This window comes from Halomonas sp. McH1-25, assembly GCF_022348165.1.
Taxonomy (GTDB): Bacteria; Pseudomonadota; Gammaproteobacteria; order Pseudomonadales; family Halomonadaceae; genus Modicisalibacter.
Map to the genome: position 1 here is coordinate 230686 of NZ_JAKRFI010000005.1, position 57671 is coordinate 288356.

49 protein-coding genes and 2 tRNA genes (2 of these 51 only partly in view) are annotated in these 57671 nt (G+C 57.4%); 17 read left to right on the forward strand and 34 right to left on the reverse strand.

The features are described from left to right. The 3 genes in view from MHM84_RS14635 to MHM84_RS14645 are tightly spaced (at most 47 nt apart) and all read right to left on the reverse strand, a layout consistent with a single transcriptional unit that may run on beyond the window. A protein-coding gene (locus tag MHM84_RS14635; RefSeq protein ID WP_239267094.1) for an NAD(P)-dependent oxidoreductase crosses the window boundary here: on the reverse strand, nt 1-1231 show its 5' portion. It extends 77 nt beyond the left edge of the window; only the first 1231 of its 1308 coding nucleotides appear in the window; the start codon lies at nt 1229-1231; the stop codon falls past the left edge of the window. A 47-nt stretch (nt 1232-1278) separates the two neighbouring features. After that, nucleotides 1279-2055 (reverse strand): glucose-1-phosphate cytidylyltransferase, encoded by a 777-nt coding sequence (gene rfbF, locus MHM84_RS14640; RefSeq protein ID WP_239267095.1) that lies wholly within the window; start codon nt 2053-2055, stop codon nt 1279-1281. A 42-nt stretch (nt 2056-2097) separates the two neighbouring features. After that, complete coding sequence (locus tag MHM84_RS14645; RefSeq protein WP_239267096.1) at nt 2098-3144, reverse strand: SDR family oxidoreductase; 1047 nt, start codon at nt 3142-3144, stop codon at nt 2098-2100. A gap of 388 nt (nt 3145-3532) precedes the next feature. Here MHM84_RS14645 and MHM84_RS14650 point away from each other — a divergent pair, with 388 nt between their 5' ends. Then, a complete protein-coding gene (locus MHM84_RS14650) occupies nt 3533-4393 on the forward strand; it encodes a glycosyltransferase (RefSeq protein WP_239267097.1) in 861 nt (286 codons plus the stop codon). 79 nt (nt 4394-4472) lie between these two features. Here MHM84_RS14650 and MHM84_RS14655 read toward each other — a convergent pair whose 3' ends face one another. The 21 genes from MHM84_RS14655 to sdhC all read right to left on the reverse strand — a co-directional run bounded on the left by MHM84_RS14655 (nt 4473) and on the right by sdhC (nt 29207). Beyond that, entirely contained in the window at nt 4473-5000 is a 528-nt protein-coding gene (locus tag MHM84_RS14655) for a YgjV family protein (RefSeq protein WP_239267098.1), read from the reverse strand. A 315-nt stretch (nt 5001-5315) separates the two neighbouring features. Next, on the reverse strand, nt 5316-5690 hold the full coding sequence (locus tag MHM84_RS14660) for a hypothetical protein (protein ID WP_239267099.1): 375 nt from the start codon (nt 5688-5690) through the stop codon (nt 5316-5318). A gap of 476 nt (nt 5691-6166) precedes the next feature. Beyond that, nucleotides 6167-7012 (reverse strand): 3'(2'),5'-bisphosphate nucleotidase CysQ, encoded by an 846-nt coding sequence (cysQ, locus tag MHM84_RS14665; RefSeq protein ID WP_239267100.1) that lies wholly within the window; start codon nt 7010-7012, stop codon nt 6167-6169. Further along, the gene (galE, locus tag MHM84_RS14670) at nt 7009-8043 is read right to left on the reverse strand and encodes a UDP-glucose 4-epimerase GalE (RefSeq protein WP_239267101.1); all 1035 of its coding nucleotides are present in this window, start codon (nt 8041-8043) and stop codon (nt 7009-7011) included. Before galE ends, cysQ begins: the two co-directional genes overlap by 4 nt. 12 nt (nt 8044-8055) lie before the next feature. Continuing rightward, a complete protein-coding gene (locus MHM84_RS14675; RefSeq protein WP_239267102.1) occupies nt 8056-8457 on the reverse strand; it encodes a VanZ family protein in 402 nt (133 codons plus the stop codon). Continuing rightward, nucleotides 8447-9865 (reverse strand): undecaprenyl-phosphate glucose phosphotransferase, encoded by a 1419-nt coding sequence (locus tag MHM84_RS14680; RefSeq protein ID WP_239267103.1) that lies wholly within the window; start codon nt 9863-9865, stop codon nt 8447-8449. Before MHM84_RS14680 ends, MHM84_RS14675 begins: the two co-directional genes overlap by 11 nt. A gap of 179 nt (nt 9866-10044) precedes the next feature. Further along, on the reverse strand, nt 10045-11217 hold the full coding sequence (locus tag MHM84_RS14685; RefSeq protein WP_239267104.1) for a glycosyltransferase family 4 protein: 1173 nt from the start codon (nt 11215-11217) through the stop codon (nt 10045-10047). An 11-nt stretch (nt 11218-11228) separates the two neighbouring features. Beyond that, the gene (locus MHM84_RS14690) at nt 11229-12251 is read right to left on the reverse strand and encodes a glycosyltransferase family 1 protein (RefSeq protein ID WP_239267105.1); all 1023 of its coding nucleotides are present in this window, start codon (nt 12249-12251) and stop codon (nt 11229-11231) included. A 40-nt stretch (nt 12252-12291) separates the two neighbouring features. Beyond that, nucleotides 12292-13542, reverse strand: coding sequence for a hypothetical protein (locus MHM84_RS14695; RefSeq protein ID WP_239267106.1), 1251 nt, complete (start codon nt 13540-13542; stop codon nt 12292-12294). 25 nt (nt 13543-13567) lie between these two features. Then, the gene (locus MHM84_RS14700) at nt 13568-14716 is read right to left on the reverse strand and encodes a glycosyltransferase (protein WP_239267107.1); all 1149 of its coding nucleotides are present in this window, start codon (nt 14714-14716) and stop codon (nt 13568-13570) included. Between the two features lie 144 nt (nt 14717-14860). Beyond that, nucleotides 14861-15724 (reverse strand): glycosyltransferase, encoded by an 864-nt coding sequence (locus MHM84_RS14705; protein ID WP_239267108.1) that lies wholly within the window; start codon nt 15722-15724, stop codon nt 14861-14863. A 254-nt stretch (nt 15725-15978) separates the two neighbouring features. Further along, entirely contained in the window at nt 15979-16422 is a 444-nt protein-coding gene (locus MHM84_RS14710; RefSeq protein ID WP_239267109.1) for a low molecular weight protein-tyrosine-phosphatase, read from the reverse strand. A gap of 1180 nt (nt 16423-17602) precedes the next feature. After that, nucleotides 17603-18475, reverse strand: coding sequence for a succinate--CoA ligase subunit alpha (gene sucD, locus MHM84_RS14715; RefSeq protein ID WP_239267110.1), 873 nt, complete (start codon nt 18473-18475; stop codon nt 17603-17605). Continuing rightward, nucleotides 18475-19641, reverse strand: coding sequence for an ADP-forming succinate--CoA ligase subunit beta (gene sucC, locus MHM84_RS14720; protein ID WP_239267111.1), 1167 nt, complete (start codon nt 19639-19641; stop codon nt 18475-18477). The genes sucD and sucC overlap by 1 nt, the downstream gene beginning before the upstream one ends. A 136-nt stretch (nt 19642-19777) precedes the next feature. After that, complete coding sequence (lpdA, locus tag MHM84_RS14725; protein ID WP_239267112.1) at nt 19778-21217, reverse strand: dihydrolipoyl dehydrogenase; 1440 nt, start codon at nt 21215-21217, stop codon at nt 19778-19780. Between the two features lie 52 nt (nt 21218-21269). After that, nucleotides 21270-22883, reverse strand: coding sequence for a 2-oxoglutarate dehydrogenase complex dihydrolipoyllysine-residue succinyltransferase (odhB, locus tag MHM84_RS14730; RefSeq protein ID WP_239267113.1), 1614 nt, complete (start codon nt 22881-22883; stop codon nt 21270-21272). A 42-nt stretch (nt 22884-22925) separates the two neighbouring features. Beyond that, nucleotides 22926-25763: a 2-oxoglutarate dehydrogenase E1 component gene (locus MHM84_RS14735; protein ID WP_239267114.1), complete on the reverse strand. Its 2838-nt coding sequence runs from the start codon at nt 25761-25763 to the stop codon at nt 22926-22928. Between the two features lie 228 nt (nt 25764-25991). Next, complete coding sequence (locus MHM84_RS14740) at nt 25992-26696, reverse strand: succinate dehydrogenase iron-sulfur subunit (protein ID WP_301282559.1); 705 nt, start codon at nt 26694-26696, stop codon at nt 25992-25994. A gap of 16 nt (nt 26697-26712) precedes the next feature. Next, a complete protein-coding gene (sdhA, locus tag MHM84_RS14745; RefSeq protein WP_239267116.1) occupies nt 26713-28485 on the reverse strand; it encodes a succinate dehydrogenase flavoprotein subunit in 1773 nt (590 codons plus the stop codon). A gap of 3 nt (nt 28486-28488) precedes the next feature. Then, the gene (sdhD, locus tag MHM84_RS14750; protein ID WP_239267117.1) at nt 28489-28836 is read right to left on the reverse strand and encodes a succinate dehydrogenase, hydrophobic membrane anchor protein; all 348 of its coding nucleotides are present in this window, start codon (nt 28834-28836) and stop codon (nt 28489-28491) included. Beyond that, nucleotides 28830-29207 (reverse strand): succinate dehydrogenase, cytochrome b556 subunit, encoded by a 378-nt coding sequence (gene sdhC, locus MHM84_RS14755; protein WP_239267118.1) that lies wholly within the window; start codon nt 29205-29207, stop codon nt 28830-28832. Before sdhC ends, sdhD begins: the two co-directional genes overlap by 7 nt. A gap of 428 nt (nt 29208-29635) precedes the next feature. On the opposite strand from sdhC, the gene gltA reads away from it, so the two are divergent. Continuing rightward, entirely contained in the window at nt 29636-30925 is a 1290-nt protein-coding gene (gene gltA, locus MHM84_RS14760; protein ID WP_239267119.1) for a citrate synthase, read from the forward strand. Nucleotides 30926-31580: 655 nt separating this feature from the next. Here gltA and MHM84_RS14765 read toward each other — a convergent pair. From MHM84_RS14765 to MHM84_RS14780, 4 genes are all read right to left on the reverse strand, one after another. Further along, nucleotides 31581-31656: transfer RNA gene (locus MHM84_RS14765), tRNA-Glu, on the reverse strand. A 25-nt stretch (nt 31657-31681) separates the two neighbouring features. After that, nucleotides 31682-31757 (reverse strand) — tRNA-Ala (locus MHM84_RS14770). A gap of 115 nt (nt 31758-31872) precedes the next feature. Further along, complete coding sequence (gene gltX, locus MHM84_RS14775; RefSeq protein ID WP_239267120.1) at nt 31873-33351, reverse strand: glutamate--tRNA ligase; 1479 nt, start codon at nt 33349-33351, stop codon at nt 31873-31875. Between the two features lie 96 nt (nt 33352-33447). Then, nucleotides 33448-34359 (reverse strand): LysR family transcriptional regulator, encoded by a 912-nt coding sequence (locus MHM84_RS14780; RefSeq protein ID WP_343218291.1) that lies wholly within the window; start codon nt 34357-34359, stop codon nt 33448-33450. Nucleotides 34360-34824: 465 nt separating this feature from the next. Here MHM84_RS14780 and MHM84_RS14785 point away from each other — a divergent pair, with 465 nt between their 5' ends. The 5 genes from MHM84_RS14785 to dusA all read left to right on the forward strand — a co-directional run bounded on the left by MHM84_RS14785 (nt 34825) and on the right by dusA (nt 40447). Beyond that, nucleotides 34825-36423, forward strand: coding sequence for an SLC13 family permease (locus MHM84_RS14785; RefSeq protein ID WP_239267122.1), 1599 nt, complete (start codon nt 34825-34827; stop codon nt 36421-36423). A 433-nt stretch (nt 36424-36856) separates the two neighbouring features. Next, the gene (locus tag MHM84_RS14790; RefSeq protein WP_239267123.1) at nt 36857-37498 is read left to right on the forward strand and encodes a helix-turn-helix transcriptional regulator; all 642 of its coding nucleotides are present in this window, start codon (nt 36857-36859) and stop codon (nt 37496-37498) included. An 82-nt stretch (nt 37499-37580) separates the two neighbouring features. Further along, a complete protein-coding gene (locus tag MHM84_RS14795) occupies nt 37581-37787 on the forward strand; it encodes a hypothetical protein (protein WP_239267124.1) in 207 nt (68 codons plus the stop codon). 275 nt (nt 37788-38062) lie between these two features. Continuing rightward, nucleotides 38063-38611: a hypothetical protein gene (locus MHM84_RS14800; RefSeq protein ID WP_239267125.1), complete on the forward strand. Its 549-nt coding sequence runs from the start codon at nt 38063-38065 to the stop codon at nt 38609-38611. A 789-nt stretch (nt 38612-39400) separates the two neighbouring features. Further along, the gene (dusA, locus tag MHM84_RS14805; RefSeq protein WP_239267126.1) at nt 39401-40447 is read left to right on the forward strand and encodes a tRNA dihydrouridine(20/20a) synthase DusA; all 1047 of its coding nucleotides are present in this window, start codon (nt 39401-39403) and stop codon (nt 40445-40447) included. Nucleotides 40448-40478: 31 nt separating this feature from the next. Here dusA and MHM84_RS14810 read toward each other — a convergent pair whose 3' ends face one another. Next, nucleotides 40479-41504: a succinylglutamate desuccinylase/aspartoacylase family protein gene (locus MHM84_RS14810; RefSeq protein WP_239267127.1), complete on the reverse strand. Its 1026-nt coding sequence runs from the start codon at nt 41502-41504 to the stop codon at nt 40479-40481. A 129-nt stretch (nt 41505-41633) separates the two neighbouring features. Here MHM84_RS14810 and MHM84_RS14815 point away from each other — a divergent pair, with 129 nt between their 5' ends. The 7 genes from MHM84_RS14815 (at nt 41634) to MHM84_RS14845 (ending at nt 49349) form a co-directional block, all read left to right on the forward strand. After that, nucleotides 41634-42380, forward strand: coding sequence for a sulfite exporter TauE/SafE family protein (locus MHM84_RS14815; protein ID WP_239267128.1), 747 nt, complete (start codon nt 41634-41636; stop codon nt 42378-42380). Nucleotides 42381-42412: 32 nt separating this feature from the next. Further along, entirely contained in the window at nt 42413-43486 is a 1074-nt protein-coding gene (locus MHM84_RS14820; protein ID WP_239267129.1) for a glycosyltransferase family 4 protein, read from the forward strand. A 56-nt stretch (nt 43487-43542) separates the two neighbouring features. Further along, nucleotides 43543-45090 carry a cation:proton antiporter family protein gene (locus tag MHM84_RS14825; RefSeq protein ID WP_239267130.1) on the forward strand — a complete coding sequence of 516 codons (1548 nt, stop codon included), beginning with the start codon at nt 43543-43545 and terminating at the stop codon, nt 45088-45090. A 72-nt stretch (nt 45091-45162) separates the two neighbouring features. Further along, nucleotides 45163-46170, forward strand: coding sequence for an amidoligase family protein (locus MHM84_RS14830; protein WP_239267131.1), 1008 nt, complete (start codon nt 45163-45165; stop codon nt 46168-46170). Then, nucleotides 46167-46856, forward strand: coding sequence for a gamma-glutamyl-gamma-aminobutyrate hydrolase family protein (locus tag MHM84_RS14835; RefSeq protein ID WP_239267132.1), 690 nt, complete (start codon nt 46167-46169; stop codon nt 46854-46856). The genes MHM84_RS14830 and MHM84_RS14835 overlap by 4 nt, the downstream gene beginning before the upstream one ends. A gap of 91 nt (nt 46857-46947) precedes the next feature. Further along, nucleotides 46948-48633 (forward strand): GMC family oxidoreductase N-terminal domain-containing protein, encoded by a 1686-nt coding sequence (locus tag MHM84_RS14840; protein WP_239267133.1) that lies wholly within the window; start codon nt 46948-46950, stop codon nt 48631-48633. A gap of 92 nt (nt 48634-48725) precedes the next feature. Continuing rightward, nucleotides 48726-49349, forward strand: coding sequence for a glutathione S-transferase family protein (locus MHM84_RS14845; protein ID WP_239267134.1), 624 nt, complete (start codon nt 48726-48728; stop codon nt 49347-49349). Nucleotides 49350-49428: 79 nt separating this feature from the next. Here MHM84_RS14845 and MHM84_RS14850 read toward each other — a convergent pair whose 3' ends face one another. Both MHM84_RS14850 and MHM84_RS14855 read right to left on the reverse strand, forming a co-directional pair. Further along, nucleotides 49429-49860, reverse strand: a complete 432-nt coding sequence (locus MHM84_RS14850) for an OsmC family protein (protein ID WP_239267135.1) — start codon at nt 49858-49860, stop codon at nt 49429-49431. Between the two features lie 133 nt (nt 49861-49993). Further along, complete coding sequence (locus MHM84_RS14855; protein ID WP_239267136.1) at nt 49994-50542, reverse strand: DUF1415 domain-containing protein; 549 nt, start codon at nt 50540-50542, stop codon at nt 49994-49996. Nucleotides 50543-50650: 108 nt separating this feature from the next. Here MHM84_RS14855 and MHM84_RS14860 point away from each other — a divergent pair, with 108 nt between their 5' ends. Continuing rightward, the gene (locus MHM84_RS14860) at nt 50651-51541 is read left to right on the forward strand and encodes an aldo/keto reductase (protein ID WP_239267137.1); all 891 of its coding nucleotides are present in this window, start codon (nt 50651-50653) and stop codon (nt 51539-51541) included. A 4-nt stretch (nt 51542-51545) separates the two neighbouring features. Here the strand turns inward: MHM84_RS14860 and nfi are convergent, their stop codons facing one another. Continuing rightward, on the reverse strand, nt 51546-52307 hold the full coding sequence (gene nfi, locus MHM84_RS14865; RefSeq protein WP_239267138.1) for a deoxyribonuclease V: 762 nt from the start codon (nt 52305-52307) through the stop codon (nt 51546-51548). A gap of 64 nt (nt 52308-52371) precedes the next feature. Then, nucleotides 52372-52791 carry a DUF1499 domain-containing protein gene (locus MHM84_RS14870; RefSeq protein ID WP_239267139.1) on the reverse strand — a complete coding sequence of 140 codons (420 nt, stop codon included), beginning with the start codon at nt 52789-52791 and terminating at the stop codon, nt 52372-52374. Between the two features lie 213 nt (nt 52792-53004). Between MHM84_RS14870 and MHM84_RS14875 the strand changes: the two genes are divergently transcribed. Beyond that, entirely contained in the window at nt 53005-54240 is a 1236-nt protein-coding gene (locus MHM84_RS14875; RefSeq protein ID WP_239267140.1) for an exonuclease SbcCD subunit D C-terminal domain-containing protein, read from the forward strand. Then, nucleotides 54237-57521 (forward strand): AAA family ATPase, encoded by a 3285-nt coding sequence (locus MHM84_RS14880; protein ID WP_239267141.1) that lies wholly within the window; start codon nt 54237-54239, stop codon nt 57519-57521. The genes MHM84_RS14875 and MHM84_RS14880 overlap by 4 nt, the downstream gene beginning before the upstream one ends. A 27-nt stretch (nt 57522-57548) precedes the next feature. Here the strand turns inward: MHM84_RS14880 and wrbA are convergent, their stop codons facing one another. Continuing rightward, on the reverse strand, nt 57549-57671 hold the end of the coding sequence (wrbA, locus tag MHM84_RS14885; protein ID WP_239267142.1) for an NAD(P)H:quinone oxidoreductase. Its footprint extends 483 nt past the window's final position; the window shows 123 of its 606 coding nt (coding positions 484-606); the start codon falls outside the window, past its right edge; the stop codon is at nt 57549-57551.

Sequence of the window (57671 nt, forward strand, 5' to 3'; positions counted from 1 at the left end):
TCAGCGGCATATCCTTTGCCACTGGCTTAGCCAAGCGACAACCCAGCGCTAGCCCAACCGGCAAAAGTCTATCCTGACGAATGGCATGTATGTTCTCGGCAACGCCATAGACTTCGAAGCCACCAAAGTCATTGATGGTTTCGCCGACAGACAGGTTTTTCTTGGCGACGGCGATCACCCCTACCTTCGGTCCATCCTTGGGCGCCAGTACAGCATCGTTGAACAACACCGCCCGGGCGACAGAAGTAGGCACTTCAAAATGACATAAGTGATAGGGAGTATAGAAACAGTAGTAGGGTCCCTTGCCCATCTTGTAAAGCTCCAGGAAATGCTTCTGCCTGGGGTTTTCAAGAGTACCGAGGACAAACACTCCAGGCCCCGGGCGTGCCCCAACGACATAATCGACCAAACCTGGTCCCGTGGGGCTGAGATGAGGCTCAAAGGCAGATAGCGTATCTTCGATCGGAGTTAATGGTGCGCCAGGATCGCCGTGCGAAAAATCGGGGCCCAGCATGCCGCGACGTGCCACCTGCATATCCGTACCGTTGGCTACGACAGCCTGTTCAAAAGAAATTTTGGTCCCGTCGGCAAACGAAGCGACCATGGCCGGCTTCTGCCCCCAGCGCTTGGCAAAACTTTCCTGTGTTGCCGGGTTGCGATAGGGATCGTGCAGTCCCTTGATATTACCGCAAAGCACTGGAGTAAGCCCTAAACCAGCCACGAACCGGTAAAGGTTCATTTGTACGCCAGGTTGATCACCATCGGAAAACGTGTAAATGACGCCCGCTGCATCCGCTTTCTTCTTGAGAATAGGACCCACGGTGCCATCCAGCTCGGCATTCATCTGGGTGACATGCTTGCCACTTTCCAGCGCTGCCACTACTGCATTTGCGGCGAACTCTACCGAGCCGGTTACCTCGATAATGGCATCGAGCCCACCGGCACGGGCCAAGGCTACGGCATCCTCGGTAACGGCAGGTCTGCCAGCAGAAATCGCCGTTTCCAATTCCTGCTGGGTATCGCACTGCACTGGCTCGATACCGGCTTGGGCGAAGACGCTAATCGCAGCCGGGACATTCCGGTTGGCGATGGCGCACAATTGCATGCCCGGCGTCGCTGTCATGATTTGCAGACCGATGCCGCCAGCCTGAAATCCTGCCCCCACCATGCCGACACGGATAGGGTTGCCTTCTGCCTGCCGCTTGGCGAGACCGGTATCGATGATGATCATGGGTCGTTCGAATCCCTTCAAATGTAAACGTGCGTTGCCCTTGAAGCTCAATCACTCCACACTTTCCATGGAGGATTGCTTTCCCAAGCAGTTTCCAGCACTCTTTTATCGCGCAACGAGTCCATACACTGCCAGTAACCGCTGTGATGGAAATATCCCAGCTTTCCAAGCTTGACCATACGTTCCAGCGGCTCGTTCTCCCACGTAGTCTGGCTGTCCTCTATGAGTTCGAACACTTCCGGCTCGCAGACGAAGTAACCTCCGTTGATCAATCCCCCATCCCTCTCGCCTTTTTCCCGGAACCCTTTGACACGGCTCGACCCCTCATCGAATCGCAGTGCGCCAAACCGGCCAGGCTGGGTGACAGCAGTTAACGTACACCAGTTTCCCGATGCTCGATGGGCATCTATCAACCCCGGTATATTGACATCGCTTACACCATCTCCATACGTCAGGCAGAAAGGTCCGTCCATCAACAGGGGCATCGCTTTCTTGAGCCGCCCCCCGGTCATGGCGCCCTCGCCCGTATCGAGTACTGTGACTTTCCAGTCTTCGTTAACGCCCTGAAGCCAGTCGATTTTGCCGGTTTTCAAGTCAATGGTGTAATCGGTTAGATTGCCCCGATAGTTGAGAAAATAGTTTCTAATATAATCGACTTTATAGCCGCCCAATATGACAAAATCCTTAAACCCGTAATGTGCATAGGTTTTCATGATATGCCAGATTATAGGGCGCCCCCCAATTTCAACCATGGGTTTGGGGCAGATTGCAGTTTCCTCACTCAAGCGAGTGCCGTATCCCCCAGCAAATATGACCACTTTCACGGTTCGATCCTCCTTGACGGAATATTAATGCCACTTGTTTTTTCAGGCTGCATGCCAACCTAGACGCTCAGTAAGGCGCCCCTCTTCTATATGCCTTTGCAAAACATGAAGACGCATCAAGGGCGATGCCCGAAATTCCGAGTCGGAAAAGTTCATGCGTTTGAGGCCATCGACCAAACCGTAAATGGAATCCGAGAGCGTTGACTGCGGCAAATAATCTGGTGCCAGGCTGGCAAATAGGTCGAAATTCACCTGATAGGAACGGCTATCCACCGGCGCTTCGGTATTGATACTTACCGAGGTGCCAGGAACGGCGTCTGCCACGGCATAGGCAAGGTCTCTTACTTGATGGTTGCGCGTATTCGACCCCGTGTTGACGGACAGGACTCGGCCGCCATTGGTTGCCTTTCTTTGCGTTGCCCAATCGATGGCTTTAGCCATATCGCTCACATCGATCAAAGGGCGCCATGGCGATCCGTCACTCAGCACCGTGATGCGTTTTTGACTCAAGGCGCAGGCCACGAAATCATTAAGTACCAGGTCGAGGCGTAAACGATCCGACATGCCACAAGCCGTGGCAAAGCGCAGACTGGTAATGACCATGTCGCCATCGATGGTTGCCAGTGCTTCTTCGGCGCCAACCTTGGATTTTGCATAATCCGTGATGGGGGCAACCTCATCGCTTTCGCAGCGAGGGGCGCCAAGAGCGATGCCGTAAATACTGCAACTCGAAGCGAAGACGAAATTGCTTACGCCCGCCCGTGCAGCGGCCTGGGCGGTGGCAATGGTAGCGTGTTGATTGATTTCTGCCGTGGCTGCGGCAAACCGCGAGCCCATGGGATCGTTCGAGACGGCAGCAAGCTGGACCACGGCGTCATAACCCTCGAGCCGTTCCGCCGGAATGAAACGCACGTCGCCGAAAAACTGCCTCTCCAAGTATCGTTCAGGAAGATACGCGGCTCCCGTCAGGCAGTGGGCAAAATATGCATTATCGTAACCGTGTAGCGTTACTGAGGGGTGGGCTTCTGCCAAGCCTCGGACTACGGCAGAACCGACATACCCCATATTACCGATAATCAATATTTTCACAGTTTCCCCTTTATTACTTATACTTAGCGCTTGGCTAGACATTCAATAAATCACACTCTCATCGGTGAGCGTGGCCAAGGTACCGCCACACTCTATGGTATCTCGGTCTGCGATGATCCCTACCCTTTTAATTACGCTCTGGATACGTAAGCGTCAAGTAAGTAACTTTAAATTATTTTATTTTCAAAAAAAGTAACGGCCATTTATCCTACCCTGCACATTAAGCGGCTCAGCCACGCGTGCAGCGGTTTAATTGCCAGGTGCAGCCTGCACTTCATTATCTACCTAGCGAATAGCATTATGAGATCTAATCTTTCTCTTAGTTGACTGATGCGCTATATTGTTTAATAAAGAAAAACGTAAACTGCTGAGCAAGGTTACAGCACCTATGATTGACAATCCTCGATTGTTCGTGAGCGTAATCGTGCCGGTGTACAAGGACTGGCACAAAGCTGAGCAGTGTATAGAGGCGTTGTCCCGGCAGAGTTACCCTCGGGATCGTTACGAAATCATCGTTGTGGACAACGACGAGGATAGCCAGGGCCATCAACCGTTACATGGCTGTATCCTCATCAATGAACCCAAGCCTGGCTCCTATGCCGCGCGGAATGCAGCTCTACAGGTTGCCAAAGGCGACATCTTCGCCTTTACAGATGCTGATTGCGTGCCAGACAAGCATTGGCTGGAAAATGCCGTGCGCTGCTTAGCTTCAAGGCGGGTCGATCGAATTGCGGGCCACGTCGAGATCTTTTTCCAGCAGTCCAGGTACAGTCTGGCAAATATCTATGAAAAAGCGTTTGCCTTCGACCAGAAGGGTTACGCTGCTGATGGCTATTCTGTGACCGCGAACCTGATTGCCTATCGGCATGTCTTCGATGAGGTAGGGCATTTCAACCAGGCAATGATGTCAGGCGGAGATTTCGAGTGGAATGGACGAGCGACGGCCCAGGGATTTTCGCTCAGCTACTGTGAAAGCTGCGTAGTGCATCATCCTGCTCGCGCGAGCATGGATGAGATCAAGCGAAAAGCACTGCGGGTCGCAGGAGGTGAAATCTACCGCCTGCCTCGTCTTTGGTTCCTCCGCGGCTTCATGCCGCCTATCGGGCCCGCCCGATACTTGGCAGGCAAGAAAAACCTGACAACCCTCGAGAAAGTAGTCGCCTTTTTGCTCGCTTACTATATAAAGTTCTACAAATTCAAAGCCATCGTGTTATTGAAGTCCGGTTTGAGCAAACCCGCCCGTCTCTAGTCCCGGCTTTTCCAACACGAGCCGGTATATCGCGAAAGCATGCCAGTTTTGGGAAACGCCGCCTACGCGCCGGGAACGGTCAATCTAACGCTTTTGGATAGCGCCGTTTGGCTCGATAAAGACGATAAATGGTGATTGAATTGGTGAGGAATACCAGCGCCTCGGCCAGTGTCCCTCCGACAGAACCTACCAAGGCGTGACTGAGCATCCATGCTAGCGCCGCCAGGCCCAGAAAGATGCGCATGGAAATGCCCCGGAGCATGAACATGCCCACTGTCCCAAATACCATGGCCACGGTCGCTGCAAGATCCACCCAGCTTTGCCAGGTCAACACGACGGCTACACCGCTGACTGCCAGTACACCCGACATGATCGCCTTGTTTCCCGGATACCGTCGGGCTAGTGCAATGCGTGCAATCACCAGCACTGTGAGTGCCGCAGCGGTCCAACTCCCAAAGAAAATGAATTGCAGCGCAAATGCCACATTGGCGGAGATGAGCAGCCCCATCAACCGGTCATCCTGCTTGCTGGCAAAGGCCAGCACACAGAGTACCAGCGACACCAGACCAAAAAACTGACCGGCCATTACGTTATAGCTTTCAAGCATTGAGCAGCCTACTACTTAGTTCTGGAAGCGACGAGGCTTGCGAATCGCGTTACTGCCATCTCATGAATGGGAGCTGAATAACCTTGCACGTAACAATTTGTGTACTAAGTTAAAGCTAGTGTAATTACTTTAGCGACATGGAGCGTCAAAATGGACAAGGAAGAGCAGACGGCAGATACGGCCCGGTTGCGTTTGGGTATCAGGCTTAGGCCCCGCGAGGAAGGCGGCTCGGTGAGTGTCGCACAAGCCGCAAGCTCACAGCGATCAAAAGAAGCGACTTTTAGGCGTTGCAGTACCAGGTTGGCACTTCTTCAGCTATGGAAGATTTTTCGCTAATTGCGGCTCGTCTACATTTTCTGTAGCCCCGCTCACAAGCGTTAACAATGTCTTGCAGGCACTCGCCACTACCGCAGCATCGTCGTGGCTCTTGTCGATTGCTTTGTCGACTTTATTATGCGCTTTGAGCAGATCTTTCTGGATATCCGAGAGCGCACGGTGCTGGCTCATGTCCTCGTCGTTGACCATGGCAGTAGTCGTGGCATGTGCTTCACGCTGCAAGGTCTTGACTGAGTCCCGGGCGACCTGTTCCTGTTCAAGAGTGCGGTTATGGCGATCGTTCCCCGCCTTGATCTGTTTGGCGGCCTCAAGGATGGCGTCGATGTTCTCTGTAAGAAACTGCGTATCGGTCATAGGATGGCCTCTTGATTAAGACTAAGCCTGTGCCGGGCATAGCTCAGTGTTCATTCAGCGGCGTGGTGATATCGAAACAGGGCTTGGCACAGTCCGTAATATGTACATTTATACAGTAAAACACAGCTACTGAACATAGCCGCAGTCGGAAGCCCAACGAAAACGGGCCCCGCCGATCATTCGACGGGGCCCGTTTCCTGGCCCTGAGGCGTGTAGCTCATAACCGAATTTACAATAATTCGCGCACGGCCCTGGCGAGAGATGATTTACGGTCTTAGAAAGTACGTGAAGCTCCAACTGCAGATGCTAGACAGAGCGCCATCGACCAACGAGTTAGGTGCTGTCTGAAAAGTCGACGAGCGACGGTAAGACAAGGCAAAAATCGGCGAAAAGAGCGGAGCTTACGCGGTGTAAATGAGCATCTTGAGCCGATTTTTAACGCAGTATTGCCGAGCGCAGTACTTTTCGGACAGTGCCTAGAACTCCGTGTTCAGGGCATTGGCGAGAGCCTGCTTCCAGCGTTCGTCGCGCTGACCACAGACGATGAAAAATGGGTTGAGCATACTGTCCTGCTGATTGCAGCGCAGCGGCTCCAGCGTGTGGGCGTTGAGCACTTCGCCACCAGCGGCGGCGACCACGGCCTGAGCGGCTGCCGTGTCCCACTCGCAGGTCGGCGCCAGGCGGGGGTATAAATCGGCCTCGCCTTCGGCAACCAGGCAAAGCTTGAGCGAGCTACCCATAGAGACGCGCTGATTATTCGGCAAGTCGGCACAGAATGTCTCGAACTCGGCGGCTCCATGCGAACGGCTACCGACGACCTTCCAGGGTTCCTGTTCGGGATCGGGCAAGGCGCGGACATGAATGGCCCGGGGCTGCTCGCCCTTAACCTGCTTCCAGGCGCCCTCGCCCACTTGCCCCCACCAGGTCGTGACGCCTTTATCCAGCGCCGGGGCATGCACGATGCCAATCACGGGCACCCCGTTCTCGATCAGCGCTACGTTCAGGGTGAATTCGCCGCTCTTCTTGATGAATTCCTTTGTGCCATCGAGCGGATCGATCAGCCAGTAACGCGCCCAACCGCCACGCATCTCATAGGGAATCTCGCCTGACTCCTCCGAGAGCACGGGAATTTCCGGCGTCTGTATCTTCAACAGATCGACCAGTGCATGATGCGAAGCCATGTCGGCCTCGGTCAGCGGACTATCGTCAGCTTTCGTCTCTATCTCGAAATCGCGACGATAAATGTTCACTATCTCGCGTCCTGCCGACTCGATGCCGGCGCGGATAGCATCGAGTCGCTGTCGCTCAGGGCGTCGTGTCACGCCACCTCCTCTTCGTTGGTGCGATATCCTAACGGGAATTTGGACTGCCAACGCCAGGTATCGATCATCATGGCCTCCAGGCCACGCTCGGCTTTCCAGCCCAACTCTTCGGCCGCCTTGGAAGGGTCGGCCCAGAACTCGGCGATATCTCCTGCGCGGCGTGGCGCTATCTTGTAGGGAATCGGCCTGCCACAGGCTTTCTCGTAGGCGGAGATCATTTCCAATACCGAATAGCCGGTGCCCGTCCCCAGATTCCAGACATTCATGCCAGGGCGCCTGGGCAACGCCTCCATCGCCTTGAGGTGGCCTTCGGCCAGATCCATGACATGAATGTAATCGCGAATACCGGTACCGTCGCGGGTCGGATAGTCATTGCCGAATACCGACAGCGTTGCCAGCCGGCCGACTGCCACCTGGCTGATGTACGGCACCAGATTGTTGGGAATGCCCTGCGGGTCTTCGCCGATTTGCCCGCTTTCATGAGCGCCGGCCGGATTGAAATAGCGCAACAGCGCCACGGACCACTGATCGTCGGCACGGGACAGCGCCTGGAGCATTTGCTCTACCATCAGCTTCGTCTGACCATAGGTATTGGTGGGCGTACCGGTCGGCATGTCTTCGCGAAAGACCGGCGTACCCGGCTCACCGTACACCGTAGCCGAAGAACTGAATACGATACGATGCACGCCGGCTGCCGCCATGGCTTGAAATAGGCACAGGCTACCCGTGACGTTGTTGTCGAAATACTCAAGCGGCTTCTGCATGCTCTCACCCACCGCTTTAAGGCCGGCAAAGTGAATGACCGCATCGATGTCATGCTGGGCGAACAAATGGTCCAGACACGCCCGGTCACGGATGTCGCCCTTGACGAAATGGGCTGTGCGGCCCGTCAATGCCTCGATGCGCCATAGCGATTCGGACGAACTGTTGCAAAGGTTGTCCAGCACCACGACATCGTGCCCCGCCTCGAGCAGCGTCAGCACCGTGTGCGAGCCGATATACCCCGCGCCTCCGGTAACGAGAACCGTCATCCTTGCCTCCAATCAATTTTCCTTGTTAAACGAGACTGCCGCCTTTTCACAACTTCTTTTCACTAGCAGACAGGCCAGGCAACCCAACCCAGCGCCAAGCGTGTCCAGCAAGAAATCTTCCCACGATGGGGTTCTGCCGGGTATCCATTCCTGCAATAGCTCAACCACTGCACCCAGCACAAGCATAATCGCCAATGTTCCGATCACGCCTAGGCGTGGCGACGCCCAGGACAAACAGAAAGCCATGGCCACGAACAGCGCAAAGTGGGCCACTGGCGGTACCGAAAACGGCAACCCCAGACACGACTCGATGGCGGCACGCAATGGGCCGGGGATCAGACCACCGACAGCGAAAAGCAAAAAGAAGAGAACGAAGGCGCCGGTTACCCGAGCCAAGCGAGAGTTAGTAGGCATTATCGTCCATGAAGCCCTTGAACATCGTCAGGAAGATTATCTTCAGATCGAAGCCCAAGCTCCAGTGTCGAATGTAAGCATGGTCGAACTCAATGCGCTTTTCCATCTTTTCCAGCGTATCGGTTTCGCCACGCCAACCGTTGATCTGGGCCCAGCCGGTAATGCCCGGCTTCATCTTGTGTCGCAGCATATAACCACGGATCTGGCCGCGATATTCCTCATTGTGGGCCACCGCGTGCGGGCGTGGTCCAACGATCGACATCCGCCCCTGCAGCACATTGATGAATTGCGGCAATTCGTCCAGGGATGTACGGCGCAAGAATGATCCAAACGGGGTAATACGGGTATCGTTACGCGTTGCCTGAACGATTTTGTCATCGTTTTCCATAACGCACATAGAGCGGAACTTGTAGACCTCGATAGGCCGACCATCGAGTCCATAGCGGTTCTGCTTGAAGAGAATCGGCCCCGGTGAGGTCATTTTGATGCCTATCGCGATGATTAGCATCGGCAAAGCAATCATCGCGATAATCAGCGAGCCCAATACGATATCCTCGATACGTTTCAATGATCCGGAAGGCCCATGTGCCGGCGTATCATAGACACTGACAGTTAGGGTATCGTTTATTGGCTCGATGCGGGAGTAAATCATGTCAGCAACGAGCAGGTCGGGCACGATGTAAAGTGAGACGGTGGTATCCGCAAGTGCCTCTATCAACTGCCGAATCTCTGCCTGACGATGAAGTCCCCAAGTGATATAGATACGATCCAGTTGGTGATTGCGCGCAATATCGATGACCTTTTCGACATCGCTCATCTGCTCGAGACCTTTGGGAGGGTTATCGCTAGGCTGAGCGACACGTAGCGCAAACTGGCCGACCACGTTGAAGCCCATCCATGGTGCGTCGTTGAAGGAAGCCACCAGCTTATCCGCCACCTCGCCACATCCCACGATCGCTACATTGCGGGTGTTGAAGCCCAACTCACGAAGCCGATGAAGCAGGACACGCAACAGGCTTCGATACAACAGTATGCTCCCCCCGACAGCGATACCCCATGGTACGAGAAGGTAGTAGGCATGGGCCGTATCCTTGAAAACCAGCAGGGCCAAAGCAAGCACAGCGCCAAAGACGACCACCCACAGCAGACCGACCGCTGTCAATTCATGCCCAAGAGAGTGAATGCGCCACGAGCCATAGAAATTTCCGGCACTTGCCCCGACCTGATAGAAGAACCACGCAGCAAGTCCATAGACCAGAAGCCACTCAAGCCCAATTGCATCGGGGAGATGCAGACCAAATACAAAGATACCTCCGAAGATTATAGTCGCGTCCAAGATACGCTGAGCAATGCCTAGATGGGATGAGTGACGTTGCAATAAGCCATGGGTAAACTTTTTTTCGCTCATCCCCCCCACTGTAACCGTTTCCATATATCACCATGAATTCAATTTTGAATTTACTGATGGCAATAACCCGAGCTAAAAATTCTTTCCAAAAACCATTAGCATGAGTTACACGACACACTTCATAAACGGCAACGCTTTTAATACAAAGCAATACAAACACAGTCATCCTAAATTAACTGCTAAAAAATCATACCTTTCCTTCGCTTGACATCATTCAACCCAGCGCTAGACATAGAGCTCAAAAATAGGCTTATAGCATCTTCAACCGCCTTCTTGAACTCAATTTTAAAGACATCACTAGAAAACTCTTCGGCACGCTTTCGACATGCTTCAGGGGTAAACCCTCCTGAGTTTTCTTCGAACACGTTCACAGCTTGCTTAATGGATGACTCCGATTGTTCCTCAAAGAACAATCCGGTCTCTCCACTAACTACCGACTCCAGTACACCGCCTTTGCCGAAAGCAATCACTGGCGTGCCACAAGCCATGGCTTCAACGGGTGTTATTCCGAAATCTTCTTCAGCTGCGAACACGAAGGCCTTGGCATCCTGCATGTAACGCTTCATCTCAAAAAAAGGCAGATAACCCTTTACTTCGACATTGGCAGCTCCCCGCGCAGCCGCCTGAACTTTGCTAAATTCCGGACCATCGCCTATCACAACCAATTTCTTGTCAGGCATTCCGCAAAATGCACGAACTACCAAGTCCATACGTTTATAGGGAACCATGCGAGAAGCCACAACATAATAATCGTGCTTTTCTTTGGTGCACTGGAATTCATCTACATTAACCGGGGGATAGACGATGACAGCATCCCGACGATAGCATTTATTCACGCGCTTGGCGATGAAACAAGAATTGGCAATAAAGGTGTCAACGCCCAGGGCCGTTCGGGCATCGAAGTCGCGTAGGCGGTGCAAAACCAACCGAACAAGCCAGCTTTTTGGCCCTTTAGTAAGCCCAGACTCTTGTAAATATTGATGCTGCAAATCCCAAGCATAGCGTATTGGCGAATGTATATAGCATACATGCACTTGGTTCGGCCCGGTAATGATTCCCTTAGCTACCGCATGGGAACTGGAAATTACCAGGTCGTAGCCACTAACATCAAGTTGCTCTATAGCTAGTGGCATGAGTGGAAGATAATTGCGGTAATGCTCCTTCGCGAAAGGCAACTTTTGAATGAATGAAGTTGTTATTGGTCGCCCTTTCAGAAAATGGCGCTGATCTGCCTGTAAAAAATCTATTAGAGAGAAAATATCTGCATCCGGGTAAGTTTCAATGATATTTTCAACGACTCTCTCCGCACCCGAATAGACAGTTAACCAGTCAACGACTAACGCAACTTTCATAACCCCACCATTCAGTTGATTTTACGAAACAACTCATCATATCGATTAGCAGAAAAATCCCAAGAATATTTTTTTGCCTTTTCAACCCCGAACGAAGAAAGCTGGCTGCATAAAGATTCATTACAGATGAGTTCATCGATTGCTTCTGCAATATCATCAGGGCTTTTGGGATTAACTAATAAAGAACCACCTCTTGAAATTTCCTCCATCGGACTGTCTAGTGATGTGATCACAGGCACCCCCGAAGCCATGGCTTCAAGAACGGGCAAACCAAAGCCCTCATAGATTGACGGATAAACGAACATCAAGCAGTTTCTATACAGACAAACCAAATCATTTTCATCTACATAACCAGTAAATATCGCATCGGCCAAGCCAGGCCCCATAAGCGAATCATTGAAAGCCCTACCTCTCCCCCCCGTAAAAACAAGCTTAATACCTGTATGCTTCTTGTGAATTTTTTCCCATGCCTCAACAAGCCTTTCCTGATTCTTTCTACCATCGAAGCTTCCAACGCAAAGGATATAGTATTCAGGCAGTGAAAACTTTTCTTTTACTTCAGAAAAGCTACTTTGAGGCTGATTAAAAAAAACGTCAGATACACCATTAGGTATGACCTCTACTTTCCCATCATCTACGCCCAGAACTTGGCATATGCGTCTTTTTGAAAAATCCGAAACAGTAGTTATAAAGCTGGCTTTTTTAGACAGACGGGTCAAAACATAATCGTAATACAGATAAAAGCTCCTACTGAACCATTCTGGATGGTCTAAAACAGCAACATCATGTATACATACGACTTGTTTGGCATGGGTTATTGGTCCTACATTGCAAGGTGAAAACAGCATGTCAGAAACTTGTAATTTAGTAGGAAGAACTAGCTGCTCCCACATGATACTATACATGCCTCCAATATTTTTTTTGGATGGAACAATGGTAGATTTTTGGCAGGCAAGTCTACTCACTATCTCATTTGCAACTCGCTGTACACCTGTAACTTCCTGCTTTAAATATTTTCCATTGACCTGAATCATATCCCTTCCTCATTTCCAAAACGACAAGCCTGCCTCTCGGTTACGACCGACTTTCGCTAACCATCTTTTCGTATCGACTTCCATGTAGAGCATTTTTAGAAAATGCGGCACCCAGTAGAAACCATAGTGATAGATAAGAAAACTCAGGAACTGAAATCGTTGATGTTATCAAAGATATGAATATCGCATCTCCGACACTATACATTTTTTTATTATAGCTTTCCCGGATCGAAAAAATCAGAAAAAGATACCATAAAGCCGTGCCAATCAGACCGATATTAAGAAGAAGCGTAGTTAACATATCAGTGCTTCTAAAGGTACCGAACCCCACCCCAAAGAGAATATATTTGGAACTAAATATAAAATCGAGACCTTCAATGGCCCAGCTCAGCCTTTGCTGGCCACTTACGTTTTGCATGGTTATTTTTTTTACCAACGGGTCAATAAAATAATTATTAAAATAATCAAAAAACAAAACAAAAACAAAAACCAATAAAAAATCGAAAAATAGCAGCGTAAAAAACCTTTTATCGAACGCACTTTTCTTTAAAGTTTGAAATGTCAGCCTTACACTGATAATGAAAAAATAAGCAAAAATACCGATAAAAAAAGTAGATGTGTATGTCATTAACAGGCTCAGCGCAATGAGACCTGCCAAAAAAAATCTTCGACAGCCTAACGCCAAAATAAAACCTGGTAATACAGCATATGCATACATGGACGGCTCTCCCGTTAGGCTTTTGAGCCGCAGCATCCCAAAACTATACTGAACGAGCGATCCTGAGCCTTCTCCGCTATCAAATTGCCTATTGATGAGGAAGGCAAATGTGTTTCCCGTAGCTGAATTATAAACAACCTCCAAAATACCTATAGACGCAATAAGCGCCTGTCCCACAAAGAAGTAGTTAATAGCAGATGGAGACCAATACCTCCGTGTCAACAGGAAAAGGGTCAACCCGGGAATTAAATATAAAAACTGAGTAAAATGTGATTTCTTAAACGCCTCAATCAACCCTGTATTGTCCACCATCGGCACTAATGGGGAAGATGAACTGTCAGCAATCAATATCGTCAACTGGCTTGCCAAATATAAAAATAAATATATGTATATGAATATTAGGAGCAGATATTTTTCAGAATTTAGCCCAAAAGAAAAAATCAACGCGACAAACAGAACCAGGAGAATAGTATTGGAAATTGTCAAACCTTGTATAGGCAAAGCTAATATAGCTGTCACCTGTGCAAAAACCAGAGCCAAAAAATATAAATACACGAATAGCTTTTTATCCATTGGTAAGCACTACTATTTATTTTCGTCAAGTCTTAAGATTGGTTTTGTAAGCTTTATTCAAGTACTCTTCACATACTTCCTCATCAAAAACGGAAGTTTCACTGCATTTTGATATTTTGTTCAAAGAAAACCCTTTCTGAGCCATACTGTCAAATTCCTCAATGTCAAAAACATTATCAAGCATAGCGAACAACTCAGCCGCACCGCCAACTTTTGTAGTAAAAACCAGTCTGCCAGATAGTGCACTTTCCACTATTGTCCTACCGAACGGCTCACGCCATTTTATAGGTAAATAAACCACCGACACCTGAGACAAGAATTCTTCTACTGATACGAACCCAATCTTTATTATTCCCAGCCTATCGGCGCGCGCTTCAAGTTGCACTCCTTCAGTATCTTTTTCGAAACGGCCCGCAGCTATGAAAACCATTTCTCTTCCTGCATAACGCTCAGCCAAATCACAGAAATCATTAAACCCTTTCTCATGAGTCAGCCTGCCAATAAATCCAACGGCCACTGGTTTTACCTGCACCTGCTTTACAACTAATCTTCTGACCTGATTGTATATATTAATAGAGCATGCTTCTGGGAAAAACCCATTATCCTTATGCAACTTTGACACATATTCACTAATACCAACAGCAACGTCCACTTTTCTGCTCGCAATTTTTTTAGTGAACGACCAGAACTTAACAGCCACATCATTTAACCGCATGTTTTTTCGTTTCTTGAACAATGTGGCATTAGGGTGAAAAAGATAGTAATCTCTCATTGTATGCACAAGATGCAAGTTATAAACTTTCACCTTATGCCAGACAGCTACAGAGAACCCTGCTAGATTATTTGTATGGACCACATCAGGATTATAGAGAACTATTTCCCTTTCCAGCTGCTTGCTCATCATTGGGTTATATATATCAATAAAATGCCATAGCACTTTTTCCCAAACTGCCGGTTCTTTATCGCCAAAAGGCCAATAAATATTTCTTAGCGGCAAATATATGACAACCACGCCATTCACAATTTGTTCTTTTCTATCCCCCTCATCTGTTAAACAAATCACCCTTACTTCGACATTCATGCCAACCAAGCTTTCAGCCAAAAGTTGTACAGAAACCTCGGCTCCCCCCACCCTATGTGGGTAATACAAAGTATTAACAATAAGCACTTTCATTAACTTAGCAACCTATAACCAATTAAATAGGCACATGGTTTCGGTCTCACTCGAAACTCGGCAAGCCAAGACCTCTTTCAGGCAAGCTGAAACAGTTTCCTTGCATCTTTGAAATACGGCTTGTGAGGCCGAACACCACCTAAGCTATACACGAGGCGCCTTTCTTAATTTCGATTTAATAAGAAAGATAAATAACAAACCATTAGCTTTAAGGTAGTAAGCCACCAAAAAGGCTATTAGCTTTTCTTTTAAGGTAAGCATTTTATTTTCATTCAAAACACGTGCAGCACGTAATGGGGGAAGTAATGATCGAATCACGAAATCCATCCCTATCGACTCTCTAATTCCTAGCAAGCCACCCGCTACCCGTTCGGATTTTTTTTTAATTTCAAGCAAGCTGGATCGTGCAGGATGCTTAACTACGCAGTCACTACAATATCCTATAGAATAACCCCGTTGCGTTGCTCGCTTGTTCCATTCAACATCTCCGCCAGACATCAAATCATCATTAAAAAAACCGACGTCATCAAATATTCTTCTATAAGCAATTAAGTTCGCCGTTACTGAAAAGCCTTCGCTGGCATTTTTCCTTTGATTGAATGCAAATGCTTTTTCGTAGACTTCCGCTACGCTCTTTCGTTTACTTCCGTAAAAAAGCTCGACATGCCCAGCGATCCTATCCACACTAAAGCGCCTTAAAGCCATGACCGAGTTTTTTATCCACTCCTTGTCAGGGATACAATCCGAGTCAGTAAAAGCAAGGACTTTTCCCTTCGCAATTTTAATCCCTGCATTTCTCGCTGCATAGGAACCAGGTGCAGGTTCCTCTATAAACTTAGCGTAATCTCTAATAGGCTCGGGAGGTGTCGTGTCTGCGTCATTGTTTACTACGATGATTTCATATTCATCTTTCGGAAAATCTTGAACACTCAACGCATTAAGGCATACCGCTAGCTTATCCCAGTCTCGGAAGGTGGGAATTATCACTGAAACAATGACGTTTTCCATGACTACACCCATATGATATATGTCTTTTGCGATAAATCATCCCAAACGACATGGCGCTGAATTAAATAGCAAGCACTCTCAAACTGGTTAGAATAACGACGCCAAGGCAATTTGCGTAAACGAACTTACCCAGTCATTCATTTATATTGGAAGCGGGCCACCATAAGAGTAGTGCCTACCTGCTGCCAATGATGACCGCATCGATGCTTGAAGACGACATTTGCAAACAGTGTCTATCTTACCGATGTGTAAGGTTACAGCTTGCTGGCCCAGCTATCGGCTGCACGCACCAGTTGACTGTGCACATGCTGAAATGCTTCTGGACTCTTGCGATAAGGATCGGGAATATCTTCGCCTTTACTCCCCGTACCCAGCCAACGTCCAAACAGCATGGTCTTGCCGGTAGCGGAAGGCACCAGTTTGGCCACAGCTTGGCGCTGGCCTTCACTCATGACCAGGATGAGATCGGCACGCAGAATCATATCTTCCGTAATCTGTCGTGCCTTGTGATGTGCAACGCTCAGACCTTCGCCTTCGGCCAAAGCCTGAGCGGAGGGATCGACTCCCCGGTCCACCAGAGCGCCAAGCCCAGCCGACTCGATGGCCATATTTGGCAGCCGGGCCTTTAGCAAGGCTTCACCGATAGGGCTGCGGCAGATGTTACCCGTACACACGATAAGGACACTGGAAAATTTCATTAGTCGTAATTGCTAACTGTTCACGTTAAAGAACTTACCCAACGAAGGCACCTCTTGAGAGAATACACGATCCCGGCATAAAACGGGGCGTTGCGTGAATGGATCATCTCGGAGGGCGGCAGCAGGAACTAAGCGCCCAGCCCGCAGGTAACGGCACTTCTAACATCGGGTTGCTCGGCCTAGCCTCTCTACACAATCACATCCACATCGTCTCGCGGCCCCTATGCGTTACCTTTCGGATCTTCGCATCTGAGGGAAAGCCATGAACGGACTCTATGGCCATCTACCGAGCAAATCACATCCACATCCTAAGCAATAACAAAAAATGAAAAACATAACCAAATAAATATCATTTTGCAGTGCATCTAAAAAACAAAATTATCAATATCTTAAAACTCAGTCGCTAAATATACATTATTTATATCCTCCCCCTTCACCCTGATTCAGGTTCGTGGACGAGATACATAGATGGTTAGTGTCACTTGCCTAGGAGGGGGCACAGGCTCTTGGCACGCTACCGCCCCTGAGTTGCATCCGGCCTCTCCCATTAGCCACTAAGTAACTGAATATCCCTGGTTTTTAAAATTTCCAGCTACCAGCCAGAACTGCCCTTAATTTTCACCCGTACTAATTAAGCCTTTATTCATCAATCATCACCAAAAACTCCGCAGATCCGCATTCTTGTTATAAACCCTTTTGAATTCACAACAACTATTAGCACAACATGGAGCAGCTCACAGATTTTTTTGTAAAATATTTCAGTGACGCACTGCAACAACAGTACCTGCGCAAAACAAGCTGACACAACGCCAGCATAGTCATTTATTGCGTTGAATTGCCTTAAACGAAAACACAAGATAACGCTTCACGAAATCAGACCCCATGAGAGCCTGTAGCATGCCTGAATGCAAAGATTAACTTGCCAAGCTCGCTCGCCGAGCGCTTCGATACTAGCGTATCTCACGCTTTCCTCTCATGGCCGCTTCTGGGCCGGACGGCATCTTAGGTAAGGCAATATAGTATATATACTATTGGGATAGATGTATTTTTCCGCTAGTTTACAAACTAAAAGACTACGAAAATAATCCTTGGCACTTTAAAATAAAAAGCCCATCAGTCTAACTGATGGGCTTCTGATTACCGATTTAGTAGTGATCTACACTATTACCGTAGCTTACACTTACCAGCCGGTGGCTTCTTTCAGCGCGTCGCCTATCTCGGCCAGGGAGCGAACGGTCTTAACGCCCGCCGCTTCGAGGGCAGCGAATTTCTCATCCGCAGTGCCCTTGCCGCCGGCGATGATGGCGCCGGCGTGGCCCATACGCTTACCAGGAGGCGCAGTAACCCCGGCGATGTAGGAGACGACCGGCTTGGTGACGTTGGCCTTGATGTAGGCCGCCGCTTCTTCTTCCGCCGTGCCGCCGATTTCACCAATCATGACGATGGCTTCGGTCTGCGGATCCTTCTCGAACATCTCGAGGATGTCGATGAAGGTAGAGCCCGGGATCGGGTCGCCGCCAATACCCACACAGGTGGATTGGCCGAAGCCGTGATCGGTGGTCTGCTTGACCGCTTCGTAGGTCAACGTCCCGGAGCGAGAGACGATACCGACCTTGCCCGGCTTGTGGATGTGACCCGGCATGATACCGATCTTGGTCTCTCCCGGAGTGATGACACCGGGGCAGTTCGGACCGATCAGACGTACGCCCAGCTCGTCGCACTTGACCTTGACGTCGAGCATGTCGAGGGTCGGGATGCCTTCGGTGATGCACACGATCAGCTTGATGCCGGCGTTGGCGGCTTCAAGGATGGAGTCCTTGCAGAACGGTGCCGGGACGTAGATGACCGAGGCTTCGGCGCCTGTCTTCTCGACGGCTTCCTTGACGGTATTGAACACCGGCAGGCCCAGATGCTCCTGGCCACCCTTGCCGGGGGTGACGCCGCCGACCATCTTGGTACCGTAGGCGATCGCCTGTTCGGAATGGAAGGTCCCTTGCCCGCCAGTGAAGCCTTGGCAGATGACCTTGGTGTTCTTGTCGATCAGGATACTCATTACTTGCCCTCCGCCGCTTTGACCACCTGCTGCGCAGCGTCAGTCAGGCTGGTAGCGGCGATGATGTTCAGACCACTGGATGCCAGCTTCTCGGCGCCCAGCTCGGCATTGTTCCCTTCCAGACGGACCACGACCGGCACGTTGACGCCGACCTGCTCCACCGCGCCGATGATGCCTTCGGCGATCATGTCGCAGCGCACGATACCGCCGAAGATGTTGACCAGAACGGCCTTCACGGAGGTGTCGGAAAGGATGATCTTGAAGGCTTCCGCCACGCGCTCCTTGGTGGCGCCGCCGCCGACATCCAGGAAGTTTGCCGGCTGGCCACCGCTGAGCTTGATGATGTCCATGGTGCCCATGGCCAGGCCGGCACCGTTGACCATGCAGCCGATGTTGCCGTCGAGCGCAACATAGTTGAGCTCCCACGCCTGGGCATGCGCCTCGCGCTCGTCTTCCTGGGAAGGATCGCGCATGGCCTGCAGGTCGGGGTGACGGTACAGCGCGTTGCCGTCGAGGCCGATCTTGGCATCCAGGCAGTGCAGATTGCCCTGCTCGGTGATGACCAGCGGGTTGATCTCGAGCAGCGCCAGGTCCTTGTCGTGGAACATCTTCGACAGGCCCAGGAAAATCTTGGTGAACTGCTTGATCTGGTCGCCTTCGAGACCGAGTGCAAACGCCAGTTCACGCGCCTGATACGGCTGCGCGCCGACCAGCGGGTCGATTTCGGCCTTGAGGATCTTCTCGGGAGTTTCTTCAGCGACCTTCTCGATCTCGACACCGCCTTCGGTGGAGGCCATGAAGACCACGCGGCGCGTGCCACGGTCGACGACGGCACCCAGGTACAGCTCGTTGGCGATATCGGTGCAGGTCTCGACCAGAATCTTGGCGACCGGCTGGCCCTTCTCGTCAGTCTGGAAAGTCACCAGGTTCTTGCCCAGCCACTGCTCGGCGAAGGCCTTGGCTTCGTCGGCACTCTTGACCAGTTTGACGCCACCGGCCTTACCGCGGCCACCGGCATGAACCTGGGCCTTGACGACCCACATGTTGCCGCCGATCTTTTCGCACGCTTCGGCAGCTTCTTCGGGAGTGTCCACGGCAAAGCCCTTGGACACCGGCAGGCCATAGTCGGCAAACAGCTGTTTGCCCTGATATTCGTGAAGGTTCATCGTGTCATGCCATTGGTTGCATGTGACTCGAATGGTGACGCTGGGCAACTGAAACCGGCCCGCATCACCCCCGTCCGCTCCCGGTACATGGCCGGGAGCGACACACCGCCCGCGGCGGCGCTTGTTGTCCTGCGGGTTACTTGCGCTTCTTGCGGTTGGCCATATGAATCGCGTGACCGTCCACCGCGAGCGCCGCTTCGTGAATCGCTTCCGACGTGGTCGGGTGCGCATAGCAGGTCAGGGCCAGGTCTTCGGCGCTGGAGCCGAATTCCATGGCAATGACACCTTGGGCAATCAGCTCGCCAGCATGCTGGCTGACGATATGGATACCCAGGATGCGGTCGGTATCGGCATCGGCGATGACCTTGGCCATGCCGTCGGGGGCATTGTTGGCCAAGGCGCGACCGTTGGCGGAGAACGGGAAGGACCCGGTCTTGACCTCGATGCCTTCGGACTTGGCCTGCTGCTCGGTCATGCCGACCCAGGCGACTTCGGGTGAGGTGTAGATGACCGACGGGATGGCGTCGTAGTTCATCTCGGCCTTATGGCCGGCGATGATGTCGGCCACCATGACGCCCTCTTCCGAGGCCTTGTGCGCGAGCATCGGGCCACGCACGCAGTCGCCGATGGCGAATACGCCCGGTACGCTGGTGCGGCACTGGTCGTCGACGAAGATGAAGCCACGCTCGTCGAGCTTGACGCCGGCATCGTCGCTCAGCACGCCCTGGGTGTAGGGGCGACGGCCGACACAGACGATGACCTTGTCGAAGGTCTGTTCCTGCTCGCCCTTGCTGTCGGTGTACTTGACGACGACTTCGTTATCCTTGATCTCGGAGCCGGTGACGCGCGCGCCCAGCTTGATGTCCAGGCCCTGCTTGCCGAGCAGCTTCTGGGTTTCCTTGGCGACGGCCTGATCGACCATCGGCAGGAAGGAATCCATCGCTTCGAGGACGGTGACCTCACTGCCCAGGCGGCTCCACACGCTCCCCAGTTCGAGACCGATGACGCCGGCGCCGATCACGCCCAGGCGCTTGGGCGCCTCGGTGAACTCCAACGCGCCGGCGGAGTCGACGATCAGCCCTTCGGTCAGCGGCGTCGGCGGAATCTCGACCGGTACGGAACCCGAGGCGATGACGATATTATCGGCCTCGTAGGTTTCCTTTTCGCCTTCCTTGCCGGTGACTTCGACCTTGTTGTTGGAGAGCACCTTGCCGGTGCCTTCCAGCGCGGTGACGCCGTTGGCCTTGAACAGGGCGCTGATGCCGCCGGTGTTCTTGGCGATGACGCTCTCCTTGAACTCGAGCATCTTGGGCACGTTCGGCGTGATGTCGCCGACTTCCAGGCCAATCTCGCCGAAATGGTCGCGCGCATCGATGAACTTGTGCGAGGTTTCCAGCAGCGCCTTGGAGGGAATGCAGCCCACGTTCAGGCAGGTACCGCCATGGACGGTCTTGCCCTGCTTGTTCACCCACTTCTCGACGCAGGCGGTCTTGAGACCCATCTGTGCCGCGCGGATAGCGGCCACGTAGCCGCCGGGGCCCGCACCAATGACGATCACATCAAATTTATCGGCCATGAATCCTTCCTGTTGATCGGTTCGCTTGAGAGTCCGTTGACGTCAGACGAAATCAGATGTCCAGCAGCAGGCGTGCCGGGTCCTCGAGCAGCTCCTTGATAGTGACCAGGAACTGAACCGCGTCCTTGCCATCGATCATGCGGTGATCATAGGACACGGCGAGGTACATCATCGGGCGGATCTCGACTTTGCCGTTCACCGCCATCGGACGTTCCTGGATCTTGTGCATGCCCAGGATGGCCGTCTGCGGCGGGTTGATGATCGGTGTCGACATCAGCGAACCGAAAATACCGCCGTTAGTGATGGTGAAAGTGCCGCCCTGCATCTCGTCGATGCCCAGCTTGCCGTCACGGGCGCGCTTGCCGAAGTCGACGATGGTCTTTTCGACATCGGCGATCTTCATGCTGTCGGTATCGCGCAGCACCGGAACCACCAGACCGCGGTCGGTAGATACCGCCACGCCGATGTCCTGATAGCCGTGATAGACGATATCGGTACCGTCGATGGATGCGTTGACGTCCGGGAAACGCTTGAGCGCCTCGCTGGCAGCCTTGACGAAGAAGCCCATGAAGCCGAGCTTGACATCGTGGGACTTCTGGAACGTGTCCTTGTATTGCGCGCGCAGAGCCATTACGGCACCCATGTCCACCTCATTGTAGGTGGTGAGCATGGCAGCGGTCTGCTGGGCCTGGACCAGACGCTTGGCAATGGTCTGGCGAAGGCGACTCATCGGTACGCGCTTCTCGGGACGCTCGCCTTCGATGGCCGGCGCTGCAGCGGCGGCACTCTTCGCCCCGCCGCCACTCTTGGACGCTGGCGCTGCCTTCTTGGCGCTGCCTTCCTTGACTGCCTTCTGCACGTCTTCCTTGAGGACGCGACCGCCCTTGCCGGTACCCTCGATCTTGCTGACGTCCAGGTCATGTTCGGCAATCAGCTTGCGCGCGGCGGGCGCGACGATCTTGTCACCGACCTTCTCATCCGACTCGGCGCCGCTGGCTTCGCTTTCGTCACCGCGCGACTCGGCAGAGGCGCCTTCGGCTTCGCCACCCGCACTACCACCTGCGCCTTCGGCAAAGGTCGCCAGCAAGGCCTCGGATTCCACCTGCTCGCCTTCCTGCACCTTGATTTCGCTCAGGGCGCCATCGGCGGGCGCGACGACTTCCAGCACGACCTTGTCGGTCTCGATGTCGGCCAGCACTTCATCGCGCTTGACCGCTTCGCCGACCTTCTTATGCCAGGTCGCCACGGTGCCTTCCTGAACGGATTCGGGGAAGGACGGCGCCTTGACATCGTAGCGCTGACCGGAAGCCGCCGACTTTTCGGTCTTCTGTTCGGCCTGCTTCTCGGCCTTCTGCTCCGGCTCGGCGTCTTGGCCGCCTTGCGGCTTGGAGCCAGCATCGGCACCCGACTTGGGCTCAGCCTTTTCACCGGCTTCACCCAGCATGCCAAGGACCTGCTCCGAATCGCAGGTATCGCCTTCTTCGACCTTGATCTCTGTCAGCGTGCCCGCTTCCGGTGCCACGACCTCGAGCACGACCTTGTCGGTCTCGATTTCGACGATCAGTTCGTCGCGCTCGACGCTATCGCCAGGCTTCTTGTGCCAGGTAGCAACCGTGCCCTCGGCAACGGATTCCGGAAAACTGGGCGCTTTGATCTCGGTAGCCATTTGGTTTCCTTAGTGTGTTCTCTCTCGTCCCGGTGGGACGCCTCAGGCGTTGAAGGCGTCTTCCACCAGCTGGCGCTGCTGTTCGACGTGGACGGACATGTAGCCCGCAGCGGGTGCTGCCGAGGCCGGACGACCGGCGAACTTGAGTTCGCGGCCCAGGCCCTCCTTGAGCATATCCGCAACCACACGCATGTGGTGCTGGCTCTGGTACCAGGCTCCCTGGTTGAGTGGCTCTTCCTGGCACCACACCACCTGCTCCAGGTTGGTGTAGCCCTTGATCGTGTCGAAGAGCTCGTCTTTCGGGAACGGGTAGAGCTGTTCGACACGCAGGATAGCCGTGTCCTCACGCTCGTTCTCGGTACGGTAAGCGGCCAGATCGTAGTAGACCTTGCCGGAGCAGAGAACGACGCGCTTGACCTTGTCGGCCTCGAGTTTGCCCTGATCTTCCAGCACCATCTGGAAACGGCCATTGGCCAGCTCTTCCAGCGTAGAAGTCGCTTCCTTGTGACGCAGCAGGCTCTTCGGCGACATTATCACCAACGGCTTGCGCAGAGGACGAATCACCTGACGGCGCAAGAGGTGGAAAATCTGCGCCGGCGTGGTCGGCATGCAGACCTGCATGTTGTGTTCGGCACACAGCTGCAGAAAACGCTCGAGACGCGCGGATGAGTGTTCCGGTCCCTGCCCTTCGTAGCCGTGCGGCAGCAGCATGGTCAGTCCGCATAGACGCCCCCACTTCGATTCCCCAGAGGAAATGAACTGGTCGATGACCACCTGAGCGCCATTGACGAAGTCGCCGAACTGCGCTTCCCAGATAACCAAGGAATTCGGCACGGTCGTAGCATAGCCGTATTCGAAACCCAACACGGCCTCTTCCGAGAGAAACGAATCGCGAATGGTGAAGCGTGGCTGGCCTTCGCGAATGTTTTCCAGCGGAACGTAAGTGCTGCCGTCCTTCTGGTTGTGCACCACGGCGTGACGGTGCGAGAAGGTACCGCGCCCCGAGTCCTGCCCGGTCAGGCGGATCGGGTGGCCTTCGTCGAGCAACGTAGCGTAGGCCAGGGTTTCGGCGAAGCCCCAGTTGAGCGCCATGCCGCCAGCCTGCATCTTGCGGCGGTCTTCGTAGATCTTGGCGACTTGACGCTGGACCTGGATACCGTCGGGAATTTCGCACATCCGCGCTGCCAGTTGCTGCATACGCTTCATGTCGAAAGAGGTATCGAAGTCACCGCTCCATTCGTGGCCCAGGTACGGGGTCCAGTCGACGAACAGCTCGGTGTTGGGCTGCTTGACCAGCGCATTGGCGACATGGTTGCCGGCCAGCAGGTCTTCGCGGTACTGCTCGACCAGTGCCTTGGCGTCGTCTTCGGAGAGCACGCCCTCCTCGACCAGGCGCGCTGCGTACAGGTCACGCGAGCTTTTGTGCGTCTTGATCTTCTGATACATCATCGGCTGAGTGCCGGACGGCTCGTCAGCTTCGTTGTGTCCACGGCGACGGTAGCAGACCAGGTCGATGACAACGTCCTTATGGAACTGCTGACGGTAGTCGATGGCGACCTGTGCGGCATGCAGCACTGCGTCGGGATCGTCGCCATTGACATGGAAGATCGGTGCCTGGACCATCTTGGCGATATCGGTGCAGTACTCGGTGGAGCGCGTGTCCATCGGATTCGATGTCGTGAATCCGACTTGGTTGTTGATCACCACACGTACCGTGCCACCGGTCCGATAGCCACGCGTCTGCGACATCTGGAAGGTTTCCATGACCACGCCCTGACCGGCAAAGGCCGCATCGCCATGGATAGTGATCGGCAGCACCTTGTCACCGTCGGCATCGTCGCGACGATCCTGACGGGCCCGCACCGAGCCTTCCACCACCGGGGAGACGATCTCGAGGTGGGACGGGTTGAACGCCAGCGCCAGATGCACTTCACCGCCCGGTGTCATGACGTTGGAGCTAAAGCCTTGGTGGTACTTGACGTCGCCCGAGCCCTTGCTGATGACCTTTTTGCCATCGAATTCGTCGATCAGCTCCGACGGGCTCTTGCCGAGAATGTTGACCAGCAGGTTGAGACGGCCACGGTGAGCCATGCCGATGACGATTTCCTTGGTGCCGTAGCCACCGGCACGCTGGATGAGTTCGTCCATCATCGGAATGAAGCTTTCGCCCCCCTCGAGACCGAAGCGCTTGGTGCCCGGATACTTGGACGCCAAATAGCTTTCCAGCCCCTCGGAAGCCGTCAGCCGCTCGAGTACATGCTTACGGACGTCATTGCTGTACTTCGGCTTCGAACGAACCGACTCGAAGCGCTGCTGTAGCCAGCGCTTCTCTTCGGTATCGACGATATGCATGAACTCACAGCCGATGCTGCGGCAGTAAGTCTGCTCCAGCGCCTCGACGATTTCCTTGAGCGGCGCCTTGTCCTTGCCCAGAAAGAAGGAGCCGGTCTGGAACTCGATGTCCATGTCGGCCTTCGACAGCTGGTGGAAGGAGAGTTCCAGATCGGGAACCGGAACCGGCTTGCGCAGATCGAGCGGATCGATGTTGGCCTTCTGGTGGCCGCGGAATCGATAGGCGTTGATCAGCTGGAGAACCTTGACCTGCTTCTTGTTCTCGCCGCTGTCGACGGCAGCTACACCCTGAGTCGCAGTACGCCGGTTGCGTGCCAACTGGTAGAACTGGTCGCGGACCGGACTGAGGGGAGTGTCGTAGGAGGGGCTGCCTTCCGGGCGCGGTAGCTGATCGAAATAGCTACGCCATTCATCCGGAACTTCATTGGGATCGACAAGGTATTGCTCGTACAGCGCTTCGACGTAGTGAGCGTTGCCACCACTCACATGCGAGGAGCGCCACATCAACTCCATTATGCCTTCTTGCATCTCTCGGTCACCCTGCACTGATGGGGTGGTGTCGGCGCCTGATACGGGGTGCGCACCGGCGTCACTCTTTGTCTTGCAAGTGGACGACACTCGTCCACGGGAATGCGCGGCGTGATCGTCAAGAGCCGGTGCACGTGGCACCGGCTCTTGACGCGTGGGCCGGCCTCACCTGCGACACGCGGCCGCAGGTGAAACGGGCTCCAATGATAGCAAGTCGCAAGCCACGATTTAAGTAGCATTCGCCAATAGCAGCTCTCGAATCTTGCCGATCGCGCGGGTCGGGTTGAGCCCTTTCGGACATACCGCCACGCAGTTCATGATGCCGCGGCAACGGAACACGCTGAACGGATCCTCGAGTTCGGCGAGGCGATCACGGGTAGCCGTGTCACGACTATCGGCCAGGAAGCGATAAGCTTGAAGCAGACCGGCCGGGCCGACGAACTTGTCCGGGTTCCACCAGAACGACGGGCAGGACGTCGAACAGCAGGCACACAGTATACATTCGTAGAGCCCGTCGAGCTTGTCACGCTCTTCCGGCGACTGCAGGCGCTCGATGGCCGGCGGGGAATTCTCGTTCTGCAGGTACGGCTGAATGCGCTCGTACTGCTTGTAGAAGATCCCCATATCGACGACCAGATCGCGAATGACCGGCAGGCCGGGCAGTGGGCGCAGCACCAGCTTGCCACCCTTGGTCACGGCCGACAGTGGCGTGACGCAAGCCAGGCCGTTGGTGCCGTTCATGTTCATCCCGTCGGAGCCACAGACGCCTTCACGGCAGCTGCGGCGGTAGGCCATCGAGCTGTCCTGTTGCTTGATGAGCTCGAGGATGTTCAGGACCATCAGGTCGCGGCCCTGGGTGTCCACCTGGAACTCCTGCATGTAAGGCGCAGAGTCGGTTTCCGGGTTGTAGCGGTATACGGATACCTGAAGCATGGACATTGTGGTCCCCTCAATAAGTACGGACTTTCGGCTCGAAGGTGTCGACTGTCTTGGGCGAGAAGTTGACTTCACGCTTGCCCAGCTTCTTCTCCAGCGGGTAATAGGTGGAGTGCTTGAGCCAGTTGACGTCGTCCCGATCCGGATAGTCGTAACGGGAATGGGCACCGCGGCTTTCCTTGCGCTCGAGCGCAGAGATTGCGGTCGCTTCGGCCACTTCCAGCAGGTTGTCGAGTTCCAGTGCTTCGACACGGGCTGTGTTGAAGGCATTGGACTTGTCACCCAGGTGCGCATTGGCGATGCGCTCGCGCAGTTCGGCAACCTTCTTGACGCCTTCCTGCATATGGTCCTCCTGACGGAAGACACCGAAAGCCTTCTGCATGGTCGCCTGCAGTTCGGCGCGCAGTTCGGGTATCGATTCACCACCGCTGGATTCGTTCCAGCGATTCATGCGGGCCAGTGCGGCATCGACGTCGGACTGGGCGGCATCCAGGTATTCGATACCTTCGTTGAGAGCACCTTCGATGAACATGCCGGCAGCACGCCCGAACACGACGAGGTCGAGCAGCGAATTGCCGCCCAGGCGGTTGGCGCCGTGTACGGAAACGCAAGCCACCTCGCCACAGGCGAACAGACCGTTGACGGTATGGTCGTTGCCGTCGGCATCCTGCTTGATGACCTGACCATGCACGTTGGTGGCCAGGCCACCCATCATGTAGTGACAGGTCGGCACGACAGGGATCGGTTCCTTGACCGGATCGACGGCGGCAAAGGTCTTGGCCAGTTCGACGATGCCCGGCAGACGCTTGTGCAGTACTTCTTCGCCCAGGTGGTCGAGCTTGAGCAGGACGTGATCGCCATCTTCACCGACACCGCGGCCTTCGAGGATTTCCATGACCATGGATCGGGCAACGACGTCGCGGCCGGCCAAATCCTTGGCATTGGGCGCATAACGCTCCATGAAGCGCTCGCCGTCCTTGTTGATCAGGTAACCGCCCTCACCACGGCAGCCTTCGGTGACTAGCACCCCTGCTCCGGCGATACCGGTCGGGTGGAACTGCCACATCTCCATGTCCTGCACCGTGACACCGGCACGAAGCGCCATGCCGACACCATCGCCGGTATTGATCAGCGCGTTGGTGGTGGACGAGTAGATACGCCCGGCCCCACCGGTGGCGAGCACGGTTGCCTTGGACTTGATGTGCACCACTTCGCCGGTCTCGATACACAGCGCGATGCAGCCGACCACGTCGCCGTTGGCATTCTTGACCAGATCCACCGCATACCATTCATTCAAGAAGACGGTATTGTTCTTCAGGTTGTTCTGGTAGAGCGTGTGCAGTAGCGCATGTCCGGTACGGTCGGCCGCAGCGCATGTACGTGCGGCCTGGCCGCCCTTGCCGAAATCCTTGGACTGACCGCCGAACGGGCGCTGATAGATGCGACCGTTGTCGAAACGCGAGAACGGCAAGCCCATGTGCTCGAGTTCGAACACCGCCTTGGGCCCCTCGGAGCACATGTACTCGGCAGCGTCCTGGTCGGTGATGTAGTCACCGCCCTTGACGGTATCGTACATATGCCAGCGCCAGTCATCGTTAGGATCGGCAGACGCAATGGCGCAGGTAATGCCGCCCTGGGCAGATACGGTGTGCGAGCGGGTCGGGAAAACCTTCGAGATGACGGCGGTTTTCTTGCCGGACTTGGCCAGCTCGAGCGCGGCACGCAGGCCGGAGCCGCCACCACCGATGATGATTGCGTCGAATGTCAGGTTACGCATGGTAGACATGGATCAGGCTCCCCAAAGAACTTGAACGCCCCACACCAGAAAGATGAAGATGGCGAGGATAATGGCGATTTGAACGGCGAAACGGATACCGGTCGGCTTGATGTAGTCGGTGACTACGGTCCACAAACCGATCCAGGCGTGCGCCGCCAGTGAAAGGAAAGCCAGCAGAGAGAAGATGCGCATCCATGTCTGGTCGAACAGACCGCGCCAAGTAAGATAGTCGAGATCCGGCGCGAACAGCAGATAGCCCACCATGAAAATGGTGTAGAGCATCAGAATAATTGCCGATACTCGCTGAATCAGCCAGTCTGACAAGCCACTACGGCCGAAGTTAGTGATGTTGGTTACCATACCCAGACTCCCGCCAGGACCACCAGGACCACGCTAGCCACAATGGTGATTTTCGTATATTGAACTGCAGCCTCGAGTTCGATGCCGAAGTCGAGATCCATCAACAGGTGGCGCACGCCCGCTGCAAAGTGGAACGCCAGAGCGGACAACAGTCCCCACGTCACCAGCTTGGCGAAGAAGTTATGCTCGAGCGCATCACGTACGGTGTCGAACCCTTCGGGTGAAGACAACGAGGCATCCAGCGCCCAGAAGAGGAAGATCAGACCAACGAAGAGGATGACGCCGGTAATACGATGGGTAATTGAGGTCAGTGCTGGGAGTGGAAATTTTATTGTGGAGAGGTCGAGGTTTACGGGTCGTTTGCTATTCACGGCACTTACACACTCTCTTGGCCCGCTCTGCATGCTATCGGGCTAAGCCCGAGCGGGCGGTGGTTTGAAGAAGGGCCTCGGCGGTCCTGCCAAGTGACACGACCGAATCCCTTTCCCGCCAGTCGTGCGGGGAAGATTATAGGGACTGGACCTAGGTATGACAAATCGTTACCGCACTTTTGCGACCTTAGTGTTACCCTCGGTAACACCCCTACTCAACGTGCTAAGCTATGCTGCAGTGCGCTATAACTTCCTTGCAACCCCTTCGAAACAGGGTTCGAGCCCTGCCGCGAACACCAACGATCAATTGACAATTGTCTTGTCGTTCCTATAGTGGGCGAACCTTAGTGGGCGAACCTTTTTGCGCCAGGCTGGTAAGCAAGACAACGACTTACGTACAGAATGCGATAACGAAGAAGGAGGCCGACATGGCTGACAGAAAAGCGAAGTTGACTGTAGAGGGGCTGGATAAAACCATTGAATTCCCGGTCTATTCCGGCACAACCGGACCCGATGTCATCGACGTGCGCGGCCTCACCGCCGAGGGCTTCTTCACTTACGACCCCGGATTTGTTGCCACTGCTGCCACCGAGTCCGCCATTACCTATATAGATGGCGCCAATGGCGTTCTTCTGCACCGCGGTTACCCCATTGGCCAGCTGGCCGACCATTCCAACTACGTTGAAATGAGCTACCTGCTGCTGTTCGGCGAACTGCCTACCGACGAGCAGTACAAGGAGTTCGAAAAGACCGTTCGTTACCATACGATGGTTCACGAGCAGATCGCCAACTTCTACAAGGGCTTCCGTCGCGATGCCCATCCGATGGCGATCCTGTGCGGCGTGGTTGGCGGCCTGGCGGCGTTCTATCACGACCATTTGGACATCACCCGCGAGGAAGACCGCTATATCAGCGCCATTCGCCTGATCGCCAAGATGCCGACCCTGGCGGCGATGTCCTATAAGTACAACATCGGCCAGCCGTTCAACTATCCGCGCAACAACCTCAATTACGCCGAAAACTTCCTCTACATGATGTTCGGCAACCCGGCCGAGGAATACGTGATCAACCCGGTGTTCGCCAAGGCCATGGATCGTATCTTCATGCTGCACGCCGACCATGAGCAGAACGCCTCCACCTCCACGGTGCGCCTGGCCGGCTCCACCGGCGCCAACCCGTTTGCCTGTATCAGCGCCGGTATTGCCGCCCTGTGGGGACCGGCACACGGCGGGGCCAACGAAGCCGTACTCAACATGCTCGACGAGATTGGCGACGACTCCGAAGAAAACATCCAGCGCTTCGTCGATCGCGCCAAGGACAAGGACGATCCGTTCCGTTTGATGGGCTTCGGCCACCGCGTCTATCGCAACTTCGATCCGCGCGCCAAGGTCATGAAAGAGACCTGCGACGAGGTTCTCGGCGAACTGGGCATGGCCGACGATCCCAAGCTCAAGATCGCCAAGCGTCTGGAACAGATCGCCCTGGAAGATGAGTACTTCATCGAGCGCAAGCTTTATCCGAACGTTGATTTCTATTCCGGCATCATCCTCAAGGCCATCGGCATTCCAACCAACATGTTCACGGTCATCTTTGCCGTGTCGCGCACTGTCGGCTGGATTTCCCATTGGCACGAGATGATCAGCGGAAGCTACCGCATCGGCCGTCCGCGCCAGCTCTATACCGGTTACACCGAGCGCGACTACCCCACCAAAAAATAACGACGACACATCATTGCTAAACGTCGGGCCGCCTCAAGGCGGCCCGATTCGTTTCCGGGGGTTCTCCCCTACTGTTGCCACCGTCTAGACCAACGGCCTGGGAGCCCCTTAGAAGGCTTCTTGAGTTCAGACAGCAGCCACCTGCCTGCCGTCCTCAACCGCCCCGCTCTTGGGGTGCAACCGAGCCGCTGCGGCAGCGAGCCGGACGCACTGACGAATATCGTGGAACCAACGTATCCCGCGTAGAGACTGTCCGACCCTTGCTTGACCGAGCACCTTCGCCAGAGCGCCTTTTCCACCTCAAGAACCCCCGACTTATGCACTTCAAATCGTTTTCCACACTTTCTGTGGATAAACCTGTTAAAAACCTCTCAAGAACGTCTTCTAGTCGCCATGAATAGCGGCCTGGCGACAAATTGGCTAATTTTTAGCCAAACATAAGTTATTGATTATTAACAAAAAGACAGGGAAACGCACAACCACGGGCTTACTGGGAAATCTATACACAAGATTCCCTGAGGCGGCCCCGGCATGGGGAAAACTTTAGAAAAATGTCAACCCTGCTTCGGTGTAATCACATACTCAAGCATGAAAAAAACCATGCTTGACATTAACGAAGCAATGTCAGGTCAATGATCGAGAAGGGAAAAGAAAGTGGCGTCCCATAGGGGGTTCGAACCCCTGTTACCGCCGTGAAAGGGCGGTGTCCTGGACCACTAGACGAATGGGACGCAAGAAATGCGCTTCGCGAGATATTGGTGGAGCCTACCGGGATCGAACCGGTGACCTCGACGCTGCCAGCGTCGCGCTCTCCCAGCTGAGCTAAGGCCCCTTGAACCGCTGTCTCTCTCGCGAGAACGGGGCGTATATTACTGATTCCCCGAGCTTTCGTCAACAGGAAATTTGGGGCAGGCTACGCCATCTCGCAGCCCACCGCCTTGACCCGCTTATAGCTCGCGATACTCTTTCTCGAGCTTCTTGGCCTGCTTCTTGGAAACGCCGCCCAACACCTCGACGGCATGACGTAGACGTGCGCGCGTCATGTCGGAGCCGAGGATGGCCATGGCATCCATAACCGATGTAGAGGTCGCCGATCCGGTGATGGCGATGAACACCGGCGCCAGGAAGGCTTTCATCTTCATGTCGAAGACGCCACTGAGCAGTTTGACCTCGGACAACAAGCTTTCCTTGTCCCAACGAGTCACTCCCTCGAAACGCCAGATCAGGAACTGCAAGAGCTTGACCAGCTCATCGCGTTCGAGTTTGACGTCGTCGAAGCTCTGCGCATCGATGCGCGGCAGCCCGGCGAAAAAGTGGCCGGCCAGCGGCATGACGTCGGACAAGGTCTCGATACGCGGACGCACCTGCGGAAGAATCTCGCCGATGTAGCTCTCGTTGAAGGCCCAGTCGCGCAGTGCTTTGAGAAGCGCGGCGTCATCGAGATCCTCACGGATGTACACGCCGTTGAGCCAGGTCAGCTTCTCGAGGTCGAACACCGGCCCGCCCAGCGATACACGCTGAATGTCGAAATGCGCCATCATCTCGTCGAGCGTGAATTTTTCCCGCTCGTCGGGCATCGACCAGCCCATGCGCCCCAAGTAATTGGTCACCGCCTGCGGCAGGAAGCCCATACGGCGATAGTAATTGATCGAGGTCGGGTTCTTGCGCTTGGAAAGCTTCGATTTATCGGGGTTGCGCAGTAGCGGCATATGACAGAGCTGCGGCATTTCCCAGCCGAAATACTCGTAAAGCAGCTTGTGCTTGGGCGCTGAGTTGATCCACTCCTCGCCGCGCAGGACATGGGTGATGCCCATGAGATGGTCATCGACCACGTTCGCTAGGTGGTACGTGGGCATGCCATCCGATTTGAGCAGGATCTGTGCATCGACCTGGGCCCAGTCGACCTCGATAGTGCCTCGTAGCATGTCCTCGACGGCGCAGGCGCCTTCAGCGGGCACATTCATGCGTATGACATACGGCATGCCTTCGGCCTCGCGACGCTTGACCTCGTCCTCGGACAAGGCCAGGTCGGCCGGCTTGAGCGCCATCTGGAGCCCCTCGGCCTTGCGTGCTTCACGCAGCTCGTCCAGTTCTTCACTGGTCCGGTAACACTTGAAGGCATGACCTGCATCGAGAAGCTGACGAGCATACTCGGCATAGATATCGCCGCGTTCGCTCTGGCGATAGGGACCATGCGGGCCACCGACATCCGGGCCTTCGTCCCATTCCAGCCCCAGCCAGCGCAGCGAGTCGAGGATCATCTGCTCCGACTCGGCCGTAGAACGTTGCCGGTCGGTATCTTCAATGCGCAGGATGAACTGTCCGCCATGCTGGCGCGCAAAGCACAGGTTGAACAAGGCGATGTAAGCGGTCCCGACATGCGGATCGCCGGTCGGCGAAGGTGCGATACGTGTGCGTACGGTCATGGTTTCCGTTCCGTTGGCTCAAGTGTTGGGCGGCATTATACGCACCTAGCCCTATCCCATCAGCCGCCAAGCACCACTGGGAAGTGTCTTGGCGAGCTACAAGGCTAGGTGTTCACGAAACCAGTCGGTGATGAAGTCCAGATAGGCGCGGGTCTTGTCGGGCAGGTACTTACGCGAGCGAAATAGCACCAGCATGCTGCCATGCTCGTTCCAGTAAGGCTGCAGAAGCGGCACCAGGTCACCGCTGGCCACGGCGGCTCGAGCGGCAAACGTCGGCAGGTAGGCCAACCCGAAACCGGCCTTGGCAGCTTCGACGACACCCAGCAGATTATTGATGACCAAGCGTGAGCTGGGTTCGATATCCAAGGGCTGGCCGTTCAAGGAAAACCGCCAGTGCGCGCCCAGATCGTAGTTGCCATAGAAGACGCTATCATGCTGGACGATATCGCGCGGATGCACGGGATGTTCGGCACGGGCCAGATACTCTGGTGACGCGTAGAGCCCGTAAACCACCTTGCAAAGAGGTCGGGAAACCAGGCTCGAGGGTGGCATGGGCCCCATGCGAATGGCCAGATCGACCGAGTCGTCGATCGGTTCGAAACGCTGATCCTCGAGCAATAACTCTACCGCCACATCGGGATAACGGCGCATGAACGCCGTGGTCGGAGGCGCCAGGTACATGAAGCCGAAACTGACCTGCGCGCTGACCTTGAGCTGCCCTCTCGGCCTGGCCGTGACCGACTGCACCTGCGCTTCGGCAGCGGCCAGTTCGTCACGGATACGCAGGCCATGCTCGTAGTAGATCTGCCCGGCTTCGGTCAGGTGCAACGAACGTGTCGAACGGTTGAGCAAACTGACGCCCAGTTCCTCTTCCAACGCCGCGACACGCTTGGAGGCCAATGACTTGGAAATCCCCAGACGACGGGCTGCTGCCGTGAAGCTTCCCGCTCGCACGACCTCGACAAAGACTTTCAGCGCATCCAGGGTAGTCAGGTAGCACCTCCCGATTAAGTTTCCAAAGAGGAAACACTAGTTTTCGATTGTAACCACTTATTCCGCAAATAACGACTGCCTATACTGCAGCCACTCTTGAAGAAACACCTCGGTGTCTCCTCGAGAGCCACCATGGGCACTTATGTGCCGGTGGTGCCTTCAGTGCATACGCTTGAGCGCCAAAGGGCTGTTCGCCTGAGCAGCCGGCGCGTTTTTTCTTCTTTCATGACTTTCGCAATGCCGCGAAACGGGCAGTCCTGAGTGGCTTTTCTCCCTCTTTACTTCAAAAGCGTTGCAGGAATCCCATCAGCACCCTAGGCGTGCAAAATCAATGACGGCTGCCGCCTCGTCGTTACCCGGCAAAGCATTTCAGGTACATCAGGATCAGCGCTGGTGTCATCAAGGCACACGAGTATCGCTTACAGCAGGCCCTGGTCCACAGCTTGGACTAGCATGAATGAAAAATGGGGAGGCTTGATAATGGCCGAACAGCACCGGGCGGACAGTGAACATGAAGACTCGTCCGAAGGACAAAGCCCCGGAGGATCTTCCAAGACGCTATGGGCTTTACGCGCCTTCGGGTTGATTGCTGCCCTGACGGTATGGATCGCCATGGGCTTCGCCGAAGGGTTATCGTCGGATGCACGCTGGGTAGCCACAATCGCCACCCTAATGGCAGTCTGGTGGATGACGGAGGCGATCCCGCTTTCGGCTACCGCCCTGCTGCCGATCGTACTGATTCCAATGCTAACGGAACGGACCGTCGGTCAGGCCACGGCACCCTACGCCAGCTCTATTGTCTTTCTGTTTCTCGGCGGCTTCTTGATCGCCATCGCGATGGAGAAGTGGAACCTTCACCGCCGTATCGCGCTTTTGACGCTGACCCGAGTCGGGGTAGAACCGAAGCGGATCGTGCTCGGCATGATGCTCGCCACGGGGTTCCTGTCGATGTGGGTCTCCAACACTGCAACGACATTAATGATGTTGCCGATCGGGCTCTCCGTACTCCGCCTGGTGGCAGAGCGTAGCGGTGAGTCCTTGGCAACGGCTTCCCCTGGACATGACCATCACCGGGCCGGCCACGTCGACTTCATTTTCGACGATAACATCAAACGCTTCGGCGTCTGTCTGCTGCTGTCGATCGCTTGGTCGGCGAGTATGGGCGGCCTCGGCACCCTACTCGGTAGCCCACCGAATGCCATTGTCGCTGGCTACGCCGCCGACGAGCTAGGCCGGACTATCGGTTTCCTCGAGTGGATGATGATCGGCGTGCCACTGGCCTTCACCTTTATCCTAGTGGCCTGGGTACTGCTGACGCGTGTGCTCTATACCTTTGACATCGCTGAGATTCCTGGCGGCAAGGAAATGATCGACAACGAGATCCACAAGCTCGGCCCGCTCAGTCAGGGCGAGAAGATGGTAATGCTCGTTTTCGGCTCTGCAGCGTTCCTTTGGGTCGTGCCTGGCGTGCTGGCCAATATCCCGGTAGTAGGGGATCGGTTGGGACCATTCGGCGAACTCGATGACACCGCCATCGCCATAGCCGCCGGCATAGCGATGTTCATCCTACCGGGGAGAGGCCGCAGTGAGATGGTGCTAACGTGGCAGGACGCTGAGAACGGGCTGCCCTGGGGAGTATTGCTGCTGTTCGGTGGCGGCTTGAGCCTCGCCGGTGCGGTTGCGGGTACCGGCCTGGATAGCTGGTTCGGCGAACAGATCACCGGTCTCGAGGTGCTCCCGATTCTGCTGCTAGTCGCAGCCGTAACCACGATCGTACTCTTCCTCACGGAAGTGACTAGCAATACAGCGACGGCCGCGACGTTCATACCCGTGCTTGGGGGCGTCGCGGTCGGCATTGGCGCCGACCCAATGACGCTGCTCATCCCAGCGGCCTTCGCCGCAACCTGCGCCTTCATGCTACCAGTCGGTACTCCGCCGAACGCCATCGTCTTTGGCACAGGTGCGGTCACCATTGCCCAGATGGCGCGGGGCGGCTTCGTTCTAAACATTGTTGGGATCGTCTTGATCACCGCCTTCTGCTATATGCTTGGCGGTTTTGCGCTCGGATTACAATTCTGATGACATCGAAGATTGGCGGGGGGACGCTGCTGTTGGTTCCGGCCAGCTTGTGCAGAGCGAACTCTGCCTCCAGCCTTACTCCTTTCATGCTGATCAGGTGAGCTTTATATTTTCGCCTCGCCCCTCTTATTGATTGCGCCTTGCGTTCATATATGCGTCACTTACGTACTATCAGCCGTGTACGCTTATTTCCCGCTGCCACTGCTGGCAAGCCATAATTATAATGACACCAGGATGCTCCGGTGTTTGGAATGGTCCGCTAACGCGAACCTTCGGTACAGGGATCTGTCAACCGAACCATTAAAGCGCGATTGCTCGTCCCAGCATGATGATGCTGTCTAATTATCGTGTTTTCAGGACGGCGCTTAATCCGAAACAAACTTCGGTAGCGTAAAGCTATGCTATCGCGTTCACGTCAAGGCGAGATGCAACGATGGATGCATTGGGATCCCGCATAAAACAATTGAGACTGACGGCTAAACTGAGCAAAGCCGCTCTGGCCAGACGGGTCGGCGTTTCCGATGTCACTATTTCCTATTGGGAGTCGGGCACGATCCGACAGATTGGTCATGAGCGTCTTGTCGCGCTGGCCGAAGCGCTCGACTGCACGCTGACCGACCTATTGCACGACACGCCTCCCCCTCCTCCGCAACAGTGTATCTTGCACATGCAAGTGCGCCAGCCTGCCCCCTGGCTTCATCACGGCACGATATCTGCCCCACCACTCGATGGCCTGCCTGTGCCGGAATTGACGAGAGATTGCCATCTCGTAACGCCTGGGCACGGTGAAGCTTTTGACTTTCTCGCCGAGGGCGACTTGGCAGCGGTGCTTCCCCTTAGCGACTTCTCCCATGATGGACTGTATTTGCTCGAACATTTGGGCAAGTTGACCATCCGTCACCTGAGCCTCACCGAGAATGGGGATGTACAAATCAGTAACGAGTCAGCACACGTGGAAACGGTGCCTACCGATGCGCTTCCGTTCCGCCTGATTGGCCAGATTCGCGCTCGCTGGAAGCTGGTGGAGAACAAAGAAGTTCACGCAATCACGCCGGAACCGGCGCCAACGGGCTGAATCGGCTGTAGCCTCGACTTGCGTCCCTCCCAATGCCTTCCTACGTTGCATAAGTGAAACGATAATCAGGGAGGTACTTGCCATGCCCATGCTTTTCGACAGTTATGAAGCAGCCAGCGACTGGTATTCCACCAGCGATTACAAGGAGATGGAGTGGTACGACGGCTTCGAGGAGGAACAACTCATTGAATTCGCCTACAGTAGCGGCTCCGACTACGACGGAGAGGATTCGTTGATCGCTGCCTTTCTCCGAGAGCAAGGAGAGGAGCCGGAAGACTACGGCCTTTGAGATTTACGCCGTCCAATACAGGCCCGGCCATGGCCGGCTGGGCCTTTCTCAACGCTACTCAGCCTGCGCATGCAGCTTGTCTTCGCATTATTGCTAGATTTCCAGGTCAACCCGTGCCCAACATATCAACGACTGCATCGTAACAAAGTAAAGTTTGATGTTTCTTGGAGACAATTCACCTCCTCTCCTCACTCTACAGTAGGCTTTCTATTATTAACTTGTAAGAAATTAGCGACGCTGACGATATCTGCGCTTACTCTCTGCCAGGAAGCGGTATGATGGTTATTGCAAACTCACCACAACCTCAAGACCCCATCATGGATGAAGGTAGCCAACGCTCAGCCAAGCTAAAACATCAGAATTCGGGTGGTGCAGGCATCGGCAGTGAATGCGGAATAGCGCCTATAACGATTCATAGGCGGGACATTCATCGCCAGTGTCGGGATGCACATTGCCGGCAATGGCTTGCTGGGTTGCCGCCACGCGTTGCTCGCTGTGTTCTCGCCAACGGCTTCGAATCCCGTGAAGCCGTCACAGAGGCCTTCCTACACGGACTGTTCGAGCCAGGCAGGACACCTGGCATCGGCAAGCAAGCTTATGCTCAGATTGCCGCATGGCTTGGCAGAACGCCTATCCCACCCCTGGACGACAAACCCAAGTGCATCGCTGTTACGCTAGCGCCAGAGACCCAGGCGGCCCTCAAACGACTCATGCAATACGACGAATCTCCTCAGGCCGCTATCAATCGTGTCATTGTCGAGTCCGAGCAGCTTGTCCAGGTGGAAAAGCGCAGCAAGAAAGGCCGGGGCCCATATGATGCTTGAGTATGCGTACAATACCGTACGGCCCAAATAAAAGAAGCCCGGCCTTGATAGGCCGGGCTTTTCGTAGCGCTAAATCGCGCCCTGCATCCCTGCAGTTCATCTACGAGAATCCTTCTCGGGCATCCTTGGTTCGTCGAGCATCCTTGCTCGGGTTCCTTTGGGCCACTCCATGCTCACGGCGACAATATCGCATGGATTTGCACGCGGGAAATTAATCAAGATTACGAAATAACGTAGGTTATTTCTTACAAAAAACGTAAGCAAAAGACGACGTAGACTTGAGACAAAGACTGCAGAAGAGGCAAAAACCCCGACAGTGCCGGGGCTTTCTGCATGACGTTGAAGGCGAGACGACCCCAAGGGGGACGATTAATGAAGACGTCATCCAAATACCATACCAAGCTACCCTCTTCGGCTAGCGTCTGAAAAGCCACCTATTGTGAGGCTATTTCTTCAGCGGCATCGCCATGCCATGCGGGGGTTAGCTAGGGCGGACTCCCCTCCTGGCCGGGTCGGTTGATAACGATACTGGCTTGCGGCAGCCGTGTTCGTTTCGCTCGGCGCAGTACCGATCACCAAATAGCCTGTGCAACATTGAGTCGCGGAGTCAATGTATTCGAGCAATGCGGATTCGTGCGAGGTATGAGAAACTGCCGCCCCTTTATTGGGCACTTGCGTATCGTTGCTCCCACGCTCCGCCTTGGTACCAAACCGAAGCGCCGCCAAGTACCAAAATAGTACCAACAAGCTTCGCAAAACCTATCCAAACCACTGTAGATATGAACAGTTATGGCAGATAAATCAACCGCCACGACCCGCATGAATACTGGCACCGCGCGGCCTGCGCTGGATAGGACGTTCTCCGTCGCGCCGATGATGGACTGGACGACACGCGACTATCGCGTATTCGCCAGGATCCTCACTCGTCATGCGTTGCTTTATACCGAGATGGTCACGACTGGCGCCATCCTGCACGGTAGCCCGCGGGCTCGCTTTCTCGGCTATGACGACACCGAACATCCGTTGGCATTACAACTGGGCGGCAGCGATCCTGGCGAGCTGGCCGAATGCGCAGCCATTGCCGAGGCGTGGGGATATGACGAGGTCAATCTCAACGTGGGCTGTCCTAGCGACCGGGTGCAGAACAACCTGATCGGCGCCTGCCTGATGGGCCATCCTGCCAAAGTAGCGGATGCAGTTCGCGCCATGCGGGAGGCAGTCTCGATTCCCGTAACGGTGAAGTGCCGGATTGGCATTGACGATCAGGATGAAGACGCCGACCTGGAGCAATTCATCGCCCAGGTGGCCGATGCCGGCTGCAGTACGTTCATCGTGCATGCTCGCAAGGCGTGGCTGCAAGGGCTGTCGCCCAAGGAAAACCGTGACGTACCGCCGCTCAATTACCCGCGCGTCTACCGTCTGAAGACGAGTCATCCCGAATTGCACGTCGGCATCAATGGCGGGATCAAGACACTCGATGACAGCCGAAACCACTTGCAGCACGTCGACAGCGTGATGATCGGCCGCGAGGCTTATCAGAACCCTTGGTTGTTGGCTTCGGTCGACGAAGCATTTTATGGCCAGCCGGGACCGGCACGTACACGTCACCAGGCAGCCTGGACCCTACGCCCTTATATCGCCCGCCGCCTCGAAGAAGGCGCGCGCCTTAACCACATTACGCGCCATCTGCTGGGCTTGTTCCAGGGCTGCCCCGGCGGGCGCCGCTTCCGGCGGCATCTGTCCGAACACGCCCATCGCGACGGCGCGGGGCTGCAGGTATTCGACGATGCACTCGGCCTGGTTCCCGAGCCGGGGCGTCAGTTCCTCGATGCCTGAGCCGGTTGCGCAAAATAGCCAACCCGGGTCTCTAAAGATCCGGTGTCGGCTCGTAATCCGACTGGAACGACTCCACCGCGTTTTCGGCTTCCTCGATGGCATCGAAGCGGGCCACATGGAACAACGCCTCGCCTTCATTGGCCAATGGCAGGTTACTCATGCCGATGACGATGCCATCGGCATTGGCCACGATTTCGTCTTCGGAATTGCCAAACGGGTCGGCCACCACGCCCAGAACCTGTCCCTTGGCAACGCGAGCGCCGAGCCGGGTTCGCGGACGCAGGATGCCGTCGATAGGTGCTCTCGCCCAGCTCGAGCCATTGGCGACTTCGGCTGCCGGCGGCTGGCTACGCCGACGACTGGCGGCGAGCATGCCCAGATGACGCATGACGCGCAACACGCCACGTACACCGGGGGCAATGGCCCACTCATCGAAGCGTAGCGCCTCGCCGGCCTCATAGGTCAGTACCGGCACCCCCCGGCTTTGCGCATAGGCACGCAGACTGCCTTCGCGCAGTTCCGCGTTGAGTATCACCGGCACGCCAAAGGCCTCGGCCATGGCGGCAGTCTCGCTGCCCTGCTGTAGCTGGGCACGGATCTGCGGCAGGTTGGTGCGATGGATGGCCCCGGTATGCAGATCGATGAGATGAGTCGCCTGGTCGGCGATCTCCTCCCTGAATAGCGCTGCGACCCGCGAGCCCAGCGATCCTGCCTCGCTGCCGGGGAAACAGCGGTTGAGGTCGCGCCGGTCGGGCAGGTAACGGGTATGTTGAACGAAGCCAAAGACATTGACGATCGGCACGGCAATCAATGTACCGCGCAAGCGCCGGATCGCCGAGGAACGCAGCAGACGACGCACGATCTCGACGCCGTTGATCTCGTCACCGTGAATTGCACCGCACACCAACAGTACCGGCCCAGGCTGCCTACCATGGACGACCTCCACGGGAATGTGCAGCGGCGCATGAGTGTAAAGCTTGGCAACGGGTACATCGATCTGGGCGCGCGAGCCCGGCGCTACTCGTACACCGGCAAGTTCGAAAGGGGCTCGAGCCATGAGTCACCTCGTGAGAAACAGTGTTTTCGTTTATACGCGGCTCGCCGGCCAATGGCGAGCGCAGCCAGCCATCGATTGGCACCCCTGGTAAGCTACGACCCTCTTACCGCACTCGCAAAAGGACTTGGCATGTCCCTTCCCGATTACTCGCCCCTGGCCTGGATGCTGATCGTACTGTCGACCTTCCTCACCGGCATTTCCAAAGGTGGCTTCGCCGGGGGATTCGGCACGCTGTCGGTGCCGCTGATGGCGATCGCCATCGGGCCGATCGAAGCGGCGGGACTGCTCTTGCCGCTGTTGTTGACGATGGATGCCTTGAGCGTCAGGGCCTGGTGGGGATATCAGGACAACGCCGAGGTCAAGCGCCTGCTGCCGGGGCTCGTGGTCGGGGTGCTGGCGGGTACGTTGTTGATCGGCACACTGGACGAAAACTTGATCCGTCTGGTGCTGGGGGGCATCGCCCTGCTATTTGCCGTCTACATGCTGCTCAAGCCGGCCGTCTCGCGCCCCATCAGCGCCTGGTGGGCCTTGCCTGCCGGGGCCGGCTGTGGCTTCACTAGTTTTCTGGCCCATGCCGGTGCGCCGCCGATCAACCTCTACCTGATTCCACGTCGGCTGCACAAGGAAACCTTCATCGCCACCTGCGTGGTAACCTTTGCGGCAGTCAACCTGATGAAGCTCGGCCCCTATCTGTGGCTTGGCGAGGTCAACCTGACCAGCGCCAGCGCCTCGTTGTTGCTGGTGCCTGTCGCCTGGGCCGGTGTGCGCAGTGGCCTCTGGCTACAGCATCGCGTCAACGAGGTGCTGTTTTACCGGCTGATCATCGTGGCCATGGTGATTGTCGGCATCCAATTGATCGTCAAAGCGCTTGGCTAGGACCGGGCACCCTTTTGCTAAGGAGAGCGAATATGCCGAAACTGACTTTCATCGTGGCCGGCGACCCCGCCCAACTGACCGGTAGCCATGTCTACGACGCCCGTGTCGTCGCCGCCCTTCGCGAACAGGGCTGGCAGATCGATGTCATCGGCCTGGATGGACGCTTTCCCGAACCCGACACCAGAGCGACCCAGGCACTGGAGTCGGCGCTTGCCGCACAGCCCGAGGGTGCCAGTGTCATCATTGACGGCATGGCCATGGGCGGCTTGCCCGAAGTCGTCGCCAAGCATGCCACGCGACTCGATATCACTGCGCTAGTGCATCACCCGCTGGCGGACGAAACCGGCCTCGACGATGCACAGCGAACCCGCTTCACGATCAGCGAGACCCGAGCGCTCGCCGCTGCCAACCGCGTCATTGCCACCAGCCCGTTCACCGCCCGCCGGCTGGCCGATTTCGAGGTCCCCGCGGAACAGGTTTTCGTCGTCGAGCCCGGCGTGGAACCGGCTCCTCTGGCAGCCTCGGTCGAGCGACCGTCCGCCGGTCGTCAACGGTTGCTGTGCGTAGCCACGCTCACGCCCCGCAAGGGCCACGATGTGCTGGTCGATGCCTTGGCTCAGCTCAGCGAATTCGATTGGCAATGCGAGTGTGTCGGTGGGCTCAAGCACGACCCTCGCCACGCCGAGGCCATCGCTGCACGCATCCGCGACAAGGGGCTCGAAGACAGGATCCACCTGGTGGGCGAGCGCGCCGCGGAGGCGCTGAGCGAATCGTACGACCAAGCCGATCTGTTCGTGTTGCCTTCGCATTACGAAGGCTATGGCATGGTGATCGCCGAGGCCGTGAGTCGCGGCCTGCCAGTTATCACGACCACAGGCGGCGCCCTGGCCTATACCTTGCCTCGCGGTGCCGGCATCGGCGTCGTGCCCGGCGACTCTCAGGCGCTGGCCGAGTCACTGCGTCAGTGGTTTACGGATGCCACCCTGCGTGAACGTCTGCGCCAGGGTGCCCGGCAGGCCCGTTCCTCGCTGCGCTCATGGTCGGATATCGGTCGAGCTTTCGCCACGGCGCTGGCGAGCCCGCCTCGCCGGCACCATCCCGACTGAAGCCATCAACGCAACGCCACGTTATCCTCGGCATCTTATCGTCTTCGGAGTCGCCCATGCTGGAAGTCATCTGCCTGTCCTTCGCCTTCGTACTCGGCCTGATTGCGCGCGCCTGCGGGTTGCCTGCGCTGATCGGCTTCCTGACGGCAGGTTTCTTGATCAATCCACTGCAGGACATGCTGCACCTGCCCCACTCGACGCCGGAGATTCTCGATCACGTGGCGCATCTCGGTGTGCTGCTGCTGTTGTTTACCGTGGGCCTGAAGCTCAAGCTCAAGAGCCTGGTACAACCGGAGGTCATCGGTGGCGGCCTGCTGCATTTCGCCGTCACCGTCGGGGTGTTCGCCCCCGGTCTGCACTGGCTCGGTGGGATTGCCTGGGCGAACGCCCTGATTCTGGCCATCGCCCTGGCCTTTTCGAGTACCGTCCTGTCGGCCAAGAATCTGGAGGCACGTCGCGAACTGCGCGCCTTTCATGGCCGGGTAGCGATCGGCATTCTGATCGTTCAAGATCTCATCGCCCTTTTCGTGCTGGCCTTTTCGGTCGGTCAGGTGCCTTCGCCCTGGGCGCTGGGTCTGCTTGCCCTGCCTCTGCTGCGTCCGGTGATGCACCGCCTGATCGATGCCAGCGGTCACGACGAACTGCTGCTTCTGATGGGCCTGGTACTGGCTATCGTCATTGGCGGGGCCGGCTTCTCCGCTCTCGGCCTGTCCGGTGAAGTCGGTGCCCTGGTGCTGGGTGCACTGGTCTCGCAGCATCCGCGGGCTCAGGAACTCGGCAAGTCGCTATGGGCGTTGAAGGAACTGTTTCTGGTCGGCTTCTTCCTCAAGATCGGCATGTCCGGCCTGCCCGACTGGCAGTCGTTCGGCTTTGCGGTAGCCTTCGTTCTCTTGCTACCGCTCAAGGGCCTGCTGTTCTTCTTCCTGCTCATTCTGTTCCGGCTGCGCGCGCGCAACGCTTTCCAGACGGCAGTCAACCTTACCAGCTATAGCGAGTTCGGCCTGATCGTTGCCGCAGCGCTCGTTCCCGACGCATTGGTCGGCCTGGCGCTGGCCGTGGCGCTCTCGTTCCTGGTCGCCTCCCCCCTGCAACGCTATGCTCACGATCTCTATGGCCGTCTGGAACCTCGCCTGAAACGCTTCGAGACACATACCTGGCATCCCGACGAGCAGCCGGCCTCGCTGGGCAATGCCAAGGTATTGATCATCGGCATGGGTCGGGCCGGTACCGCGACCTACGACCGGCTCAGCGAGGACGACATCCCGGCCATCGGCATCGATGCAGACCCCAGTCGGGTCACCAGCCATACCGCCGCCGGGCGGCGCGTCGTCTACGCTGATGGCGAGGACATCAGTTTCTGGAACAGCATCGACCTGAGCCAGGTTCGGGCGGCAGTCTTGTCATTACCCGATGCCGAGTCGAAGGTGTTCGCGACACGCCAGTTGCGTAGCCACGGCTTTACGGGGGCCATCGTTGCGCATAGCCTTTATGAGGATGAGGCCGAGTCGATCCGCCAGGCGGGTGCCGACCAGACCTACCTGACCATGCATGAAGCGGGTCTGGGCTTGGCCGAGCATGTTCGTCACGGGCTCAACCTCACGTGATACAGACTACCGGTGGTTCGCGCAGGAATGCCGCAACGATGAAACATGGTAAAGGATCGGCAGGAGAACCGCGTGAAACCTGAAGCGCCACCTTGTCCACGCAGCGGTGAAGGTCACTTGCGCCGCGTTGGAGTGGAAATCGAGTTTGCCGCCATTGCGCCCCTGGCTGCTGCCGGGCTGGTGCAGGAAAACTATGGCGGCAAGATCAGACGCCTTAGCCCTCATCGCATCAAGGTCGTCGATACCCGCTGGGGCGACTTCACGATCGAACTCGATGCCAAGTATGCCCATCCAGATGCCAAGTTCGTCCAGAAAGCCGAGACCAAGGGCAGCGACGATGAGTGGTCCCACTTGCGTCTGGAACTGCATAACCGCACCCGGGAATTGATCGGCGATGCCGTCGCCGGGGCCGGCGTCGTGCCTACCGAGATCGTCTGTCCACCGATCCCCTGGCTGGCCCTCAATGAACTGGATCTGCTCTTCGATGCCTTGCGCCAGCAAGGGGCGCGAGATACCCGCGACAGCCTGTTGTACGGCTTCGGTCTGCATCTCAATCCCGAGGTGCCCGGCACCGATGCGACCACGCTGCTGGCTCATCTACGCGCTTATTTGATCCTGGCGGAGTGGCTACGCGAAGAGATCGACATCGACATCACGCGGGAAGTGCTGCCGCACACCAATCCGTTCACCAAGGAGTATGCGCTCAAGGTGCTCGATCCCGGTTACGCGCCCGATCTGGATACGCTGATCGGGGACTACATCGCCGCCAATCCCACGCGTAACCGCGAACTCGACCTCTACCCGTTGTTCGCGCACCTACGCCCCGACTACCCCAGCGACTATCTGTCCGACGACCTGGTGAAACCGCGTCCGACCTTTCATTACCGTCTACCCAATGCGCAGTTATCGCAATCCGACTGGAGTGCGGTCGCCGAATGGAATCGCTGGGTCGAGGTCGAACGTCTGGCGGCGGATCCCGAGCGTTTGGCCGAACGCGGCGCCGCTTACCTGGAACATCATCGCCGCTCCTCAGTCACACGCTGGCTGGAGCGGCTCAAGGAGTGGATGAAGGATTCATGACACGTCCCCGGATCGGCATCACGACCTCGGACCACAAGAGCCGCCTTGCCTGGCTGTGCGACTGGCTGGCCGTGTGGCGGGCCGGCGGCAAGCCTGTTCGTCTGTCGCCGTCGCGCCCAGTGCCGGAGGGGCTCGACGGCCTGGTCGTGGGTGGCGGCGACGATATCGGCGCCCAACTCTACGGCGGTGAAGTCCAGCTCGATGTGCGTGTCGACCCTCAGCGCGACAGGCTCGAGCTCGATCTGCTCGAACGCCTGCTGCCGAGCGATTGTCCAGTACTCGGGATCTGTCGCGGCGCACAGATCATCAATGTGCATCTGGGCGGCTCGCTATACAGCGACATCTACACCACCTTCGAGCACATCAGGAAGCGTCGTACGGTCCTGCCACGCAAGACGGTCGACGTGGTCGAGGGCAGCTATCTGCATGAATTGCTTGGGGTCACATGGTGCCAGGTGAACAGTCTTCACCATCAGGCCATCGACCGCACCGGGGACACTATCGATATCGTCGCCCGCGACCGCAACGGACTGGTCCAGGGCATCGAGAGCCGTGCCTACCGGTTTCTGGTCGGCGTGCAATGGCACCCTGAGTTCCTGATTTTCAATCGACCCCAGCAGCGCCTGATCCGGGCCCTGGTCAGCGCCGCCGGCGAACGTGCGGAGCAACGCGCCCGGGCTCTCTGATCCTCGGCTACGACCAACGTCTTCTCTTGCTATGAAACGCACTCGCCTAGTCTTGGAGGCAGCGAGACGATAACAAGAGACGACAGTTGCCATGACATTGACCCGTTCCTACGCCGCCGCCGATACCCTGATCGTAGGTGCCGGCCCTGCCGGCTGCCTACTTGCCAAACGGCTTTCCGAGGATCCCCACCATCGTGTCATGCTGGTCGAGGCCGGCGGGCGCGACAACTACCCGTGGATCCATATCCCCGTGGGTTACCTCTATTGCATCGGCAATCCACGTACCGACTGGTGCTTTCGCACCGAGGCCGAGGACGGCCTCCACGGACGTTCGCTGGGCTATCCGCGCGGGCGGGTACTGGGCGGCTGTTCGTCGATCAATGGCATGATCTACATGCGCGGCCAGGCTCGCGACTACGATCACTGGGCGTCGCTGGGTAACCCCGGCTGGTCGTGGGCCGACGTCCTGCCATTGTTTCGCAAGAGCGAGGATCATTATGCCGGCGAGAATGCATTGCATGGCAGCGGCGGCGAATGGCGCGTGGAAGCGCAACGCCACAAGTGGGACATTCTCGAAACGTTCCGCGAAGCCGCCGCCGAGGTCGGCATCCCCCCGATCGAAGACTTCAATGGCGGCGACAACGAAGGCAGCAGTTACTTTCAGGTCAATCAGCGCAGCGGCGTGCGTTGGAATGCCGCCAAGGCATTTCTCAAGGGGCTCGAGCGCCGCCCCAACTTCACGCTGATTACGGACGCGGAGGTCGATCGCGTCCTCTTCGCAACGCACGAAGCGACACCCAGAGCCTGCGGTGTACGCGTTTGCCTGAACGGCGCCTGGCAGGAATTGCGTGCCAGCGAGGTCATTCTGAGCGCCGGCGCTATCGGCTCGCCGACGATCCTGCAGCGTTCCGGCATCGGCCCACGCCAACTGCTCTCCCAACTTGGCATTCCCGTGGTGCATGAATCTCCCGGCGTCGGCGAGAACCTGCAGGACCATCTGCAATTGCGCATGATCTATCGGGTCGAAGGTGCCAAGACGCTCAACGAGATCGCCGGGACCTGGTTCGGCAAGCTCGGCATGGCCTGGCAGTACCTGCTGTCTCGCAGCGGGCCAATGACCATGGCGCCCAGCCAATTGGGTGTCTTTGCCCGCTCCGCGCCGGACCAACCCAGCGCCAATCTGCAGTATCACGTCCAACCGCTATCGTTGCCGGCCTTCGGCGAACCGCTGCATCCCTATCCGGCGTTTACCGCCTCGGTATGCAACCTGCGCCCTGCCAGCCGGGGCCGAGTCGCCATTCGCTCCACATCGTCTTCCATTCCGCCTCTCATCCAACCCAACTACCTGAGCGAAGAAACGGATCGGCGTATCGCCGTGGATGCCATTCGTCTGACCCGACGCATCGCCGCAGCCCCGGCGCTGGCGCGCTACCGTCCGGAAGAGATCAAGCCTGGAACCGAGCTGCAAAGCGATGATGATCTGATGCGCGCCGCGGGGGACATCGGCACGACGATCTTTCACCCGGTCGGTACCTGCCAGATGGGGCAGAACGCAAACGCCGTCGTCGACCCACGCCTGCGGGTACATGGCGTGGCCGGGCTGCGGGTGGTCGATGCCTCGATCATGCCGACCATCACCTCGGGAAACACCTGTTCGCCAACATTGATGATTGCGGAGAAGGCCGCCGCCATGATCCTCGAAGAACGTCAGTGGCGAGCCGTTGGCGACACGACACGGTGTCAGGCCGCTTCTGAAGCGACCAGTCCGATGTCATAGCAGGAAACGCGCGGTATTGGGACGACGCATCGTGGTTTTCTCAACTATTCTCCTAGGGTGCCCCTATCGGCAGGACCGGCCAGGAGATAGCGATGCCCTTGGAACTCTTTCTCAACGCCACGTCCCCCTATGCACGTATCGTACGAGTATGCGCCCTGGAGAAAGGGCTCGAAGACAGGCTGATCTTGAACTGGGTCGACCCCTGGGCGGACGATGCGGAACTCATCGAGGTCAATCCCAGCGCCAAGGTACCGGCGCTGTGCTGTGAAGATCGCACTTCGATCACCGAAACGCTGCCCATCCTCTACTACCTCGATAGCCTGACGGAACGGCCGATTCTGCTGCCCCGTGAGTCGCTGGCAACGGTTCTGCATGGCGTCGGCCTTGGCATGGGCCTGGTGGATGCCAGCTTCCAGACCGTCATTGCACGCAAGCATGCCGGCCGCCCCGATGCCGACCGCAGCCATCTCGGCAAGCGCCGTCTGGCCGCCATCGAAAGGATTCTCAGCCGTCTCGAGGCCGAGACCGTGCCACGACGCAGATACAATGACGATCCGCAACCGACTCTGGACGAGATCATCATCGGTGTCGCCCTCGATTATCTTCGCTTTCGTCTGCCCGAAGTCGAATGGCCACTGCGTTTTCCGGCCCTGGCCGCCTGGGAAGACGCCCGCCTGTCGCGGCGCAGCTTTCACGACACGCGTTTCATCAGTTGAGTAGAGCAGGCAGGCGCCCTTCGAACACGACGACGCCGGCCCATGGCCGGCGTCGTGCTTCGTTCACGGATAGGAACGATCAGCTTTCCAGCTTGGCATCCAAGGTAATGTTGGCCTTGAACAGCTTGGATACCGGGCAGCCTTCCTTGGCCTTGTTGGCCGCTTCCTCGAACGAGGCCTGGTCGGCGCCAGGTATCCGGGCACGCGTCTCGAGATGGACGGCGCTGATGGTGAACCCGCTGTCGTCCTGCTCCAGCGTCACCGTCGCCTCGGTCTTGATGCTTTCCGGTTCGAGCTCGCTCTCGCCGAGAATCATCGACAAGGCCATCGAGAAGCAGCTGGCATGCGCAGCCCCGATCAGCTCTTCCGGGTTAGTGCCCGGCTGGCCCTCGAAGCGGGTATTGAAGCCGTAAGGGTTCTGCTTGAGCGCACCGCTTTCGGTGGACACCGTTCCTTTGCCCTTCTTCAGGCTGCCTTGCCATTCTGCTGAACCCTTTTTCTTGATGCTCATACTGCCTCCTATGGGTGAACAGATGAAAACGCGCAGCCGCATTTGAAATACCTGCGTTTAGCGGCCTTTCGCCCTACACACTGTAGCCGATGCCGGCATTCTGGCCATGACCATCGCCAGTGACCGGACGTCGTCAGGAGCGTTTCAGATCATCCAAGCGCGCCGTCAGCGCCTCGATGCCCAGCTTGCGCATCACCGCGACATTGCGCTCGGGAATGCGCTCGGGACGGGGGAAGTGAGCCAGGGCACGTTCGATACTCGCTTCGCGAAGGAGGTGCAGCATCGGCCAAGGTGCACGATTGGTGTAGTTCGCAGGATCGTCCGCTTCGGCTCCGTCGAAGACGTAGTCGGGATGAAAGCTCGCCAGCTGGTAAACCCCTTCATATCCTTGCTGCTCGAGCAGCGCCTCTCCCAGATCAAGACAGTCGAGATAATGTTCGAAATCCTCGGCGCCGGCGATCAGCACCAGCAGTGTGGTCTCGGTTCCCGGCGAGGCATCGAGATGGCGACACTCCTCGAACAGGATCAATAGCAGGTGCTCGACGTCGGTGGCATCTACCGGAACATAACGGATGCTGTCGCGCTCGAGCTCCCGTCGGGCGAATGGACAGACATCGAGTTCCACCACGAAGCGCTCGACCCAATCCCGGGACTGACGCAGCGGTTCGAGCGATGAATTCATAATAAGCTCTCTACGGATGGGGCTGGGCAGTATACACAGCCAAAGGCTGGCATTTTTCCGCTCGACTCACCAAGGTTCAATGGAAAGTCTTCAGTCCAGGAGAGAGACATGCCCCAACATTCCCGCCCTTACGTCACGCTGGCTGCCGATGACGACCTGCCCGCCCTCGACCTGCCCGCCGTCGGCCAGGGTACCTGGTACATGGGCGAGGGGCTTGCCCCGCGCCGCGATGAAGTTCGCGCCCTGCAACAGGGCTTGGCGCTGGGAATGACACTGATCGATACAGCGGAAATGTATGCCGACGGCGGAGCCGAGGAAGTCGTCGGCGAAGCCATCCGCGACCGTCGCGACCAAGCCTTCGTGGTATCCAAGGTATATCCCTGGAATGCCGGCCGAGACAGCGCCACCGCCGCTTGCGAGCGCAGCCTGGCACGCCTGGGCACCGACCATCTCGATCTTTATCTACTGCACTGGCCGGGCAGTATCCCCTTGGAAGAAACCTGGGAAGCCTTCGGGCGACTTCGCGAGCAGGGCAAGATCCGGCGCTTCGGGGTATCGAACTTCGATGTCGACGATATGCGGCGGCTCCACGCGTTACCTGAGGGCCAGCGTTGTGCCGTCAATCAGGTACTGTACCACCTGGGCTCGCGCGGTATCGAACACAGCCTGCTGCCGTGGCAACGCCGCCATGGGCTGCCGACCATGGCCTACAGTCCCATTGCCCAAGGCGGTCGCCTGCGCCAGCGCCTGCTCGACAGCGATGCCGTGCGTGCCGTTGCGCAAACGCATGACGCCACGCCGGCTCAGGTGCTGCTGGCCTGGGCAATCCGCCCGGTAGAAGGCAAACATGACGTCATCGCCATTCCCAAGGCCGTACAGTCGGCCCACGTCGAGGCCAATGCCGCTGCGCTGGAACTGCACCTGAGCGACGACGACCTGGCTGCGCTGGACGAGGCGTTTCCGGCGCCGGATCGCAAGCCCCCGCTCGACATCATCTGAACGTTCACGCCTGCTCACCGAGCCCCAGGGTGTCCTGGCTATCGGCGTCCCGGAAGCGGCGTCCCCGCCGTGATGCCAGCCGGTCCGCCAGGCGGGTCGGCTCCGGCAGCTTGGTGCGTCCCAGGCAGGCGATCACCCAATCGAGCGCCGTGGCCTGACTGATACGATGGCCAGGCGACACGATGACCGGCTTGACGCCCTGGCGACTGCGCAACATGGCGCCGATCACCACCCGGCCTTCGGCGTCCCGTTCGGCATCCTCCGGATCTTCCTGGCGGCGGCGATCGGTCAGCCAGGCCCACTCGCCGCGACCCTCGGGCACCTCGCCATGACGCCCGCACAAGCGTTTCTTGGCGATGCCGATGGTGGGCAGATCCAGCCATAAGCCAAGATGCGAGGCCACACCCAGCCGCCGTGGATGGGCAATGCCCTGGCCGTCGACCATGACCAATTCGGGGCGACGCGACAGCCGCTCGAAGGCACCTAGTGCGGCGGGAATCTCTCGAAATGACAGTAACCCGGGGATGTAGGGCATCCGGGTAGGTTCGCGATGCACGATTTCCTCGATCGGTACCAGATCCGGCCATGCCAGGAGCACCACCGCGGCACGCGTCGTCTCGCCTTCGTCCTCGAAGCCGATATCGACCCCGGCAATCACACCGACCTCACCCAGCCGATCGCGACGTACGACGCGTGGCGCCAGGTGACGCTGCAATTCGATGGCCTTTTCGGGCGACAGGGACCAATCGTGAAGGGAGTCGGGCATGGGGCATTCATCCTCAATCGCTATGACAATGCCCCCAGCCTAGCCCATAGTGCCGTCCTGAATGTCAGTCGCAGAAGCCCCAGCCTTCGAGGAGCATGCGAAGTTTCTCGACACGCGCACGATTCTTGCCCAGATCGCTCAGGCCCAGTCGTGAGGCACTGCGCACGTGGCAGACGTTCTCGTCCTCGCTCCAGAACAGTTCCAGGTCATCGACGAATCCCAGCCAGGCCGAGTGGCACTCGGCATGCAGGTAGGCGTCGGTCTGGGTGATGACCTCGGCTTCTTCGCAGGCGTGCAGAGCGCTAGCCAAGCGCGCCAGTATCTCCTTGCCGGTCATGCCGGGCGCCGAGAAGGGCGCGACATAGTGGGCCTGATCGTCGGCCTGACTGCAGACACAGTTGTGAATCGCCGGACAAGCCGCCAGCCTGCCCTGCTCAACCCCAAGGTTAATGGGCCGCTTGCTGGTCATCGGGTTGGTCAACATGATCCGCTTTCCTCGCTGTCTCTCTGCGTTTGGACTTGTTGTCGAGATCTTTATTCAGTCAAGCCTGTCGGACTGAATGCTGCAAGCTCCGTTTGCCCCAACCGGGCACATCGTGGATAGCGCATGTCATGTCGCGGTGCATAGAAGCGCAATGCCGCTCCTGGTCCCCCCTTTCGCCCTGTTACACTGCCCGCTTCAAGGCGGGAGCATAACGTGAAGCTGATCCATACCTCCGACTGGCACTTGGGCCAGACCTTTCACGGCCAGGAGCGCCATTACGAACACCAGCGCTTTCTCGACTGGCTACTGGACACCCTCGAGGCACGCCGCCCCGATGCCCTGCTGGTGGCCGGTGACATCTTCGACGTGGTCAACCCGTCGCTGCGCGCCCAGGAGCAGCTCTACAACTTCATTGTCGCCGTCCACGAGCGGTTGCCGCGCCTGACGCTGGTAATGATTGCCGGCAACCACGACAGCGGTGCGCGCATCGAATTGCCGGCCGCCCTGCTCAGGCGCCTGCGTGCCCATGCGCTGGGCCGCGTGGTGTGGCTCGACGATGGCCGCCTGGACGCCCATCGCCTGCTGGTACCGCTGGAAGATGCCGATGGCGAGGTACGCGCCTGGTGTCTCGCCCTGCCTTTCCTGCGCCCTGCCGAAGTCACCGGCGGCGAGGTCGGCGACGACTACGTGGCCGGCATCACCCGGGTTCACCAGCAGTTGATCGACGCCGCACAGGCACGCCGCGCGCCGGGCCAGGCACTGGTGGCCATGAGCCACGCCCACCTGCACGGCGCCGCCGTTTCCGAAGACAGCGAACGTCCGATAGTGATCGGTGGTGAGGAATCGCTGTCGGCCAGCCTATTCCCGGCGTGCATCGCCTATGTGGCACTGGGTCACCTGCACAAGCCCCAGCAGGTCGGCGAGGCTCGCATCCGCTACAGCGGCACCCCGCTGCCCATGGATTTTTCCGAGGCCCACTATCCGCATCAGATCGTCGAGGTCACGCTGGCTGGCGAAGCGCTTGGGAACTGCGAGATCGTCCCCGTGCCACGTGCCGTTGACATGCTGCGCGTGGGCCCGGCGCCGCTCGACGATGTCGTCGCCGAACTCGAAGCGCTCGACAGCGACACCCGTCTGCCCCGCTCGCGCTGGCCATGGCTGGAGGTACGCGTACAACTCGATGCGCCGCGAGTCGACCTGCGTGCCGTCATCGAACGCGCCCTGAGCGGTCAAGCGGTACGCTTGGTGCGCATCCAATCGCAGTACGCCCATCGCGACGGCGATCTCGCGCCGGGCCAGCAGCGCCTCGAGAACCTCGGCCCCCAGGCGCTGTTCGAACGCGCCTGGCAGGACAGCTACGGCAACCTGCCGGACGAGGCGACACGCCAGGATTTCGCCGATCTGCTGCAGTCGGTCATGGATAGCGACGCGGAGAGTGATCACACATGAAGATTCTCGCCATTCGCCTGAAGAATCTTGCCTCGCTGGCCGGCGAGCACACTCTGGACTTCTCGCAGGGGCCATTGCACGAAAGTGGCCTGTTCGCCATCACCGGCCCCACCGGGGCCGGCAAGAGCACACTACTCGACGCCCTGTGCCTGGCGCTGTTCGGCAATACGCCGCGCCTGCGCAATGCTCCGACACGCGACTCACAGACCCCCGACGTCGAGGGGGAACAACTGGTCACCGCCGACCCGCGCACCCTGCTGCGCCGTGGCACGGCAGCGGGCTTCGCCGAGGTGGATTTCGTCGGTCGCGACGGTGACCACTATCGCGCCCGCTGGTCGGTACGTCGCGCCCGGAACCGCCCCGAAGGCCGGCTGCAGGCCTCGGAACAGGCATTGATCGCCCTTCCCGACGAACGAATCCTGGCCAGCCAGAAACGCGAGTTCGATCGGCTGCTGCCCGACAAGCTGGGGCTGACCTTCGAACAGTTCACCCGCGCTGTCCTGCTCGCCCAGAGCGAATTCAGCGCCTTTCTCCAAGCCGACGACAACGCCCGCAGCGAGCTGTTGGAAAAACTGACCGATACCGGCATTTATTCACGCATCTCGGTGGCCGCCTACCAGCGCACCCGACAGGCCAGCGACGAGATCAAGCGCCTCGAGTCGCGCCTGGAGGGCGAACTGCCGGCCAGTGCCGAACAGCGCCAGGCCATGGAAGCCGACGCTGAGCAGGCGGAGCAGACCTGGCAAACCGTCCAGGCCCAGGCCGATGCACTCAAGACACGCCGTGCCTGGCTCGAGCAAGAACATCAGTTGCGCGACAGCTGGCAGCAGGCCGTCACCGCCCGTCAGCGAGCCGAGGAGGCCCATGCCGCCCTGGCCGATCAGCGCACCCGACTCATCCAGCTCGATGCCCTGGCGCCACAGGCGCATCGCTTCCTGCGTCAGCGCGAGCTCAAGCGTGAACTTGCGGCCCTGCTGGACCAACTGGAACGTACGCGCCATTCGCTCGACCAGGCCGAACGCCAGCAGCGCGATGGCCAAACCGCCTTCGACGCTGCCCAACGTCGGGCCAGCCAAGCCTATGAGGCCCGACAGCAGGCACAGCCGCTACTCGACGAAGCCAGCCGCCACGCCCAACGCCTGGACGACCTCACCGGCGACATCGACGTTCAGCAGCGTGAGCGTCAGCAACTCGAGCGGCAACTCAACGATACGCAGCACGCCCTGGCGGTCAAACGCGACGAACACAGCCGCTCCCAGACCGAGCTGCAGCGGTTGGAGGGTCGCCTTGGCGAGCACGGCGCTTTGGCGCAGCACCGTCAAGCGCTGCAACAGGCCGAAGATCAGGCGCGCCAGCAGCTCATGGCATGGGAAGAAACCCGTCACGCCTGGCAGCACTGGCAACGGCTAACGACGCAGCAGAGTGCCCTGGAGGCCCAGCAGCAGCAGGATCGTCAGGCACAGGCAACGACGACTGCAGAGGGTCGCGACGCCAGGCTGCGTCTCGAGCAGGCAGAGCAGCAGGCACAGCGAGTACGTGAGAGCATCGAACGCCTGCGTGCCGTGCGCAGCGAAAGCGTCGAGAAGCTACGCGCCCAGCTGCAGGCTGACGCGCCTTGCCCGGTGTGCGGCAGCCTCGAGCATCCCTACCGTCATCGGCCACCCGCCTCGCCGGCCCAGGAAATGCTCGAGCGGACCGAGCGTGAAGAAGAGCGTCAGTTGGCCGAAGCCAGCGAGCGACTCGAGGCGGCTCGCGAAGCGCATCAGACACTGACAGCACGTTATCGAACCCTACAGACACAGCTGACCCAGCGACAAGAGCAGTTGGACGTGGCTGTGCGCGCGACGGCGGACGCATACCGGCCACTCGATGCCCTGCCGGCAGGTCGTGAACTGCTGGCTCAGGACGAAGCGCAACGCGCCGACTGGCTGGAGTCTCAGCTCCTACTGGCCCGCCGTCAACGCGACGAGCGGCAGCAGGCGCTGCAGCAGTTCGACCAGGACCAGCAGCGCCTGACGCCACTGCGCGAAACGTTGACGAGGCTGACCGTCGAGATCGGCAAGCTCGACAGCCAGGCCCAGCATCAGCAACAACGCCTCGACCATATCGACGCCAGCCTTACGCCCAGGCTTGCCGAGCGGGACACGCTGCACCGGACGCTGAGCGAACGACTCGGCGACTATGCCAATGTGGCGCAGTGGCGTGACGCGCTGGAGCGAGACGCCACAGATGCCGAGAAACGCTTGAGCGACGCACGCACCGTGCTGGACGGCGCCCGTCAGGCGCACCAGCGGCTCAGGCTGGAACTCGAGCACGGCGCCACCCAGGAGGCTACGCTCCGGCGCGAGCTGGAATCGCTGGGAAATGCACTGCAAGCATGGCGTGACGCGCACCCGACTATCAGCGACGCGACGCTGGAACAGCTACTGAGCATGGATGACGCAGCGCAGAGCGCACTGCGCACCCGACTACAACAGGCCGATCAGGCGCTGCGCGATAGCCAACTGCGAACCCAGGAGCGTCTTACTACTTTGCAGGAACATCGTCGCAGCCAATTCGATACTGCCCTGTGCGACGATCCCGAGGCATGCCTGACTCATATAGAGGCATTGGCGGCAGCTCTGGAAGAGGAAGAGACCGAACTTGCGCCCCGCCAGCAGCAGACGCAGCAGCAACGCGACGATACGCTCCACTTGTTGCGCGACGACGACCGCCGCCGCCGCGCCATGCGCGCCCTGCAAACCGAGCTCGACGCAGCCCGCGCCGAGCAACGACGTTGGGGAAAACTCTCCGCGCTGATCGGCTCGGCCGATGGCAAGGCGTTCCGGCGCATCGCCCAAGCCTACAACCTCGAACGCCTGCTGGAGCACGCCAACACGCACCTTGCCGGGCTGTCACGGCGCTATCGCCTGGTACGCGGCGGCAGCCCCCTGGGACTGCTGGTCATCGATACCGACATGGGCGACGAGCAGCGCTCCGTGCATTCGCTGTCCGGTGGCGAGACGTTCCTGGTGTCGCTGGCATTGGCGCTGGGCCTGGCCTCGATGGCCTCGGGCCGACTGAAAATCGAGTCGCTATTCATCGACGAGGGTTTCGGCAGCCTCGACCCGCAATCGCTGGCGCTGGCCATGGAGGCGCTGGACGGCCTGCAGGCCCAGGGTCGCAAGGTGGGAGTGATTTCACACGTCCAGGAGATGCATGAACGCATCCCGGTACGCATCTGCGTGGAGCCGGCCGGCAACGGCGCCAGCCGGCTCAGTATTGCCCAAGGGCAGGCATGACGGGGAAACGCTGGTATCTGGAAGCGCTTACTCCTGCATGCGGCGAGTAATGGTGGCTACATGCTCGCCCTGAAAGCGGGCGATGGTCAGCTCGTTTTCGCTGGGCTGACGGCTGCCGTCGCCACCGGCGATGGTCGTCGCCCCGTACGG

What these genes read in the sequence shown, in the direction of transcription:
- MHM84_RS14655 (WP_239267098.1), bottom strand. Translation starts at nt 5,000, where the DNA reads ATGCTTGAAAGCTATAACGTAATGGCCGGTCAGTTTTTTGGTCTGGTG.
- galE (WP_239267101.1), bottom strand. Translation starts at nt 8,043, where the DNA reads ATGACGGTTCTCGTTACCGGAGGCGCGGGGTATATCGGCTCGCACACG.
- MHM84_RS14840 (WP_239267133.1), top strand. Translation starts at nt 46,948, where the DNA reads ATGACATTGACCCGTTCCTACGCCGCCGCCGATACCCTGATCGTAGGT.
- MHM84_RS14795 (WP_239267124.1), top strand. Translation starts at nt 37,581, where the DNA reads ATGCCCATGCTTTTCGACAGTTATGAAGCAGCCAGCGACTGGTATTCC.
- gltA (WP_239267119.1), top strand. Translation starts at nt 29,636, where the DNA reads ATGGCTGACAGAAAAGCGAAGTTGACTGTAGAGGGGCTGGATAAAACC.
- odhB (WP_239267113.1), bottom strand. Translation starts at nt 22,883, where the DNA reads ATGGCTACCGAGATCAAAGCGCCCAGTTTTCCGGAATCCGTTGCCGAG.
- MHM84_RS14810 (WP_239267127.1), bottom strand. Translation starts at nt 41,504, where the DNA reads ATGGCTCGAGCCCCTTTCGAACTTGCCGGTGTACGAGTAGCGCCGGGC.
- MHM84_RS14685 (WP_239267104.1), bottom strand. Translation starts at nt 11,217, where the DNA reads ATGAAAGTTGCGTTAGTCGTTGACTGGTTAACTGTCTATTCGGGTGCG.
- MHM84_RS14850 (WP_239267135.1), bottom strand. Translation starts at nt 49,860, where the DNA reads ATGAGCATCAAGAAAAAGGGTTCAGCAGAATGGCAAGGCAGCCTGAAG.
- MHM84_RS14880 (WP_239267141.1), top strand. Translation starts at nt 54,237, where the DNA reads ATGAAGATTCTCGCCATTCGCCTGAAGAATCTTGCCTCGCTGGCCGGC.
- MHM84_RS14740 (WP_301282559.1), bottom strand. Translation starts at nt 26,696, where the DNA reads ATGCTTCAGGTATCCGTATACCGCTACAACCCGGAAACCGACTCTGCG.
- MHM84_RS14710 (WP_239267109.1), bottom strand. Translation starts at nt 16,422, where the DNA reads ATGAAATTTTCCAGTGTCCTTATCGTGTGTACGGGTAACATCTGCCGC.
- MHM84_RS14660 (WP_239267099.1), bottom strand. Translation starts at nt 5,690, where the DNA reads ATGACCGATACGCAGTTTCTTACAGAGAACATCGACGCCATCCTTGAG.
- lpdA (WP_239267112.1), bottom strand. Translation starts at nt 21,217, where the DNA reads ATGGCCGATAAATTTGATGTGATCGTCATTGGTGCGGGCCCCGGCGGC.
- MHM84_RS14650 (WP_239267097.1), top strand. Translation starts at nt 3,533, where the DNA reads ATGATTGACAATCCTCGATTGTTCGTGAGCGTAATCGTGCCGGTGTAC.
- sdhA (WP_239267116.1), bottom strand. Translation starts at nt 28,485, where the DNA reads ATGTCTACCATGCGTAACCTGACATTCGACGCAATCATCATCGGTGGT.
- MHM84_RS14800 (WP_239267125.1), top strand. Translation starts at nt 38,063, where the DNA reads ATGATGGTTATTGCAAACTCACCACAACCTCAAGACCCCATCATGGAT.
- MHM84_RS14735 (WP_239267114.1), bottom strand. Translation starts at nt 25,763, where the DNA reads ATGCAAGAAGGCATAATGGAGTTGATGTGGCGCTCCTCGCATGTGAGT.
- sdhD (WP_239267117.1), bottom strand. Translation starts at nt 28,836, where the DNA reads ATGGTAACCAACATCACTAACTTCGGCCGTAGTGGCTTGTCAGACTGG.
- MHM84_RS14835 (WP_239267132.1), top strand. Translation starts at nt 46,167, where the DNA reads ATGACACGTCCCCGGATCGGCATCACGACCTCGGACCACAAGAGCCGC.
- dusA (WP_239267126.1), top strand. Translation starts at nt 39,401, where the DNA reads ATGGCAGATAAATCAACCGCCACGACCCGCATGAATACTGGCACCGCG.
- MHM84_RS14705 (WP_239267108.1), bottom strand. Translation starts at nt 15,724, where the DNA reads ATGGAAAACGTCATTGTTTCAGTGATAATTCCCACCTTCCGAGACTGG.
- MHM84_RS14695 (WP_239267106.1), bottom strand. Translation starts at nt 13,542, where the DNA reads ATGGATAAAAAGCTATTCGTGTATTTATATTTTTTGGCTCTGGTTTTT.
- MHM84_RS14855 (WP_239267136.1), bottom strand. Translation starts at nt 50,542, where the DNA reads ATGAATTCATCGCTCGAACCGCTGCGTCAGTCCCGGGATTGGGTCGAG.
- MHM84_RS14815 (WP_239267128.1), top strand. Translation starts at nt 41,634, where the DNA reads ATGTCCCTTCCCGATTACTCGCCCCTGGCCTGGATGCTGATCGTACTG.
- MHM84_RS14845 (WP_239267134.1), top strand. Translation starts at nt 48,726, where the DNA reads ATGCCCTTGGAACTCTTTCTCAACGCCACGTCCCCCTATGCACGTATC.
- MHM84_RS14675 (WP_239267102.1), bottom strand. Translation starts at nt 8,457, where the DNA reads ATGCCTACTAACTCTCGCTTGGCTCGGGTAACCGGCGCCTTCGTTCTC.
- gltX (WP_239267120.1), bottom strand. Translation starts at nt 33,351, where the DNA reads ATGACCGTACGCACACGTATCGCACCTTCGCCGACCGGCGATCCGCAT.
- MHM84_RS14690 (WP_239267105.1), bottom strand. Translation starts at nt 12,251, where the DNA reads ATGATTCAGGTCAATGGAAAATATTTAAAGCAGGAAGTTACAGGTGTA.
- MHM84_RS14820 (WP_239267129.1), top strand. Translation starts at nt 42,413, where the DNA reads ATGCCGAAACTGACTTTCATCGTGGCCGGCGACCCCGCCCAACTGACC.
- sucD (WP_239267110.1), bottom strand. Translation starts at nt 18,475, where the DNA reads ATGAGTATCCTGATCGACAAGAACACCAAGGTCATCTGCCAAGGCTTC.
- MHM84_RS14870 (WP_239267139.1), bottom strand. Translation starts at nt 52,791, where the DNA reads ATGTTGACCAACCCGATGACCAGCAAGCGGCCCATTAACCTTGGGGTT.
- MHM84_RS14825 (WP_239267130.1), top strand. Translation starts at nt 43,543, where the DNA reads ATGCTGGAAGTCATCTGCCTGTCCTTCGCCTTCGTACTCGGCCTGATT.
- MHM84_RS14700 (WP_239267107.1), bottom strand. Translation starts at nt 14,716, where the DNA reads ATGAAAGTGCTTATTGTTAATACTTTGTATTACCCACATAGGGTGGGG.
- MHM84_RS14785 (WP_239267122.1), top strand. Translation starts at nt 34,825, where the DNA reads ATGGCCGAACAGCACCGGGCGGACAGTGAACATGAAGACTCGTCCGAA.
- sucC (WP_239267111.1), bottom strand. Translation starts at nt 19,641, where the DNA reads ATGAACCTTCACGAATATCAGGGCAAACAGCTGTTTGCCGACTATGGC.
- MHM84_RS14790 (WP_239267123.1), top strand. Translation starts at nt 36,857, where the DNA reads ATGGATGCATTGGGATCCCGCATAAAACAATTGAGACTGACGGCTAAA.
- MHM84_RS14860 (WP_239267137.1), top strand. Translation starts at nt 50,651, where the DNA reads ATGCCCCAACATTCCCGCCCTTACGTCACGCTGGCTGCCGATGACGAC.
- MHM84_RS14680 (WP_239267103.1), bottom strand. Translation starts at nt 9,865, where the DNA reads ATGAGCGAAAAAAAGTTTACCCATGGCTTATTGCAACGTCACTCATCC.
- nfi (WP_239267138.1), bottom strand. Translation starts at nt 52,307, where the DNA reads ATGCCCGACTCCCTTCACGATTGGTCCCTGTCGCCCGAAAAGGCCATC.